This is a genomic window from Acinetobacter lwoffii, assembly GCF_015602705.1.
In the GTDB taxonomy this organism is placed as follows: Bacteria; Pseudomonadota; Gammaproteobacteria; order Pseudomonadales; family Moraxellaceae; genus Acinetobacter; species Acinetobacter lwoffii_E.
The window spans coordinates 2590657-2648327 of the sequence record NZ_CP059081.1 but is presented as its reverse complement, the minus strand read 5'-3'; the positions used below and the strand labels follow the sequence as shown (position 1 = coordinate 2648327).

Below are 57671 nucleotides of genomic sequence, written 5' to 3'. Positions count from 1 at the left end.
TTACCTGGTATCGGTACGGTTGACCATTTGAAAATGGCACATGAAATTGGTGTCTCTACCATGCGTGTGGCGACGCATTGTACTGAAGCGGATTGTTCTGAGCAGCACATCACCGCTGCACGTAAACTAGAAATGGACACCGTCGGTTTCTTAATGTTGGCGCATATGGCATCTCCTGAAAAATTGCTTGAAGAAGCAAACAAGATGGTGTCTTACGGTGCAAACTGTATTTACGTGACAGATTCAGCGGGTTATATGCTTCCGCAGGACGTGATCGACCGTGTGGGTCACTTACGTCAACACTTGGATCCAAGTATTGAGCTTGGTTTCCACGGTCACCACAACTTAGGCATGGGTGTATCGAATACTGTTGCTGCGGTTCAAGCAGGTGCGGTACGTGTTGATTTGGCGTCTGCAGGTTTAGGTGCTGGTGCGGGTAATACACCACTCGAATTGTTTATCGCTGTGGCAAACCGTATGGGTATGGACACTGGTGTTGACTTGTTTAAAGTACAAGACGTTGCTGAAGATCTGGTGATTCCAATGATGCACAACCCGATCCGTGCCGACCGTGATGCGGCAACTTTAGGTTATGCCGGTGTTTACTCTTCATTCCTGTTGTTTGCTAAACGCGCTGAAGCGAAATATGGCGTATCTGCGCGTGAAATCCTGATGGAACTTGGTCGCCGTGGTACGGTTGGTGGTCAGGAAGACATGATTGAAGACCTGGCATTAACCATGTCTAAAGCGCGTGAGTTACAAGCTTAATTTTTAATGCAATCGTATTAAAATAAGGCTAATAAAAAAGCATCCAAAGTGGATGCTTTTTTATTATGAAGTAGTTTTAATAATATATTAAAACTCTGATCTCAGATATTTTAGTTATAGTGTTATGTGAAGATTATTTTAGTTTAATTTTTTCCTTAAACATAAAAATGATAAATAAAAAATAGTGGCTCAATATTTTTAAAAAAATTGCGCTTATTAATAGAGAAAACAAAAAATAAATTAAATATCTGGTCAATTTTTTATTTTAATTAATCGTTTTAAAATCTAAGCGATTGGTTGCTTGAGGAGAGGTCTGAAATATCGGCCGATGAAAGCAGAAAATCTTAATACTGTGGTCGGATTTTTTATTTAAACCGACTTGCGCATGATGGCTGCATGGATTTTATCTGCTGAATGGGGAACTCATCATGCGTCGTCACAATTTATGGATTGCAATGCTTGCTGCGACAGCAACTTTAGGGACAACTGCAACGAATGCAGACTTTATTGACGACAGCAATGTTCAACTCAAATTTAAAAACTTTTATCTAGACCGTCAGTATCAAGATGACTATTCATCACGTAACTGGGGTTCTTGGTCACAAGGCGTGACTCTGGATGCCAAATCGGGTTATCACGATATCGGTGGTGGTGTGCAGGTCGGTGCTGATGTACTGGTGCAACATGCAGTCAAACTCAATGGCCGTGATAAAAATCCGGACTGGGTTTTACCGCACGATGGCAAAGAATCAAAAGACCATTTCGGTAAAGTCGGCGCGACCTTAAAAGCCAAAGTTTCACAAACTGAGCTGAAAGTCGGCGAGTTATTGCCGGTATCTCCAGTCTTGGTATTCGATCCATCCCGTCAGTTATTAACGACTTATAGTGGCGCTTGGTTAGAGTCTAAAGACCTTAAGGATACCAAGTTAACTCTGGCGTATATTGATGGTATTAACAACCGTTATGACAACCAGTTCCGTGATTTAACTAAATTTGCTCCACCAAGTTTCTATGATACGGGTGCTGAAGCTGATGGCATGTGGATTGCGGGTATAGATCACCAACTCACGAAAGAAGTAGGTGCTAGTTACTGGTATGCCGATGTTCAAGACATTTATCAACAGCATTATCTGGGGGTAAATTACAAAACTGCGCTTGGTGAAAAAACCAAATTAGATAGCCATATCCGTTACTTCGATAACTCGGAGTCAGGTGACAAGCTGTATGGTGAGATCGATAACCAGGCATTATCTGTCGCTGCAAAAGTGAATCATGGTGCACATAGCGTAGGTGTGGGTTACCAGCAAATGTTTGGTGATAGTGCATTCCCGACATTGGGTGGCTGGGTGCCACAGCCTTATCTGGCGAACTGGGGGGTAGCGACCTTTACCGCACCAGAAGAAAAGTCATGGAGTGTTTCTTATGGCTATGACTTCTCTGAAATGGGTGCAAAAGGCCTAAACGCAACAGCAGTATATTTCAAAGGTTATGATCAGAAAGGTACTGGGGCGTATCAAGGTCAGAACTTCAATACGGATGAAGTGAATGCCATCGTGAACTACACTGTGCCAGAAGGTAAATTAAAAGGTTTGGGTGTACAGGCGATGTATATTGATGTGAATTTTGCCAATCCAGCAAAACCAGACCTGCAAGAATACCGTGTCGCCACCACTTATACCCATAAATTCTAATACCCCTATATTTTAAAAGCAGTCAGTCTTCTGGCTGCTTTTTGGTTTAAGAATGCAGTTAAAACCTTAGTTTATGTAGGGTTTAATTTATAAAAAAATATATAAAACAAATACTTAAATTATATCTATTTTGTTGGGTGCAATCGTAATTTTGTATCAGTTTGCTGCGGTTGAGCGGTTAATATAAGGGTGTACACAAGTCATTTTAATGAGTCAACTTGACGTCGAATTCTTGAAAATAGAGGGACACGCAAGCGAAAGACTGTAAGAGGAAGCAATATGAGCACTGTTCAAATCCCTGACTATCAAACAGATCCATTCTTTGGCTTAGAAGACAAATGGATTGAAACCGCTGAAGGCGAGTTGACCCATTACCACGAAATTGGTGAAGGTACGCCTATTCTATTTTTACACGGTTCAGGTACAGGTGTATCGGCCGCGGCAAACTGGTGGTTAAACCTACCACAAATTGGCGAGCAAGCGCGTTGTATCGCGATTGATACCATTGGTTATGGCCAAACTGTGGTTGCACCGGGTACTGAATATGGTATCCGTGCCTGGGTAGATCATGCGATCCGTACGCTAGATGCTTTGGGTATCGAAAAAACCTGGTTGGTCGGTAACTCTCTGGGTGGCTGGTTAGCATTCCAGATGGCATTGGATTATCCAGATCGTATTTTGGGTATCGTGTCTATGGGTACGGGCGGTGCGAAACAGACAGCTGCACTTAAAGCTCACGCAAACCCAGTTCTTACAGAAGAAGGAATCAAGAAAACCCTTTCTATGTTTGTCGTAAACAAAGACCTGATTACTGATGAACTGGTAAAAGTACGTTTTGCTTCTGCTGCAAATGACTATGCATCAAATCGTTTAATGGATGTGGTTGGCGCACGTGACCGTGACCGTTTCGAATTCCCATTAGACTTCGAAAAAATGAAAGACATTACTGTGCCTGTACTATTGATTCATGGTACGCAAGACGTGGTGATTCCGGTTTCTCGTACTTGGGACATCCTGAACATCGTGCCAAATGCTGATGCACATATCTTCAGCCAATGCGGTCACTGGTCTCAAGTTGAAAAAGCAGATGAGTTCAACACTGTGATCAAAAACTACCTGGCTGTTCACGGCGTAAAATAAGTTTGATACAGTTTTAAAAAAGGATGGCTTTGGTCATCCTTTTTTATATCGGAAATATTTAAGGTAGCGCACCTAAGTGAGTTTGATTCTCATTTATTTGAATAAATATAAAAATCTAATAATTTTTATAGGTTTGAGCTATTTAAACTGAGAAAAATCCGAATGAAACTTTATTAGACTTAAGTGGTAAATGCAGTACATTTAGAGCTAAAAATACACAATTTGGGTCAAGGGCAAGTGACAAATTTAAGCGCCAGAAATAGATTCTTTATTATAAAATAGAATTAAAAATGGATTCTTAAGCATAAAATAATAAAACAAAAAAAGCATATGCCTATCACAAGTTGAATGGCATATGCCTAATGCAGGGAAGAAATAGGATTAATTTTGTTCGCTACGGTTAATATCCAGATAGAACACACGGGTCAAAAGCTCAAGAAATTTGCTCACGACATAGGATTTGTTGTTTTTATGGTAGCTGACATACAGGTCTAAATAGGGCAACTCCACGTCCAGCGGACGAATCACGGTATTATCCATGGTTAGTGGTGCAATATAGCCAGGCAAAATGGTACAGCCTAGGCCCATTCCGATCGAGTTGATATTAAATAAAATATTATCGGCCTTTTGCACGATATTGAGTTCAATGCCGTTGGCTTTGGCAAAGTCCAGAATAGCCTGGTTCAGGGTCAAGGACTGCTCTGCTGATGGAATAATAAAATCAATACCATTCAATGCTTTAACAGGAATTCTTTCGTATTTTGCTAAGGGGTGATCTTTAGGCAGGAGAAAAATCAGCGGTTCACGAATCACGAACTGGCTTTCAATTTCATCACTATTGAAATTATGACGGGTAAATGTCAGATCTAGATCACCTTTTTTTAACAAACGCATCTGCTCATTGTTGTTCAGGCTGAGCAGTTCAATTTTTAAATCTGGGTTCTGTACACGTAGATTTGGCAAGATATAGGGGAAGATTTTCATCTCGGCTACCGGTACAAAACCGATACGGAGCATTTGCTGTTTGGCCTGTGACACCTGACGTGCCATGGCAACGGCTTTGTCCGCCTGTGTAAGGGTGAGACGGGCCTGTTCCAGGAATACGGCGCCTTCTTCGGTCAGCTCTACTTTACGTTTGGTCCGGTTGAGTAGCTTTACCCCGACATCTTCTTCCAGGTCTTTGATTTGCTGGCTAAGTGAGGGTTGAGCCGTATAAAGTTTAAGTGCTGCCTTACTAAAATTGAGCTCTTCAGCAACGGTGATAAAGTAGCGAAGGTGTCGTAATTCCATGTCATCAACCCAAAGAGTAATCCAAAAAATGTCTTACTATAATTTCCTCAAAGTATAATCTATAAACAACTATGTCGTGAAGATTATTTTCCCATTCATAAACTAAATGCTCTGGCGGGATTAATAGATGTTTTAATATAAAAATTCACGTGCTTAATAATTGCTTTAAGCTCTTAATTGAAACAAAAAAAATATTTCCCGAAAAACGCTGTCAAATCCATCATCGTTGAAAAGTTGAGTCTATTACTTTGTGCCAAAGATAGGTCACAGGAGAGCTTTTCATGAGTGGAAAAATTGATGTGCGCGAAATCGATGCTTTAGTCGATGCACAAAATGGACGTATTACGCCATCTATTTATACAGATCCTGACATTTACGAATTAGAACTCGAACGTGTTTTCGGTCGTACTTGGTTATTCCTTTGCCATGAAAGCCAAATTCCTAAGGCTGGTGATTTCTTCAATACCTACATGGGTGAAGATCCAATCATTGTGGCACGTCAAAAAGACGGCTCAATCAAAGCATTTTTAAACCAGTGCCGTCACCGCTCTATGCGTGTGAGCTTCGCTGACTGTGGTAATACCCGTGCATTTACTTGCCCATACCACGGCTGGTCATATGGCATTGACGGTTCTTTAAAAGATATCCCGCTTGAAGAGCGTGCTTACCCGCATGGTGCATGTAAAGAGCAATGGGGTCTGGTTGAAGTGAATCGTGTGAAGTCTTACAAAGGCTTGGTATTCGCTTGTTGGGATGAAACCACACCTGATCTAGAAGAATACATGGGCGATATCGCTTGGTATTTAGATGGCGTTGTTGACCGTCGTCCAGGTGGTACTGAAATCATTGGTGGTGTACACAAATGGGAAATCGAGTGTAACTGGAAATTTGCAGCGGAACAGTTTGCATCTGACCAGTATCATGCCTTGTTCTCTCATGCATCTGCGATCCAAGTCCTTGGCGCAAAACCAGATGATGAAGCATCGAAAAAACTTGGTGCTGCACAAACTGCTCGTCCAGTTTGGGAAACTGCGAAAGACGCGATCCAATACGGTTCACGTGGTCACGGTTCAGGCTTCTTCTTCACAGAGAAACCAGACGCAAACGTATGGGTTGATGGTGAAGTAGCAAACTACTTCCGCGAAACTTACGAAGAAGTGAAAGAACGCCTAGGTGAAACTCGTGCGCTGCGTCTTGCAGGTCACAACACCATGTTCCCTACATTGTCTTGGTTGAACGGTACTGCGACTCTTCGTGTATGGCACCCACGTGGTCCAAACAAAACTGAAGTTTGGGCATTCTGTATCTGTGATGCGGACGCGCCAGAAGATGTACAAGCAGCATTTGAACGTTCTGCAACTCGTGCCTTCGGTCCTGCTGGTTTCCTAGAGCAAGATGACTCTGAAAACTGGATCGAAATCCAAAAAGTTTTACGTGGTTACAAAGCGCGTCAAAACAAACTCATTATGGAAATGGGTAAAGGTAACGAGAAAGTACGTGAAGATGGTATCCCGGGTATCACTAACTATATTTTCTCTGAAACTGCAGCACGTGGTATGTACCGCCGTTGGGCAGATTTATTGATTCATGAAAAATGGGAAGACGTGGAAAAAGCAGCTGACGAATATGAGAAGGAGCTTATGAAATGAGTCAAATCAGCTTAGAACTTCATCACCAAATTAGTCAGTTCCTGTATCGCGAAGCAAAGCTGCTTGACGACTGGAAATTCCGCGAATGGTTGGATACCTTAGCTGAAGATATTTCTTACACGCTACGTACCACACCAAACGCACAAACCCGTGACCGTCGTCGTTCAGTTGAACCACCTACGACTTGGGTATTCAATGATACGAAAGATCTTTTAGAACGTCGTGTTGCTCGTCTGGAAACTGGTATGGCTTGGGCTGAAGAGCCTCCATCACGTACCACTCACATGGTGAGCAACGTGATTGTTGAGCCAACTGAAGTTGAAGGCGAATACGATGTGTACATGACATACCTTCTGTACCGTACCCAGAAAGAGAAAGACGTTACGATTTACTGTGGTAAACGTCATGACAAGATTCGCAAAGTTGAAGGCGGCCTGGGCTTCCAGATCTTCAACCGTAAGATCACCCTTGACCAAGTTACCTATAACTCACATAACCTGAGTGTGTTCTTCTAATGAATAAGATTTTTGTTTGCCAAGTTGACGAATTAGACGAAGGCGAAGCGTTAAAAGTGGATTGCGGCGTAAACGGTATCGAAGCGCTTGCTGTATTTAACAATGGCGGTGAATTCTTCGCTATGAACGATAAATGCAGTCATGGTAATGCGTCAATGTCTGAAGGTTACCTTGAAGATGACGGTACTGTGGAATGTCCATTGCATTCAGCACGTTTCTGTTTAAAAACAGGTGAAGCATTGTGTCTACCTGCAACTGATCCAATCAAAACATTCCCAGTGATTGTTGAAGATGGCCAATTGTTTGTAGAGATGGCAGGAGAGTAAGCATGGGTTGGCTACAGGGCGAAGTTGCACTCATCACTGGTGGTGGTTCAGGCTTAGGCTGGGCACTGGTTGAACGTTTCCTGGAAGAAGGTGCACAAGTTGCGGTTCTTCAACGTTCACAGTCAAAAGTTGACGCTTTGAAAGAACATTTCGGTGACCGCGTGCTTGCGATCGCAGGTGATGTGGCCAGCTATGAAGACAATGTCCGTGCTGTAAACGCAACAGTTGAACGCTTCGGCAAGCTTGACTGTTTCGTTGGCAATGCCGGTATCTGGGATCATTATGCAGATATCGTCAATACATCGGGTGAGCAACTGGAAAAAGCCTTTGACGAGATTATGGGCATTAATACCAAATCTCTGATTCTCGGTGCGAAGGCTGCACTAGATGCATTGATCGCTTCTGAAGGTTCTATCATATTTACTTTGTCTAATTCGGCACTGTACTCCGCTGGCGGAGGCCCTGTATATACTGCATCTAAGCATGCGGGTGTCGGGATTATGAAAGAACTGGCTTACGAACTTGCGCCTAAAGTACGAGTGAACGCTGTTGCACCGTCAGGTATGAATGTGAATATTAAAGGTGCGGCATCATTGGGTCAGGAAAACCTGGGTCTGCTGGATGCCCGTGATCCTGAGAAAATTGCACGTGGTATGCCACTGAACTTCTTGCCTGAACCGGAAGACATGACGGGTTCATACGTGCTCTTGGCATCTCGTCAAAACAACCGTCCTTTGACCGGTGTGTTAATTAACGCTGAATGTGGTCTGGGTATTCGTGGTTTACGTCAACCACGTGCAGGTTTCTTTGACGAATAAAATTCAGTCTGAAATGTAATGGACTTACTCGGTAGCCTGTTCTGGGCTACCTTCCGTTCTGGAGTCTCTCATGGCCGTTAAACTTATTTGTGCGTCGCACAGCCCATTAATGGAATTTGCTTCACCGCAAGAAAAGCATAAAGAACAAGCCGTTCGTGAAGCTTTTGCCAAACTTGCCAAAGAAGTTGAAGACTATAATCCAACGTTAATCATTACTTTTGGTCCAGACCATTTTAATGGCTTCTTCTATGACCTGATGCCAAGCTTCTGCGTGGGTATTCGTGCCAAAGCAGCAGGGGACTGGGATTACGGTAAAGACAATGACCACATTAATGTGCCTGAAGAAACAGCCCTTAATCTAGTGCGTCGTGTGTTGGATGAAGGTGTGGATGTTGCGTACTCATATCGTATGCAAGCCGATCATGGCGTGACTCAGCCATTGCATTTCCTGTGTGGCGGTCAGCTCGACCGTTATCCAACCATTCCGGTTTTCATCAATGGTGCGGCTACACCAATGCCAACCACTAAACGTACAGTGGCTTTGGGCCGTGCAGTAGGTCAGTTCATCAAGTCATTGAACCTGGAAAATGAACGTGTACTGGTACTGGGTACAGGTGGTCTGTCACACGATCCACCAACGCCGCAAATGGGTTCGGTTCCTCCTGAAGTGGAAGAATTCCTGATTGCAGGTCGTAACCCGTCTGAAGAGTCTCGCCAGAACCGTCAGGCAAAAATTATTGCAGTAGGTCAAAAACTGGCTGCCGGTGATAAATCTGTTGCAGTGCCGTTGAACCCTGAGTGGGATTGTGCATTGCTTGAAACCTTCAAGAAAGCTGACTTTGCTGCAATTGAAGCGATGACGGAAGCTGAAATTCGTGTCGAGGGTGGCCGTGGTGGTCAGGAAGTCCGTTCCTGGATGGCTGCTTTTGCTGCATTACATGAAGTCGGTGAGTATGAAATGACAACTCACTGCTACGAAGATATTAGTGAGTGGATTGCGGGCTTCGGCATCGTATCTGCAGAATTGAAATAAGGATTAAACCCATGAGCCAAAATGCTATCGAAACCATCGTTATCGTCGGTGCTGGTCAAGCTGGTGCTAGCGCCATTTTAGAACTCCGTGCCAACAAATACGAAGGCAAAATCATTTTGGTGGGTGATGAAACACATCTGCCTTATGAGCGTCCGCCTTTGTCTAAAGACGTGATCTTAAAGCCAGAGGAAACCAAAATCGAAATTCTGTCAGAACAAAAACTGGCAGATTTGGGTGTGGAAACCATTCGTGGCAATGGCGTGGTGAAAATCAATGCCGAGGCGAAAACGGTTGAGCTTCAAAATGGTGACCTTGTTGCTTATGACAAGTTGCTTCTTGCAACCGGTGGTGCAGCGCGCCGTTTACCGAACTTCGATGCTTTGGGCAAACACGTTTATACCCTGCGTAACCTTGAAGATTCTCAAGCGCTGGTTCCTGTGCTGCAACCGGGCCGTCGTTTGATTCTGATCGGTGGTGGTGTGATCGGTCTTGAGCTGGCATCATCGGCACGTTACAAAGACTGCCAGGTGACTGTGATTGAAATGGGTCCTATGGTCATGGGCCGTTGTTCACCACGTATCCTGAGCGAATTCCTGCTTGAGCAGCATCGTCAAAACCAGGTCGATGTGCGTCTTGAAACCAAGATTACAGATTGCCGTTTAGATGGTGAAGAAGTCGTGGTAACGCTGGAAGGCGGTGAAGAACTGCGTGCTGATGCTGTAGTTTACGGAATCGGAATCGTGCCAAATGCACAGCTTGCGCTAGATGTAGGTCTGGATGTTGATGTTGCGATCAAAGTGAATGAACACTGCCAAACCTCGAATGCTGATATTTATGCAGCGGGCGATGTTGCGACCCAGTTACGTGACTGTGGCAATCACCGCCGTGTGGAAACCTGGGAAAATGCCAACCTTCAGGCAGGCATCTTCGCGCGTCACGTGATGGGTGTGGAACATCCGAAAGCCAATCCGGCCTGGTTCTGGACGGATCAGCTGAATATCAACTTCCAGTTTGTCGGCGATATGGCCGCAGCTGAATGGCATATCCGTGGTGAAATGGATGCAGCCAAAGGTGCAGACAATTCATTCGTGATGTACGGTGTGACTGATGGTCAGATCGTTGGCGGGATTACCGTGAATGCAGCCAAAGAAATGCGTCATTTGAAAAAAATGATCAGCAAAAATACGGCGTTTGATGTTGAAAAACATTTAGATATCGCGCAAGACTTACGCAAAATTGCTTAAGTCGTATTGAGATATCTTGGGACAGACCTATGTTTTGCATAGGTCTGTTTTTTATGCACGAAACTTGATGAATTTATCAAAAATTAAAACTTCATCTCAGCATGAATTCGCTATACGCTATTTTTGAAGTTGCTGATCCAGAACTTCTTGGCCTCGTTTAGGAGACTTATGAGTTCTTCATCTTCATTGCCGGTCACGGCAAGTATTTACGCTTTATTGGTGCTGATCTGGGCGGCAACGCCACTGGCGATTGTCTGGAGCGTGGCCGAGATTCACCCGATGTGGGTGCTGATCATTCGCTATTTTGGTGCCTCGATTATTGCGTTGTTCCTGTTGAAAATCATGCGCGACCCGCTGCCTTTTGACCGCACTTCAATGAAAAGTTATCTGGCAGGCAGTTTGAATTTAATCGGCGCGCAGCTGTTTATTTATCTGGCGGCCAATTATCTGACCTCAGGATTGATGGCACTGATTTTTGGTTTTTCACCGCTGATCGCCGGTTTAATCGGGCATATGATTTTAAAAACCCATAAACTGATCTGGCTGCAATGGCTCGGCATGGCAGTGGCCGTCGCCGGTTTTTGTTTTGTTTTTGCCGACTCGGCAGACAGCAAGATCAATCCTTGGGGTGTAGTGCTGATGCTGATCAGTATGGTGTCTTATATCAGCTCGATCTTCTGGGTTAAACAGATCAGTGCCCCCTTGAGTCCGATGTCGCAAGCGACGGGGTCATTGCTGATCTCCGCAGCTGGTTCACTCATTTTAGTACCCTTTATCTGGCAACATATGCCGACTCAGTTGCCTAGCACACAGGCAATGATCGGTTTCGTATTTACCATGATCATGTCCTCGATTGTGGCAATGCTGTGTTATTTCTGGCTGATTCGCCGTCTAAATGCTTCGACCGTTTCATTGAGTAATGTGATGACGCCGGTGATCGCTCTGGTATTGGGAGCAACCTTAAATCATGAAATTATCAGCAGTCATGCTTTTGCGGGAATTGCTGTGGTGATGTTCGGGATCATCATGTATTTCTGGAAAGAGTGGCGCGAGCAGTATTTTTCCAAGCATTAAAACTGTAAAAACCAAAAGGGCGAAAGCCCTTTTATTATTTTAGTGGAGAGTAAAGTGATTCAACAACGTGAGAGATCACGACTAAGCAACAATTTGTAAAACAACTTTCAAAAATAAATGATTAAGATTTTGATACATAAATCATTCAAGCTTGCACAAGCTTATTTAGGACAGTGTCAGGATGTCTGAATCCAATAAAATCGTAGTCTATGCAGCCCTGTTTGGTAATCTGGCGATTGCGCTGGTGAAATTTGTTGCGTCCTATATAACCAATAGTTCTGCCATGTTCAGTGAAGCAATTCATTCCGTAGTGGATACCTTGAATGAAATTTTACTGTTGTATGGCATGAAAAAATCAGAAAAACCTGCAAATGCCAAACATCCTTTTGGTTATGGGCGTGAACTGTATTTTTGGGCTTTTATTGTGGCACTGATGGTTTTTGCCCTGGGTGCGATTGTGTCCATCTATCAAGGGATACAGCATATTCTTCAGCCTGAAGTCATGCAGGATCCATTGATCAATTATATTGTGCTGGGTCTGGCGATTCTTTTTGAAGGATTTTCATGGTCAGTGGCTTTAAAAACCTTTCGTAAACAAAAGGGAAATCTGGGATATTTTGAAGCCTTTCGACACAGTAAAGATCCAACGACCTTTACCGTGTTATTTGAAGATACTGCCGCCCTGGTCGGCTTGGTGATTGCTCTGGTCGGTATCTTTCTGGCGCATCAACTGAATATTCCTGAATTGGACGGTGCCGCATCGATTTTAATTGGTATTGTTCTGGCGGTTTCTGCCTGGTTTCTGGCACGTGAAACCAAAGGTTTGTTACTGGGTGAAACGGCAGATCCAAAACTGCGTGAAGATGTATTGAACATTGCTCAACAGGATGCGGCAGTTTTTAGTGCTAATGGGGTATTGACTGAGCAGATGGGTGCTCAGCAAGTCATTGCATCATTGAGTCTGGAATTTAAAGATGATTTAACTTCTGATGAAATTGAAGCCTGTGTCAACCGGATCGAAGCGCAGATTAAACAGCTGCACCCGGAAATTATTGCTTTATTTGTGAAACCCCAAACCAAGGCCGTATGGCTGGAACGAACTCAAGGTCGTGTATAAAGATCTAAAAAACGCTTGAGGTTGGTATTTTGATCTCAACTTGCCTTTCTCGCACAATTGATGTGATGATACTGAGGTATGGCGAATTTCATCATAAAATCATCAATGGGCAGACATGCTTTTGTCAGCATGGGCTTATAAATATTGAGTATCATTTTGTATTTTTAGACAGAAGGGCGCGAGCGATATTTTTCTAGATAATCCAAGGCTTCAGCCAGCCATAAGGTCGATGAAATGCCATTTTTTTGCTAAAAATAACAAAAACATACATGATTTTCTGTGACGGATTTCATACTATGTTGTAGTGTGCCTGTTTTTAGTTTGTATGCTCATTAAAAGATGCACCGCTTGACCATTTCAAGAGGTTGTTGTCTTGCATATAGCGAATAATAAATAGTGGATGTTTATGCAAGATCTTCTCAAAACTAAAAAATTCCAGTTAATCACGGAATCCAGTTGGAAACATCTCTGGTCTAAGCCAGTGTTTGAGTATCTGCATTCAGATCATTTCGACGGAAAACAGTTTCGTAATCTTGAGCATGCTTCTCTATCGCGCGGTCGCTTTGATTTATACAAATGGCTCATTACCCGAAAATCCAAGACCTGGAATGTTAATCTTGACGAGGAACGTGCCGAGTTTTTTTCTCGTCCGCGCGCATTGCCACAGCAGCGTCCAGATGCAGCTCTGGATGACTGGCAAGTCTGGTTTATTGGTCACGCCACCACATTAATTCAGATCGGCCCCTATAATTTCCTGACTGACCCGGTCTGGGCGGAATATGCCAGTCCTTCGGCTTCCACAGGGCCGCAGCGGGTCATTCCGGCTGGCATTGCCCTGGATGAGTTACCCCAGATTGATGCGGTACTGCTCAGCCATAATCATTATGATCATATGGATCTGGCCAGTCTGGAATGGCTGCACAACACTTTTGAGATGCCGATTTATACTGGTCTGGGTAATGCCTGGTATTTGCCAGAACATTATACTGTGCATGAAATGGACTGGTGGGAAAATGCCTTTTTTGAAGAGATCCGGATTGTCTATACGCCGGCTCAACATGCATCAGGGCGCGGTATGCGCGATCAGAACTGCGCACTCTGGGGAGGCTTTTCTTTATTACATGGCAAGGAACATTGTTTCTTTGCCGGAGATAGTGGCTACGCCTCACATTTTAAAGAAATTCGTAAACGTCTGGGTGCACCGCGAATTGCCTTACTCCCGATAGGAGCGTATGAACCGCGTGAACTGATGCGCGCGATCCATATGAATCCGGAAGATGCCTTTCATGCCCATCATGACTTGCAGGCCAAATGTTCACTGGCGATTCATTACCGTACTTTTCAGCTCACAGATGAAGACCGGGATGCACCGGAACATGAGTTGCATGAGATCATCAAGCATTCTTCCAAATTGATTAATCCGTTTTACTGCATACGGGAAGGCAAACGGATTATTGTTTAAGTACTTCCTGTTGTTCCTCTTGGATGAGTTGAATGGCCACTACAGAAAGCATCAGCATGGCGGTATTCATTACCACAGGATTGAATGCCGCAGTAAGTTGCAACGGGGCTGTGAATGCAATCAGCAGTAGTAATCCAGCAAGTCCGATAATATTCAACCTATGCAAGAGTATGGACCGGTTCCATTTCAGAAAGCATAAGCCAAATAGCATTTCACATCCTCCGGAAAGTCCAACCAAGACTTTGGCCAGTCCCAGCTCAAAACCCATATTTTGCCAGATTGTGATTTCAGCGGGTGATTGGAACAGAATTTTTGGAATGAGTCCCTGATAGAGCCATAGTATGACCAAAGTCAGCTGGATAGTACGCAGTGGTTGTAGGAATACAGGTTTAGGATTCACGAACAGCTTCTTACAGAAAATGGCGTTTATTTTCGCTGGATGGAATCAGGCAATACTTGGTTTTACCAAATAGCTTGTAACGATTTAAAGCGACCACACGATACAGAAAATCTCGGATAAAATGTGGAACCAAATAACCTGCGCTCATTAAATTAAAGGGAAAACCGAGATGCTGCAGCACCTTCAGCAAGGCAGTCGATTCCGTATAGAGTGTGCCATCTTGAATGACGAGCATGGTGGTGTAATGTTCAGTAGACATCTGATAATGTTCGAGCAGTGCTGTACCTAAAGGCGATTGGGCGGAGACCAGTTTAAACTGAATCTTTTTATCGTATTGAATCAAAAACCGTGCCCAGCCATTACAGATCACGCAAACAGCATCAAATAAAACGATGTCGTATTGTTGAATGATGTCTTCAATATTTGGATGCATTGTTGTATTTCTTTTTGTGCCAGCTTGTTTCTATAGTGCTTGATGCTGCAATAAAAAACCACCCGAAGGTGGTTTCTATACATGTCTAAACTGGCTTAGAGAAAGCTAGGCAAACCTTTGGCTGGATCGCTTTCACGTGCTGCTTGGGCATCTGCTACAGTCATACCTAAGGCCTTAGCAACGCCTTGCCCATAAGCTGGATCGCAAGCGTAACAGTTGCGGATGTGACGGTATTTAATGAAATCTAGCGCATCACCCATCGCTCCGGCCGTGTTATTAAACAGAGCCTGTTTCTGCTGGTCATTCATCAGGTTGAACAGGGCGCGTGGCTGGCTGAAGTAATCATTGTCATCTTCACGGAAATCCCAGAAATCGGCATCACCGGTGATTTTCAGTGGAGGCTCTCTGAATTCCGGTTGTTCCTGCCACTGGCTAAAACTGTTCGGCTCGTAATGTGGCAATGAACCATAGTTGCCATCCATGCGGCCTTGACCATCACGGCGGTTCGAATGTACAGGACAACGTGCAGCATTGACTGGAACCTGTGAATGATTCACGCCAACACGGTAACGCGCTGCGTCGGCATAGTTCACTAAACGTGCCTGTAACATACGGTCCGGTGAGTAGCTGATGCCCGGTACAAGATTACTTGGTGCAAAGGCTGCCTGTTCTACATCCTGGAAATAGTTTTCCGGATTGCGGTTCAGTTCGAATTCACCGACTTCAATCAGTGGATAATCGCCCTTTGGCCAGACTTTGGTCAGGTCAAATGGATGATAAGGCACTGTTTCGGCTTCCAGTTCCGGCATGATCTGAACGTACATTTTCCATTTTGGATACTCACCACGCTCAATGGCATCAAATAGGTCAGTCTGACTACTTTCACGATCTTTAGCAATCAAATCTGCAGCTTCAGCATCGGTCAGGTTTTGAATACCTTGCTGGGTACGCATATGAAATTTCACCCAGAAGCGTTCATTCTGGGAATTGATAAAACTAAAGGTATGGCTGCCAAAACCATGCATATGACGGTAACCAGTCGGGATCCCTCGATCCGACATAACAATAGTCACTTGATGCAGAGCTTCAGGCAAGAGTGTCCAGAAATCCCAGTTATTGGTGGCACTGCGCTTGTTGGTTTTCGGGTCACGTTTGACTGCTTTATTCAGGTCAGGGAACTTGCGGGCATCCCGCAGGAAAAATACCGGAGTATTGTTGCCGACCAGATCCCAGTTGCCTTCTTCAGTATAGAATTTTAAGGCAAAACCGCGAATATCACGTTCTGCATCGGCTGCGCCACGTTCACCTGCCACCGTTGAGAAACGCGCAAACATTTCGGTTTTTTTGCCGACTTCAGAGAAAATTTTAGCGCGGCTATATTGGGTAATATCATTGGTCACGGTAAAGGTACCGAAAGCACCTGAACCTTTGGCATGCATACGACGCTCTGGAATCACTTCACGGACAAAGTTGGCCAGTTTTTCATTCAGCCATAAATCCTGAGCAAGCAAAGGTCCACGCGCACCTGCCGTCATACTGTTCTGGTTGTCGACCACAGGCGCACCAGCTTCAGTGGTCAGGTGGGTGACAGGGCATTTTTTAAAATCTTGGCTCATCTTTCCTCTCCAAGTTTTGAATATCTTATGTCGTTTACCTAGTATTCATAAAATATTGAGATATATGCTAATCAGATCAGGTTTCGCTATATTTACAATATCTTTAAATAAAGGGTGTTACAGCACAAAACGGAATTCAGGGTATAATTGAGTGAGCTCACTCAAAAAATATTTTTAAATTTAATAAAGTTTAAAATGTTGAAAATTAAATGGTTACTCTTAAAAAGTAACGGGTTTTCCACTCTGTGACAATAGATCTCTTTCATAAATCAAAAAACGACCTTCTTTTTGGTTAATATTTGCACTCCGGATTTCTTGGCATTCGTGCATAATCTGCGGATGAAATACATCGATTCAAACAAGCTTTCTGATCCTCAGTTCAAGCGATACACAGGCATCTCATGGTCAACTTTCTATTTGATGGTTGAGCAATTGCAGAAGCATGTCTCTGCCAAAGGCAGACCGCCCAAGTTAAGCCTGGAGGATCAGGTTCTGCTCTGTCTGAGCTATTGGCGGGAATACCGAACCTTATTTCACGTTGCGACGAGTTACGGGGTTTCAGAGCCCACAGCCTCAAGAATTGTCCGTCATGTTGAAGACTGCCTGATTCGGTCCAATCTGTTTAATTTACCCAAAGATTTACCCGAGGGCGAAGGCATCGACTGGAATGTTGTGATCGTGGATGCCACGGAAATTCCAATCCAAAGACCTAAAAAAACAGAAGAAAAGCTATAGCGGCAAGAAAAAGACCTATACCTTTAAAGTACAGGCCATGATTCACTACAAAACTCAGCAAATTATGAGTTTATGTACCAGTCGCGGTGCAGTGCATGATTTCGAGTTGTTCAAACGCAATTTAAACCAGATTCCTTTTGGGGCTTTTATCCTTGCAGATAAAGGCTATCAGGGGATTTATGTGTTGTATCCGAATAGCCTGTTGCCATTAAAAGCCAAAAGACACTGTAAATTGGATCCTGAATTGAAAATCTATAATCAAGAAATCAATAAAAGAAGAATCGGAATTGAGCATGTATTTGGCAGCCTGAAAACCTTCAAAATTCTTGCTGAGCGTTATCGAAATAGAGGTAAAAGGCTTGGTTTGAGATTCAATTTAATCGCTGGAATCTACAACTTGGAGCTGAGTAAAAAATGATTTATGAAAGACATCTAATATCAAATTCTATATATTTTGAATAACTCGAATAATGAATGGGATTAAACGAAAATAACAATATCTAAGTCGATAATATGTTTTTATCAAAGGATAAAAATAATAAGTGAATAGTATTGTTTAAAATAAATTTTATAACTGATTTATTTTAAACGTTTTTTTAATCGAGTTTTGTTGGGCTGAAGAAACCCATAAAAATAATGAATGAAATAAGGGTGTTTTCTGGCTATAACTCCCATTTTTGCATATAGAAAATCCTGGCTAAATGGGCTTTATTTTTGAAAAAGCATTGGCAAATATGCTTGAAAATTAGTCAGTCGGCCCTATAATTATCTCACTCCTTCCTCCAAATTATATAGAGAGCAAGATGGCCAAGAAAAAAACAGCCGAGCAGGTAGTGATCCACAATTTTGTGGCAAAACACATGCATGAAGTCAACAAAAGCCAGGTTTTTGTAGATCGAAAGAAAAATTCAAAACGTGGCTACAACAAGCACAGACAAGGGCGATATTCCATGGAAGATCGCCCTTTTTTAATGGCCGCTTAAGGTCTGTAAGGTGGCTGGGGACGATGTGGGGGCTGCTTAGGATTAGTTTTAACTGGAGAGAGCGGGGCGACAGGTCGGTTGTTACGAGTTTGCGAATATTGATTTGGATACCGGGATGATGTTGTCGATTCATCCGCGATTAAGTCATTAAAGAATTTATTGAGTTTGCTTTGCACTGGTGCTTTGTGGTGAGGGGAATGAGGCTGTGGTCTGGCCTGCTGAAAACTGGCAAATTGATCTTTTTGTTGGTGATAGAGTCTGGCAGCAATGACGGAGGGGTCATCTCTGCCTAAACGCCGCCGTTGCGATGCCGAAATTTCAATGCCCAATAATGGAGTCATTTTAGGCCGATCGGCATAGCTCATTGCTCGATTGCTGGCGGGGCGTATATAAGATGAACCGGAATTATGAGCTTCTTTGCGGGCAGCCAAGGCCGGTGCAAGAATGACCACATAGAACACCGCAACAATCATGAACAGGATGACCAGAAATTCCATAACCACCTTTACCACTGTCGAGGGACTGGAAAAAGTCCCGTATTAGGCACTCACCATACGTGATGCAGATTTCACCATATCCCCTAAACCATGGGTTCTGAAATAATATTCTAACCAGCTTTTTACCATGAGCGGATTGTCCATTTTTAACACATGTTGCAGCAATTCTTGTGCATCACTCATCGGAACATGACAAATGGTTTTACGTACCCGCAAAATATTACTGGAACTCATCGACAGGGTATTAAAGCCCATGGCCATGAGCAAAACTGCAGACAGCGGATCGCCCGCCATTTCACCGCAGATACTGACCGGTTTTTCATTACGATGACAGTCCTGCACCAGACGGGTCAGGGCACGCAGTACTGCAGGGTGTAAATGTGAATAGACATTGGCTACCCGTGGATTATTGCGATCCACAGCCAACAGATATTGGGTCAGATCGTTGGAGCCGACCGAGAAGAAATCCACCAGTTCGGAAAATTCATCAATCTGATGAAGCACACTCGGCACTTCCACCATGATGCCGAGTTTTGGTTTATTTACCTTGACCTGTTCTTCTTCTTGAATCGCCGCATGGTCACGTTCCAGCAGATAGAGCGCTTCCTCGACCTCGCTGACACTGGTCACCATCGGCAGCAGAATATGCAGGTTATTCAGTCCGATACTGGCTTTGAGCATGGCGCGAATCTGTGAAGAAAAAATTTCCGGATGATCCAGGGTAAAACGAATGCCACGCCAGCCGAGTGCCGAATTTTCTTCTTCAATCGAGAAATACGGCAGGTCTTTGTCTGCACCAATGTCCAGCGTTCGCATCACCACCGGTTTATTGGCAAAATGACTGAGTTGCTGACGATAAATCGCACGTTGTTCTTCCTCGCCCGGGAAGCGGTCACGCAACATAAACGGAATTTCAGAACGGTATAAACCGACACCTTTGGCACCGCGCTGCACGCCACGCACCACATCAATCATCAGGCCGGTGTTGACGTACAGTTTTACGGCGACGCCATCCGGGGTAATTGCATCTTTGGTTTCGTACTGACGCAAATCTTTGGCAATCTGTTCTTCTTCTTTTTGAATTTCTTTATAGCGACTGCGCAGGCGACGTGGCGGATTAATAAAGACCCGACCCTGATGCGCATCGACAATCATCTCCACATCATCGAGGGTATTGATTGGCAGTTCGGTTACACCGACTACGGTGGGAATGCCAAGGGCACGCGCCACGATCACCATATGCGAGTTCATGGCGCCTTCGGTAGTGACAATCGCGGCAATTTTATCTACAGGTAGTTCAACCAGTGCAGCCGTCGATATTTCCTCACCAATCAGAATACTTTCATCGGTCAATTCACGGTGACTGGCATCGGCTTCCTGTAAACGCGCCAGAATACGGCGGCCCAGATCTTTTAAGTCCGCCACCCGCTCACGTAAATAGTCATCTTCCATCTGGGAGAATTGTGCCACATGATTGTCAATGACAATTCGCACCGCGCCTTGTGCCCAGTGCCCTTCACGAATAAAGGCCTTGATTTCTGAAGGCAGGGCATTTTCATCCAGCATACGCAAAAACACGCTAAACAGTGCGCGTTCCTCGGCCATCAACGCATCCTGCATTTTGTCATCTAGCGACTGAATTTCTTCGCGGACTGAATTCAGGGCGTTATCTAATAGCTCCAGTTCTTCGCTAATGTCATCCGCTTCACGGTCAGGGACTGCGGCAAGATCTGCTGGTGGATACAGAATCACTGCACGACCTAAGGCAATGCCACCGGAGCCAGAAACTCCCTGAAAGGTTTTATAGGCGGGCAGGTTGCTCGGCTTACGGAATACATCGATATTGCCAACGGCATGGGCATGGGCGATGACGCCAGAAAGCTGCGCGCAGAGTGTGACCAGAAAGGATTCAGCAGCTTCAGAAAAGTCCTGTGATTCTTTATTCTGAACCACCAGTACACCCATGACCTTACGGCGGTACATCACCGGCACACCGAGGAAGGAGTTATAAATTTCCTCACCGGTTTCAGGTAAAAACAGGAAGCGCTCATGTTTAGGGGCATTGTCCAGATTGACAATTTCTTCACGTTGTCCAACCAGGCCCACCAGACCCTCACCGGTCTGCAAAGACACATGGCCGACAGATTCTGCATTCAGGCCTTTAGACGCCATGAGCAGATAACGCTGATTGCGTTCATCGAGGAGATAGATCGAGCAGACATCAACCTGCATGGCCTCGGCCACATGCTTGACCATAATGTCGAGTGATTCATGCAAACTGGTGGACGCATTGATCTCCTGAACAATACGTCTCAAGGTGTCCAGTTGCATATTCGACATAAGGTCTGCTCCGTCTATTCAGAATTTCAGTGATTAAGTTTATTTATAACAATAGCCGCGTAAAAAATCTGCATTATTTATGCGATTTTTTAAGGTTTTTGCTGGGGTAGTTGCTGACACAACTCCACCAGGGCTTTGCGGTAAACATCACGTTTGAAATTCACGACTTGACCGAGTGGGTACCAGTAACTGACCCATTGCCATTGATCAAATTCGGGCGGATCAGACAGATTCAACTGAATATGCTGAACGGGGGCCGTGAGTTTGAGTAAAAACCACTTTTGTTTTTGACCGATACAGACCGGATCAGAGTCCGTACGAATGTATCGATGCGGCAAACGATAGCGCAACCAGCCTTTGGTTTGCGCGACTATCTGGACGTGTTCGGGCAATAAGCCAACTTCTTCTCTCAGCTCACGATAGAGTGCCTGCTCAGGGGTTTCTCCATATTGGATCCCGCCTTGTGGAAATTGCCATGCATTATGACCAATGCGTTTTGCCCATAAAACCTGTCCAGCATCGTTTGCCAAAATGATCCCGACATTCGGTCGGAAACCTTCAGAGTCGATCATTTGGCTACCTAAAAATTGTTTAATTTATGCCTTTGCCATCGGGGAGCATTATTTCGTTATCCAACTCGAAAAAAGCAAAGTTTAAAAATGTTAAAATTGCTATGATCTTAACGAATTTCTATCGACTAGCGGAGATAGATTTACAATTTTTTTCTTAAATTTCAGTTTTAACGAGTATTTTCATGAAATTGGCGCTATTTGATCTCGATCACACCTTGTTAAACACGGATTCGGATCATTCTTGGGGAGAGTTTTTGGTCAGTGAGGGCCTGGTCGATCCAGTTCAGCATCGCGCCATGAATGACAAGTTCTATGACGATTATAAAAAAGGTGAGCTGGATCCTTATGCCTATAATGAATTTGTGTTCCAGTTTCTAACCCAACATGACAATGATTATTTGATTGAATTACATCAACTGTTCATGCAAAAAGTCATTCGTCCACAAATGCGTCCTGAAGGTTTTAAAGCCATTGGGCGCCACCATGAAGCAGGGCATACCTTAGTGGGCATTACCGCGACTTCAGACTTTATTACCGCCCCCATTTTTCGTGAATTCGGAATTACTGAAATTATTGCCACCAATGCTGAAGTCATTGATGGTAAATATACTGGTAAAGTCATCAATACCGCATGCTATCAGCAAGGCAAGTTGGTGCGTCTGGAACAATGGCTGGAGGGTCGCAATGTAACCGAGTCTTGGGCCTATTCAGATTCGATTAATGACCGTTTCTTGCTGGAATATGCGGATCATGCGATTGCAGTGAATCCGGATGATCGCTTGGAAACTCTAGCCCAAGAACAGGGCTGGGAAATACAGGACTGGTCCATCTAAGCATTCCAGCTTTATTCATGTGATTTATTTAGTACAACTTCGGTTGTGCTTTTTATTTTCCTCAATGGAATATTAATGTTTTTTCACAGTCCGGCTGAATCAGACATGCTATGCTCGAAAAACAGGACATGATAACAATAGTAGATTCTGAGGTATGAGATATGACTCACGTTCGACCACGTATGACACATCTGTTCCAGCAGCTTGGCTTGGATGCCAGTGCAGAAGGTATTGAAACATTTATTCACGAGCATCAATTACATAAAGATCTGACTTTACTGGATGCGCCGTATTGGTCAGAGGCACAACGTCAATTTTTAAGCGAGAAAATAGCATCTGATGGCGAATGGGCGATTGTGGTAGATCAACTCAATGAATCCTTGCATGAAAATTCAACCAGTGAAGGATAAGATATAAAGCCAATCGTATGATTGGCTTTTTTAGACTATGACCTTACCTTTAGCGAATCCGTTTCCAGATCGTGACTTGTGACAGCGTGTGTTGATACTTTCTGGCCGTTTCCCGAATCACAAAAGGCACATCTTGAGGTTCGGCCACCAATTCAAAGTGCTGGGTTAAGATACTGGTCATACCGGCCAAGGTGGTGATGTTTTCCCCATCCTGTTGAAAACCGCCCAGCCATTCGCTACGCGCCGTATGTTCTTCCAGCCAGGTATAAGGCGAACTCAGCATTAAAATTCCGCTCATATTAATACGCTCATGAATCTGCAATAAAAAGTCTTTCGGATGATGCAGCCGGTCAATCAGGTTGGCTGCCAGAATAAAATCATAGCCGCTAAAATGTGCTTTCAGGTTGCAGGCATCGGCCTGAAAAAATTCCGTTTTAGATGTAAACTGATCCAAAGTAACATCTTCAAGTGAACAGCTTTTTTCTTCGCTTAATTCACCTTCTAGCGGCAGCTGATAATGTACCTTGTCGCCTTGAGCCAAATAGACCGCTTGCTGAATAAAGCGTGCAGAAAAGTCCAGACCGGTCACTTGATCAAAATAGCGTGCCAGTTCAAAGCTGGCGCGGCCGGTAGCACAGCCAATATCTAAGGCACGATGGCACGGCGTTTGCTGAAAATAGGGTTGTGCCAGATCGACCAGTGTTTTGGCAAAATTAGCGATACCAAAATATTCGATATCATACTGGAATTCCAGATATTGGGAGACCAGCTGGTCGCTTTCATAATGCGAAGGGAAATGTTGCAATGCTTGATCAGAAGCGACGTAGCGAAAACCAGCGTGCTGAAAGAAATGCCGTCTGAAGGCGTAGCGGGAACTATATAAAGCTTCATTGCCCGCCGAAATCCAGGAGCCACCTTTCATCAGGTTATGGCGACCGTCAAAGGTCGGTGTACTGAAATCATCATAAAATGGATGCACCTGAAAACCCTGAAATGGATAGATCGGGGTTTCAGTCCACTGCCAGACATTGCCTTGAATATCGTAAAAATCACCCTGCTTGAAATGATCCACCGGACAGGAGCTGGTGCCGTATTTCAACTCGATATTGGCCTGTTCAGGACTTTGTAAATCTGGATCCAGGTCTGAAACGGCATACAGGCGATACCATTCATCTTCAGTCGGCAAGCGAATGGTTTTTCCAAGCTGTTGCGATTTCCACTGACAAAAGGCCTTGGCTTCATGATAATTCACTTCTACCGGCCAATCCCAAGGCATCGGCACTTCTTCCAGCATCAGTCGCAGTGACCAACCCAATTCAGTTTTGCGCCAGAAACAGGGATGAGCAGCTTGTGAAAATTGCAGCCAGCCTAGACCTTCTTCACTCCAGTAGTGTTCGGTCTGATAGCCATCAGCTTCGACAAAGGCCAGAAATTCCTGATTCGATACCAGATATTTGGAGGCTGCAAAAGCTGCAACCTCGGCTTCATGCCGGCCGTATTCATTGTCCCAGCCATAAAATGGATGGTTAAAATCTTTCTGTAAATGCACTTTGCCTTCCGGCACATCCAGCAAAATATTATCCGGGGCCATGCCGGTAATAATATTGGCACGCCATTGCGGATGCTGGCGTACATGTTCCAAAGCATGCTGGCGGATCAGCACAGAAGAAGTTTCCAGATGGATCCGTTCATGTTCGATGCCCATGATGATGGTCCACCAAGGGTTTTGCCAGTTTAAGGGTAGAGTTAGCGGAGCATGTTCAAGGATGTTCAGGATCAGGGCGCGTACCTGATGCCGATAATCACGGACTTCCTGCACACTGGGCCAGTCATAGTGCACTTCATCCAGGTCATCCCAGCTCATCTCGTCTACACCGATCGCGAAGATACTTTCAAAATGCGGATTTACGCGTTCGCTAATTAGCTTGCTGAGCAGCAGTTTATTGACAAAAAAAGTGGCGGTATGGGCAAAATAAAAAATTAGCGGATGACGTAAAGTAATCGGCTTGATGAAAAATGCATCTTCATGTTTGAGGCATTCAAACAGTTGTTCATAGGTGTCAAAGGTGTTCAGGAAATATTCGCGCAGGCAGTGCCGGGCAGTCTGTTCATCGGCAAAATCAAGTGCCGGCGTGGGCAGCAGCATCGGTTTGGCCGAAAGCCACAGGCTGCTTGTATTTGTTTTATCTTGAGAGTGGGATTTTAAGGGAGAATCGAGCTGCATCCGTCAGGCTCCATCGAATAGTTTTAAGCATTCCTCTGCACTGCAAAAGAATGGAATTGTCTTAAAAATACTCGAAAGATATCGCCAGATGGGGTGTATTTAGGTAACAAAATGCTGCACCGTTTTGGATGCAGCATGTTCAGGAACGGCTTAAATAGACAGCGAGGCACCCTGCATGAGCTGAACCAGAGCCTGAGCTGCTTTGGACTGAGTACGACCGGGATGCCAGACCATGCCCAAACGACGGTTCATTTCCAGATTAATATCCAGCTGGTGCAGGTCATGATTGACCAAAGTTTTTGGCAGTACCGACCAGCCCAAACCAATTGATACCAGCATCCGGATTGATTCCAGTGGATTGTTGCTCATACTGACTTTTGGTTTAATACCCTGTTTTTCAAACTCGGCCAAAGTAATCTGCGAGGTATAGGTCTGTGATGAGGGCAACAGGCTCGGGTAGTCGAGCAAATCTTCCAGACACAGATTTTTTTGCTGCGCCAGCGGATGAAACGGTGCCACCACAAAGACCAGAGGATCATTCCAGATAGTTACATAATTCAGACGCGCATCACCCCGTGGCGGCAAGGTTAAAAATGCCAGTTCCAGATCGCCGGCAATCACCTGTTCATGCGCCTGCTCGGAATCAACAAAATGTACATCCAGGGTTACGTCCGGATATTCCTGGACATAACGGCGCAAATGACTCGGCAGATGATGCAGGCCAATATGATGACTGGTACCAATTTTCAGTTTGCCCTGTACCTGACCTTGTTCATGGCTCAAGGTATAATGAATATCCCCGAGTTCATTCAGCCAGTTTTTCACTTTAGGCAACAGGGAGTGTGCCGCGTGGGTGGCCTGTACGCCACGTCCGGCAGATTCAAACAGCTTGACCCCAAAGTATTCTTCCAGACTGTGAATACGTTTGGTGACAGCAGGCTGGGTAATGAAGAGCTGATCTGCGGCCAGAGAAATCGAACCGGTTTCCATGACTTTCACGAAGGCTTCAAAGGCTGCGAGATTCATCTTAATCACCTATAAAGAATTTTTATGTGTAAATCTATTATTGTTATATTTTAAGAATAAATCAAAGTAAAATTACCTTATCTATGTTGCAGTGCTGAATTACTATACATTTTCAAAGCCTTGGCATTTTAAAAACTAAAAAAGACTGCCTTTCTCAAAACAGCCTTTCATCTGGAACCTCGACCGAAGAGTTTAGACGGTAATGTCCTCATTCTGCTGTTGGTTATTACCCTCCCAGATTTTTTCGTGGAAGAAGAAAGCCACTGCTTGTACCGTTGGCTCTAATAAACTTAAGGCAATGGCCATGGTCAAACTGCCAGTCACCAAGTAACCCACAATCATCGCTACTGTAATATGCATAATGTAGTAGCTGAAGGTCTTTTTGAACATGCGCTGGTTGTTGTCTACAAAGCGTTGAATATGTGCCATGTCGAAGTTCCTTAAAAATAATCTCTGTCGATGAAGAAATAATAATAATTCTCATTTGATTTGTAAAAGCGAATATTTTTTATAAATTAATCGGAAAATTAGATTTATGGAAATAGAGCTAAAGCATGATTTGATTCAGCTTTTAAAAGATTCCAAAAAGTTTTTTAACTGATAAAAATGATAAATTAGATTTATGTGATTGCAGCGATATAATCAAAATCAGAGAAAGAATTTACCCAGTCCAGTGGAGTATATCGACATGGCAGGCGAGACCCAAACAGTACAAAAGCAAAATGCAAAAACACTATATGACAAGTTGTGGGATGACCATTTAGTAACGCAACGTGATGATGGTTCTGCCTTACTCTATATCGACCGTCACCTGTTGCATGAAGTAACCTCACCACAGGCATTTGAAGGGTTGCAATTGGCCGGGCGCAAGCCATGGCGTTTAAGCGCTAACATTGCTACACCGGATCATAACGTACCGACCTCGAAAAAAGAGCGTGAGCAGGGCGTAGCCGGAATTGAAGATGAAACCTCGCGCATTCAGGTGCAAACCTTGGATGATAACTGCAAGACCTTTAATATTGTTGAATTTGATATTAACGATATCCGTCAGGGCATCGCGCATGTAGTTGGGCCGGAGCAGGGCTTGACCTTACCGGGCATGACCGTGGTATGTGGTGATTCGCATACAGCAACCCATGGTGCTTTTGGCTGCTTGGCGCATGGTATCGGGACATCCGAAGTTGAACATGTATTGGCGACCCAATGCCTGGTTCAAAAGAAGATGAAAAACATGTTGGTACGCGTTGATGGCAAATTAGGCCAGGGCGTGACACCGAAAGATGTGGTCTTAGCCATTATTGGCAAGATTGGTACCGCAGGCGGTACTGGTCACGCGATTGAATTTGGCGGTCAGGTCTTCCGTGACATGTCGATTGAAGGTCGTATGACCGTGTGTAATATGGCGATCGAAGCCGGTGCACGCGTGGGTATGGTTGCTGTGGATGACAAAACCATCGAGTATGTTAAAGGTCGTCCTTATGCGCCAACTGCGGAACAGTGGGATCAGGCGGTAGCGTACTGGAATACATTGCATTCGGATGAATGTGCATATTTTGATACGGTGGTCGTGTTGCAAGGTGAAGAAATTGAGCCGCAAGTGTCTTGGGGAACTTCTCCTGAGATGGTCATTCCAGTGTCTCAAGCAGTACCAACTTTAGAACAAGCCAAAGACGATGTACAACGCAATGACTGGAACCGTGCTTATCAATATATGGGCTTAAATGCCGGTCAGGCCTTGGTTGAGATTCAACTGGATCGTGTCTTTATCGGTTCGTGCACCAATTCGCGTATTGAAGATATCCGTGCTGCAGCCGAAGTGATCAAAGGTCGTAAGGTCGCATCTTCAATCAAACAGGCGATGGTGGTTCCGGGTTCTGGTCTGGTCAAAGCTCAGGCAGAAGCGGAAGGTCTGGACAAGGTATTTGTCGAGGCGGGCTTCGAGTGGCGTGAACCTGGCTGTTCAATGTGTCTGGCGATGAATGCTGACAAGTTACAACCAGGCGAGCATTGTGCCTCGACTTCGAACCGTAACTTTGAAGGTCGTCAGGGCAATGGCGGTCGTACTCATCTGGTGAGTCCAGCCATGGCAGCCGCTGCTGCGATCGCAGGTCACTTTGTTGATGTCCGTTCATTTTAATTGGTACGTAGGAGCACAGACATGAAAGCTTATACCGTTGAACAAGGTATCGTTGCACCTTTAGACCGTGCCAATGTCGATACAGATTTAATTATTCCAAAACAGTTTTTGAAATCGATCAAACGTACCGGTTTCGGTGAAAATTTGTTTGATGAATTGCGTTATCTGGATGAAGGTTATCCAGGTCAGGACAATTCAGTTCGTCCGATCAATCCGGACTTTGTCTTGAACCAGCCACGTTATCAGGGCGCATCTATTTTAATTTCACGTGCCAACTTTGGTTGTGGTTCTAGCCGTGAACATGCGCCGTGGGCCTTGAGCGAATATGGTTTCCGTACCGTGATTGCGCCAAGCTTTGCTGATATTTTCTTTAATAACTGTTTTAAAAACGGTATGTTGCCTGTGATTTTGGCTGAAGATATTGTTGAGCAGTTATTTAAGGAATGTGCGGCAGATGAAGGCTATCAACTGACTATTGACTTGCAGGCACAAGAAGTTCGCACCCCTACAGGTGAAAGCTTTAAGTTCGAAGTCGATCCATTTCGCAAGCATTGCCTGTTAAATGGTCTGGATGATATTGGCTTAACTTTGCAGGTAGCGGATGATATTCGTGCCTATGAAGAAAAAACCAAACAATCGCGTCCTTGGGTATTTGCCGAAATTCATGGATAAATCAGTAAAAATTGTCATGGCATGACTGCGATGCCCTTGCTAATATCGGAAGATTATTGAGTTTTTTGATTGGGTAAGACAGACATTATGGCGAATTATTGGAAACAGTGGCTTGCTTTAAGTTCAGTATCGGTGCTGTTGACTGCATGTCAAAGCATCGACACGATGAAACTCAAACATGCCAAAGAAAGTACTGAGAGCAAAAGCAATGCCCTGATTTATTGTACAGGGACACCGGATTGCCAGTTCGAACGCTTCAATCAGACCATTATTGTCAACGCCGACAATGGCCGCATCAGTGATGAGGCGCTGAAGCAGAAACTGGTGCGCTTGCAGGCCAAAAATTTAAATCAGGCCAATCCGATTTATTTATCTGTGCCGGCAGGACAGCATGAACTGGTCGTGCGTTTTTATCCGATCAGTAAGGATAAAGCGGAAACTTTACATGTATTCCATCGTTTTCAGGCCAATAACCGCTATAGCTTAAAAATGTTTCGTGACCGTAGTGCGCGTAGCAGCAGTTTATTAAATTCTTCGGCGCCGGATCCGCTTTGCGTAGATCTGGTACAAGAGCAAAAAACCATTCGTCGTTTTTGCAAACCCTATAATGCAGTCACCGGGATTGCAGAGTTTGTAGAAAAGAAAATTTAACCTCTGTCAGGTCTGAATCTGACGTTTTAAACGGAAAATCTCATGTCTAAACAAATTTTGATTTTAGCTGGTGACGGTATCGGTCCTGAAATTGTCAAAGCGGCAGAGCAGGTGCTGACTCGTGTAAATGAAAAATTTAATCTCGATTTGACATGGGAACAGGGTTTACTCGGTGGTGCAGCCATTGATGCGCACGGTTCACCGTATCCAGACGTGACTTCTGAACAGGCTAAAAAAGCCGATGCGATTTTACTCGGTGCCGTAGGCGGTCCAAAATGGGACACGATTGAGCGTTCAATCCGTCCGGAACGTGGTTTATTGAAATTGCGTAGCGAACTGAATCTGTTTGCTAACTTGCGTCCAGCCATTCTTTATCCGCAACTGGCTAATGCTTCAAGTTTGAAGCCTGAAATCGTAGCGGGTCTGGATATTCTGATTGTACGTGAATTGACCGGTGGTATTTACTTCGGTCAGCCACGTGGTATTCGTGAACTGGAAAATGGCGAGAAGCAAGGCTATAACACCGACGTTTATTCAGAGTCTGAAATCAAGCGTATCGCCAAAGTCGCTTTTGAAATGGCCAATTTGCGCGGTGGTAAAGTGTGTTCAGTGGATAAAGCCAACGTGCTTGAAGTAACTGAACTGTGGAAACAGACAGTGACTGCGCTGAAAGATGCCGAATACCCTGAAATTAATTTATCGCATATGTATGTCGACAATGCCGCAATGCAACTGGTGCGTGCGCCAAAGCAGTTTGACGTGATTGTCACCTCGAATCTGTTCGGTGATATCCTGTCTGATGAAGCTGCGATGTTGACCGGTTCAATCGGCATGTTGCCATCGGCATCTCTGGATGAAAATGGCAAAGGCATGTATGAGCCTTGTCATGGTTCTGCACCAGATATCGCGGGTCAAAACCTGGCAAATCCATTGGCAACGATTCTTTCGGTGGCGATGATGCTGCGTTATACCTTCCGTGAAGAAGCCGCTGCTAAAGCGATTGAAGATGCAGTAGGTCAGGTCTTGGATCAAGGCTTGCGTACAGCTGACATTATGTCTGAAGGCATGCAAAAAGTCGGTACGGTTGAAATGGGTCAAGCAGTCGTTGCTGCATTGAACTAAGCCTGTTTCGATTCAAAAAAACGCAGCCTTGAGCTGCGTTTTTTATAATGGGCATATCAAATCCAAACCGCTTAACAGGTTCTGCCTGTGGTGCGTACCGCGGTCGCAATATTATCTTTAAGTAAGAAGGTGATTTTACATTGCAATTTGACGTCATAGCCGCCGGCAGGGCTTGCTGACACTGGAATCGGTACAGTGCCTGTCCCTGTGGCAGGAAACTGCGCTACAGGCAAAGGAATGGTAATGGGGCGTTGTACCACATAGCTTAATTGTTTTGCGCTGCGTTCAGGCTCACTGATCTGCTGGTAACCTAAACGTTTTAGATCCAGAGTTTGATCGATCAGTTGGCTGCTTTGCCCAATGAACTGTTGTAAATAGGCATCACGCTGCGCAGTTGTTGATGAGGTGGTGCTGCATGCATTAAGCAAACTGAATGCTGTACAGCATACTAAAATCAGTGTGAACTTCATGAGCTGTCCTCACACCAAATAAAATGAGTGTAAGCGCATTCCATGCAAAAATACTGTTGTGATTTGATACACGGTAGAAGTTTAGCGTGGTGAGGTTGATCCCTGATTTAATCCGATACAGGCTTTGAACTCGATGAGTACAGCTCAGCAAGCTCTACCGGTAAAGCGAATCGCCTGAACAATTTCATCTTTCAAGTCAAACCAGATTTGGCATTTCATCTCAATGTTATAACCACCATTTGAGGGCATCGGCATTGGTGCGCCGATCGGAATGCTCTGACTAATATTCGGCGTTCCCATTGGAATATTCATATCCCGAAAAATAGTGTAGCTGAGAAATTCTGTGGTTTGAATCGGTTGCTGGGAGGTCTTGAATCCAATGGCACGAAGATCAAGCTGGCTACGAACCTGTGCGGCAGTTTGACCTACATAAGGTTGTAGAGACTGATGCAGATGCTGATTGCCGCCGGTAGCGCATGCAACGAGAAACAAGCTGGAAAGTAGGGATAAGCATTTCATATTCATTGTTTTTATACATGTTATTTTTAATTCAATGAATAGTCGTGAATTTATAAGGCTGTGTCAAATTATTTTATTGATTGATAAATAATTCAAGTAATAAAAAAGCCACTAAAAGTGGCTTTTGCTTGCGCTAAAACTTAGCGTGCACGATATGTGATACGACCTTTAGTCAAATCATAAGGTGTCATTTCAACCTTCACACTGTCGCCAGTTAAAATACGGATATAGTGTTTACGCATTTTACCAGAGATGTGGGCAATCACTTCGTGACCGTTCTCTAAACGTACACGGAACATAGTATTAGGAAGCGTCTCGGTGACAACGCCTTCGAACTCGATGAGTTCCTCTTTATTGGCCATAGCCTACCTGAATGAATAAATTGGAAAGGCGCAAATTATAGTCAATTTTTTTGTAAAATACAAGACGAAACGGGCGTTAGACTGATCATCTGCCAGTAAAATAGGCGAACTGTCACGATAATTTTTTTAACTAAAAAGACACCTGTTTCTGTTGTCAGTTTGGTCAATCACAGTTAATCTAAAATTAATCTTTTTAAGTATAAATGAAGTACATACAAGGAAGGCTTTTGAGTGAGTCAGCTAACGGATGCATCAGTCGTATTGCGTTTAGGCTATCAGGCGATTCGTCGTGCGGGGTTGCCAACAGAAGAACTTTTGACCAAAGCAGGAGTGGCTTTAAATCAGGTGGAAGCCAATGACCGTACCCCGCTGAGTGCCCAATATGCCTTTTGGGTGGCGGCAGAGGAAGTCAGCAAGGACCCGGACATTGGATTGCATCTGGGTGAGCACCTGCCACTTTATCGTGGTCAGGTCATTGAACACCTGTTTGTTTCATCTGAAAATTTTGGTGAGGGACTGAAACGTGCTTTGGCTTATCAGCGACTGATCAGCGATGCCTTTGCTGCCAAATTAGTGATTGAAGATGATCGCTGCTATTTAACCAATGGTGAACAGCCTTTTGCTGAGAGTCTGGTCAATCGTCATTTTACTGAATGTGCCATGTCAGGTGTACTGCGTTTCTTTAAATTTATTACCGAAGGGCGTTTTGAGCCGATTTATATCGATTTTAATTTTTATAAAGGGGCACCTGATGATGAATACTTCCGGGTTTATGAGTGTCCGGTCAGTCTAGGTCAGAAAGAAACTCGTTTATACTTCGATCCGACTATCCTGGAATATCCGCTGTGGCAGGCTGAACCTGAGCTGTTGCAGCTGCATGAGCAACTGGCCATTGAAAAGCTACAGGAACTGGCAAGATATGATCTGGTCGGTGAAGTACGTCGTGCAATCGGCTCTACTTTGGAGAGTGGCGAAACCACGCTAGAAACTGTGGCAGCCCAGCTGAACATCACGCCACGCCGTTTGAGAACACAACTGAGTGAGGCACATACCAGCTTTCAGCAGATTCTCTCGGATTATCGCTGTCGTCTGGCCAAGCGTTTGCTGGCGAGTACCAATGAGAGCGTCGAGCGGATTGTCTATCTGACCGGTTTTTCCGAGCCAAGTACCTTCTATCGTGCCTTTAAACGCTGGACCAATGAAACGCCAGTGGAATATCGGAAGCGGAAGCAGCGTTAAAAATCCCTCCTAACCTCTCTTTAAAAAAGGGAGGAATTCCCCCATTGCTGTCCCACAATTTTTCACAAGAGGAAGCTCATTTGAGCTTCCTCTTGTTTTATGGGTATTTTATCGGGTGAAAATAAAGCTTTTAAAGTTCTTCTTTCAAACAAATTCACTTGAATTATTCTGAGTAAACGTTGAACTGTCCAACCTGTTTTCCCTAAATGTTGAGCGAAACTCACCAATAAATAGGCGATCATCGCAATCCAGATTTGTGTCTGAATTGCGTTCCTGCTGCGGCCTAGAAACGCTTTTAATTTGAGATTCTGCTTAATCGCCTTAAAGAACAGCTCAACTTTCCAACGATCTTTATAAATCGCCGCAATGGTGGAGGCGGCTAAATGAAAGTTATTGCTGAGAAAGCTAAAGTGCTTGCCACTTTGCTGATCTCTATATTCAATTCTTCTTAACACTGGGGCTTTTCTTTTTAGGGCATGTGCGCTATTCAGCTGAATGGTTTCATCTTTTAGAATACCTTTGGATTCAAGCACTGGATGTTGCCGGATCACCTGATACACAGATTTAGGCCTAAAACGTGGGACAAATCCAATGTTTTGAGCAGTCAGATTTGCATACCATTGGTAATCGACATAGCCTTTATCAAAAACTACAATGCTGCCAGCAGGAAACTGGAATTTGCGGCCTTGTACCATGTCATTTTCTTTGCCATTTTCAACTGCAACAAACTCAGGAATATCATTGCTGTGATTCAATCCTATGCTGAGTTTCATGCTGGCTTTTGAGTCGTGAACTTTGGCCCATTCACATAAGGAAAGCGACAGGTCAATATGACTGGCATCCAAGGAATACAAGGGATTCTTAAAGCGAAATTTATGAGCTACTTTTGAGTGTTCATAGTATTTAAGCAACTTGTAAAATAGCTGTTGATACAAGGCAGCAGGCTGCTGCTCATTGATTCGTGCCAGCGTGCTTCGGGGAATAGACTTTGCTCCGAGATGACTTAGCTTTTCCTGTTGGCACTCCAAATTGGATTGAATATCTCTCAGACTTTGCCTACAAGAGAATTGAGACATCAATATGGCAATAAACTGATCCCACCGGGAAGCCGCTCTAAATTTCTGTCCAACATGGTGTACTTTAGCAAGTTGTTCAAAATCCTGTCGCACAACAGGTTTAATTAGCTCATGAAATACGGTATTCTGATGTGACAAAACCTGAATCCTGGTCGTTAAAGTGTTTGTTTGCACTCATATTTTAACTGTTAGGACTCAGGTTTTTTTATTTAAAGCAAACTATGGGACAGCATTGGGAATTCCCCTCCTTTTAGGAGGGGTTAGGGGAGGTAAATATTCTAAAAAATTTAAAAACTATTCCGGCATATTCAGCCAGTGCGGACCTAAGGGTAATTCAGGTAATTCAAACTGCGCCGGATAATCAGCATGAATAAAATACAAACCATCTGCTGGCGCAGTCACACCAGCAGCTTTACGGTCTTCTGCCGCGAAAATATTATCAATATGATCGGCAGCATACATGCCCTGACCAATTTCCAATAAACATCCCATGATATTGCGCACCATATGGTGCAGAAAGCCATCGGCCTGAATATCCAGTACCAGATACTGACCATGCCGGATCAGGCGGCAATGGCTGACATGGCGGATGGGCTGATTGGACTGACAGGCTGCGGCGCGGAAGCTTTCAAAGTTATGCGTGCCTTCAAACTTTTTCGCGGCGTATATCATCTGTTCAACATCAAGTGGTGCATAGACATGGGTGACCTGTTTATGCAGCAATGCCGGGCGGACAGGGTGGTTATAGACCACATATCGGTAGCGGCGCGCCTGCGCCTTAAAACGGGCATGGAAGCTGTGATCCATTTCTTTGATCCACTGGATCGAGATGTCTTTCGGGAGTTGGCTATTGCAGCCCATCAGCCAGCCACGTTCAGAACGCACGGCATCCGTATCAAAATGTGCCACCATGTTGGTCGCATGTACCCCGGCATCCGTGCGGCCGGCACCATGCAAGAGGATCGGTTGATCGGCAACTTTGCTCAGAACCTTCTCAATGGTTTCCTGTACGCTTGCAACTCCCGGCTGTTGAGTCTGCCATCCCCGATAATGCATCCCACAAAACTCAATTCCCACCGCAAAACGCTGCATACTGACCTCAAAACCTTATTGATCGTACCAATGACGATGCCATTGCTCTACAGTGTCGTATTGTAAATACATTTTCAGGGCTTTTGCATACAGATCCGAATGGCCATAACTTTCATTCAGCAAAATTTTGCAGTGATTGACCCATTCGGCAATAGCATAGCGCTGATCCGTCGCACCAAAAGGCACTTGGGTGGTTAAGACAGAAATACAGCCCTGCTCATACAGTTGATCAATGAGTGCAATCATGGCGTCATTGACCGCCAGGTTGCCAGTGCCAAAACCTTGCAGAAATAAAAAATGCGGTGGTCGAGCCAAGAGGTTGTTCAGATTATTCAGCTGCTGGGTCAGATCAACCGGCTGCATCATGATGCTCATACAGTTGAATTCAGTCGCTTTCGTAATATCTTCTACCTTGACCTGATAACACGCTTGACTGGTTTGGATTGCAATATTGGCCTCAAGACCGGAAAAGGCATTTAACTCGGTAGTATGCTGTTTCAGTGCAGTTTGCGCATGTAGCAGCTGATGATGGAATGCCAGATAGACCCCAGCGCTACATTCGCTGACGGAATCTAGTGCAAATTTCAGGTTATCTAGGGCATCACTAAATTCACGCTGTTCATTGCCTTGAGCATTCAGCAGCGGATATTGGCTACCGGTCAGTACCACATGCGCCGAGTTTCCAATAAAATGTGCCAGTACTGCACTGGCATAACTCAGCGTATCTGTACCGTGAATAATCACAAAATGCTGGATCTGCCGCGATTGCAATTGCTGAATAAACTGTACCAGTTGCAACCAGTCGGTTGCTGTGCAGGCACTACTGTCCTTAATCGCGGGTGCATGGTGACATTCGACGAAATATTGCTCTGCAAGTATCTGTTCGAGCTTTGGAATAAATAAATCAGCAGGCATCGGTGCAAGAGGATCTCCCACACAGCCGAATGTGCCGCCCATATAAATTAATGCAATATTTTTTATCATAAAAAAAGCAGCCAATTATTGACTGCTTTAGTGTAAATCGAAATGCATCAAGATGCGATTTGATTCAGTAATTGCTCGGCGCGTTGCTGTTGTTCAGGAGTATATTCAGCTTCTCGCTCTGAAATGACTTCACGGGCAGCGGCATAGGCACCGAGTTGAATATATTGCTGGGCAAGATCAAGATTGAGACTTGCTTCATTAACATTCAGTAATTCCGGGAAAGATTGCACCAGAGGATCATGTTGATTGATCGCTGTCTGAGCTGGCGTAGTAGGTGCTTCTGGCGTGGTTTCCAAATGATCTAATTTGAAATCCATTCCGGATAGATTGGTTTGTACAACCGGCTCTGCCACAGGTGCTGCAGCTGTCAAGCTAGACAGATCAAACTCAGTCGCTGGTACCGCAATTTTCTCAGCTGCTGGTACAGGTGTGTCAAGTGAGAATGAAAAATCTAGAGGCTTGATTTCTTCATCGCTAGCCGGTAACTGTTCATTATTAGTGCTTAAATTGAGATCAAGATCAGGAATCTGATTAAGATTCGTTTTATTTTCAGAATCTGTTTCTAGACGATCAGAAGCTACAGAAGAAATTTCTGACGTTGTTGGCTCTACTTTAAAAGATTCAAAGTCAAACTGAACTTCATTAACCACTACTGGTGCTGATTCAGTCGGCACACTCTGAGTAAAGCTACTCTTTGGATTAAAGTCAAAACTGTTGTCTTGTTCAGGCTCAGTCTTTGTTGCGCTGGTTGAGGCAGGGGCAGCACTCGGCTTAAAATTAAATTCAAGAGGTGCTGGTTCTTCTTTAACTGGCGCACTTTCTTGTTGTAGTTGCTCGAATGCTAAACCAGCTTTTGTATCTACAGGAAGTGATGTAAGACTCAATTCATCAAAATCACTTGTATTCGATGCGAAAGCAACAGACTTAGAAACTGGATCTGGTTTAACCGATTTTTCTCTTTCATAGGCGCTTCTTTTTTCTTCAGCCTGAGATAGAATTTCATCGATTTTCAGAACACGAATATGATTAATCAGTTGGGTAATCGCAAAATCATCTTGCTGTAAGATATGAATATCCAATAACAGCAGATAAAACTCATGCTGTGAATTATCCCGATTCAGTGCCTGGTTAATCTGTGCTTCGGCCGCAAAAAAATTACGCTCCTGAATCAGGCCTTCAATTTTCTTGCGTGTTTCTGCTGATAATGGCGTTGCTGATTTTTTTGTGACCCCGACTGGCTCCACCACTTTGGTTCTTTGTGGGGCAGCTTTTGAAGCAGAGCCAGGTTTTTTCGCTTTTACCGTTTTAGTTTTTGCTTTATCTGATTCTTGAGCATCTTGTCGTTTTTTAAAGACAATTAATACGATGATCAATATCACTAATGGAATCACATAAATCAGCATGTTTTACCCCTTGGGGATAGAGTAGTTTAAGTTCGCCTATCCCAATAAATCGTCATGTGTAACTTTTTAATTAATTGGCTTCTTATCTGCTTGTTGGGCTTTGAGCTGTTGTTGTAGCTGGGCCAGACGCGCATTTAATAACTGAATTCTGTGATCCTTCTGATTGAGTGCCAATTCTAATTCAGTTACGTTTCTCTGTAATTTAACGGTTTTTTCTCGGGCTGTCATAACTTTTAATGACAATTCCTTTGATGTTTGATTGCGTTCTGTGTTCTGGTTTGCAGAAACTTGCCCAGAATCGTGCTGGTTCTCAGCCACCAGGCTCATTTCTGCCTGATTCAAACGGTATTTTGTTTTGCCAGCAGGCTTAGACGGTAGCTCGGTTTGCTTTGCTGCAGTGACTTTAATGGGCGCAGGTGCAGGATGAGTCGTATTTAAGTTCAATGCAGCACCCTTGCGTAGACGATCGGCATTTCCTCCGATAAAGGCATGCTCATTGTCTTTTTTGATTTGCTGCATGACTTCGTTGACCGGGCGCTGCTGCTGTTCGGCAATTCGTGAAGCAATCCCCCACAGTGACTCATTGGATTGAACGACATAAGTAGGTGAAGTTTGATTTGAAGCTACTTTGACTGGTTGAGCTTTTGCAGTCACTGGAGCCGGAGTTTTCACCGGATTGGCTGATCCAGTTGATTTTCTGGCTTGCTCCTCAGCAAATTTCTTCACCAATGGATCACTGGAGGCAGTCTGATGATCAGAACGAGACTCTGCCGCTTTCTGCACATCTACTTTATTTGGTACTGATGCGCTTTGATTTGCTGGCATCGTACTAGCTGGTTTATCTGTAGTCGAGACTGCTGCAGGAGCCGGCGATGCAAGAGTGGCTTGTGAGGTCTTTACTGAATCTGAAAGCGCCGCTGCAGTTTTAACTGGGGCTTGAGTATCGGGTGCAGTTACAGCCTCGCTTTTAAGCACAGGCGCAATCGCTTGCGCCTGAATCGCTGGACTTGATGTCATTACAGCTGGCGCAAATGCAGTTTTAGGAATGGAAGTGTTCGATAATGCAGGTGGTGCTGTGCGTTGCAATGCCAACGGCTTTTCTAACACCGGTGGCTTATTTGAGACTGCGGAAGCTGCTGTACTGTAATGGCTACTTACGGGTAAGTTGAGTGCAATATCTTTTTCACTGACGACAACAACTGGTGCAAGCGGGCGTTCATTCTGTTTGAGACTGGCTTTTAATAAATCGGTTTTAGCTTGTAAGGGCGTACGGATATGTTGCAGACGTGCGGCACTGCCTTCCTTGATTTTGACAATAATATTCAGCTCGCGTTCTGTCATGGGGCGAGAAGAAGTAATAGTAATGACTCCGGTGCCATTATTGCTGCGCCGAGTAAAAAAATTCAAATGGCCAGGCGGCTGATGCGATGCCCCAATCGAGATTAAATCTTCTGGTGAAGCCAGACTGACTTCAATCGGCAAATTGATATCAGACTGCCGAAAAGTCATTTCTGCATAGAGTAATTCCCCAGGAGCAGACTGAATCTGAACCGGATCTACATTAATCGCATAAATATTTTGTGAAGCGACAATGGCTAAAATGGCAAGCTTTAATTTGTTATATACAGTCATCTTAATCGTGAGCTCAGTCATTATCGCATAGCGAAAATTATAGATTAACGGGATGTTTGTTTTTTGTAAAATACTTACGCAATAGTTACATAAAAAAGCCGATCAATAAAGATCGGCTTTTGGCTTTATATCCACAGGATATTAGGCATTTTTATAATCAATCAAAATACGCAGCATACGGCGTAACGGCTCGGCAGCACCCCAAAGCAACTGGTCACCTACAGTGAACGCACCCAGATATTCTTTACCCATGTTCAGCTTGCGCAGGCGGCCGACTGGAACGCTTAAAGTACCTGTTACAGCAACAGGCGTCAGATCAGTCATTGATGCTTCACGAGTATTTGGAACCACTTTAGACCAGTCATTGGCACGTGCAATGATGTCTTCGATTTCATCCAAAGGTACATCTCTTTTCAATTTCAGGGTTAATGCCTGAGAGTGACAACGCATGGCACCAATACGCACACAGTGACCATCAATCGGTACGATCTGCTGATTGCCCAGAATCTTGTTGGTTTCAACCTGACCTTTCCATTCTTCTTTCGACTGGCCGCTTTCCAGCTGCTTGTCGATATAAGGAATGAGTGAGCCAGCCAAAGGAACGCCAAAGTTTGCAGACGGGAAGCCTTCACCACGTTGTAATTCAGCAATTCTAGAGTCGATATCCAGAATTGGAGAACGCGGATCATCTAGCAACTCTTTGGTATTGTTATATAAATAACCCATACCATTGATCAGTTCACGCATGTTTTGCGCGCCAGCACCTGAAGCGGCCTGATAGGTCATTGAAGTTGCCCATTCTACCAGATTGTTCTGGAACAGACCGCCCAAGCCCATCAGCATCAAGGAAACTGTACAGTTACCGCCGACAAAAGTCTTGGTACCTTTGACCAGACCATCTTTGATCACATGCATGTTGACCGGATCAAGTACGATGATGGCTTCATCATCCATACGTAAGGTCGATGCTGCATCAATCCAGTAACCATTCCAGCCTTCAGCTTTCAATTTCGGGAAAACTTCAGAGGTATAGTCGCCACCTTGACAGGTAATAATGACATCCATTTGCTTCAGACTGTTAATGTCTGATGCATCCATAAGTGCTGGGGCGGTCTTACCGCCAAATGCCGGCGCTTCACCGCCTGCATTACTGGTAGAGAAATAGAATGGCTCAAAATGAGCAAAATCATTCTCTTCAACCATACGTTGCATAAGGACGGAACCAACCATCCCGCGCCAACCGACCAGACCTACTTTCATGTCACTTTGCCTCGGTGCGTTAAAAAATCAAAAGGGATTCGAGTGTACCAAAAAGGGACTCAACTGCAAGAGCTACACAATCAAAACATCAATATTCTTGAGAGAAATATCTGCTTTATGATACATACAAAATTGATAACGTCATTTTTCTTTTAGAAAAAATAATAACTTAATTAAGAGCGCAGTTTATGATATGGGTTATCCAAATTCTGGCAATCATTGTCATTTGGTTAAGTTTTTGGTCACTGATACCACGCGATGAATGGTGGATTCGGGGTGCGGATTTTCCACGCTTACAAATTCTGGTATTAGGCTTTATCGCCTTTGTGCTGTTCTTGGTTCTGGAGCACCCCTGGAACTGGTTGAATCAGCTGCTTTTTGTCGGGCTGATGGCAGCTTTGGCCTATCAACTGAAAATGGTATTGCCCTATACCTTTATCTGGAAAAAACAGGTCAAGCAGGTCAAGCAGGATCAGCTGGATCCGCAACGTCAGATTTCCCTGGTCGTTTCCAATGTACTTACTACCAATACCAAATATCATTTACTGATCGAGCAGATCCAGATTCATCAGCCAGATCTGGTTTTGACTCTGGAAACCGATCAAAACTGGCAAAATGCACTCTCGGTGATTGAAGCCGATTATCCTTATCGCGTGCCTGTGCCTTTGGATAACCTGTATGGCATGCATCTATATAGCAAGCTCGAACTGAGAGAAACCGAGGTTAAATTTATTCTGAGTAATGAAATTCCCTCCATTCATACCACGGTGATCTTACGCTCAGGACAACCGGTACAGCTCTACTGTCTGCATCCCAAACCACCCAGTCCGACCGAGGCCAAGGATTCTACCTTGCGTGATGCTGAACTGCTGATTGTCGGTGATCAGATTAAAGATCTGGATGAAAGCTGTATCGTCATGGGCGATCTGAATGACGTGGCCTGGTCACGTACCACACGCCTGTTTCAACGTATTAGTGGGCTGCTGGATCCGCGGGTAGGACGTCATTATGTGAATACTTTTCACGCAGATTATCCTTTTTTCCGCTGGTCGCTGGATCACGTCTTTCATAGTACCGATTTTGCCTTGGTACACATGGAGCGTTTACCGCATGTAGGTTCTGACCATTTTCCGGTCTTTCTGGTTTTACAAACCGGTCGGGTATTCGAGCATATTCAGGAAGAATTAGAACAAACTGATAAAGATGAGCAGGAAGCACAAAAAGCCATTGAAGAGGGCATTCAGAAAGCAGAGAAAGAGGAAAAAATAGTCACTGATGAAGTTGCCCTGGCTTATAAAGAAGGGGGCAAAATCTCATAGGTTTTTAGAAGAAAAGTGTACGATATTGCTTACAACAGTTTACGCTTCTTGCGAATGGGCAGGGGTTGGGAATCTGGGTATTCTAGGTTTATCAGCACAGGGAGTCGAGAAAGGATATTCTCATAAGGAAGACGAAGCTGAATGAAAACATCATGGATATGATGCTGAAAGGGAAATCACAAAAAAGCAGAACGAATTATAATATGTGAAAGCACAACCTCATTAACCCGAGTTTTACAGGATGTAGAGCTCGGGTTAAATTATTTCAATTACTTAAACATGATTTTAAGCTATAGCCCTTCAAATTCCGTGATCAAATCGATTTAGTAAATTGATTTATAACCTTCAGGGCGAGTCTTAAAACGGCGGTGGAACCACATATATTGGGTCGGTGCGATGCGCAACTGCTGCTCAATCACCCGGTTCACGCGAGTGGCATCTTCAACTTCATTCTCACTAGGGAAGTTTTCCAGTGCCGGTTCAATGAGCACATGGTAGCGCGGATTGTTAATATCGCCATGACGGTAGAAATATAAAGGAATTGCAGCCGCTTTGGTCATTTTCAGTAAACGGCGATGTGCGGTTACAGTCGCCGCAGGCACGCCAAAAAAAGGTGCCATCACGCCTTGTTTTAAACCATAATCCTGATCCGGACTGTACCAGATCGCATGGCCATTTTTCAGGTTACGTACCAGACCGCGCATATCATCATGGTCAATCTGATTGGCATAAATTGTGGCGCGACAACGGTAAATCAGCATGTCCAAAAGCGGATTATTCTGCGGACGATACACCACATCCGGGTCAAAATACTGTGCACAAAGATAACCGCCAGCATCGAGCAAAGTTGAATGTGTGCCTAATAACAGCATGCCTTGGCCTGCGGCTTGTGCCTTTTGAATATGTTCCAAACCTTCAATACTGACGCGACCATCAAACCATTTCGGACTGTACCAGGCATTGAGCGTCTCAAACACACCCAGCATTTGATCGATAAATACCTGACGGGCATTGTCCTGTACCTGCTCTTTAGACCATTCGGGAAAACAGACTTCCAGATTGCGAAGTGTGGTTTCACGACGTGATTTTAGATATTTGAAAGAAAGCTGGCCCAGCAGGGACGCTAGACGATGCTGAATAGCCCAAGGTAAGATCGCCAGAATCATCAGGAAAATAATGCCCAGCCATTTGCCCCAGTATTGAGGTAACAGGAATGACCATTGAAATTCACCGGGTTGATATGCAGGCTGAGTACTCATAAAACAATATAGGGCCAAAAGATTAAGTGCAGTCTAACAGAGAAGATTATTGAAATAAAAAAGCATCTGTACGAATACAGATGCTTGAGTAAAAGCTCGGGGAATATTTAGCCGTTACTTAGATTGTCCAGCTCTTCCCAGCGCTCTAATTTTTCCAGTAACAGCTCATCAATTTCAGATAAACGGTTAGAAAGTTTCAGTGCTTTATCAGAATCAGTCACAAATAAAGAACCATCAGCCAGTTGTGCATTGATCTCGGCCTGCTCTTTTTCCAGCGCTTCCATCTCAGCTGGAAGTTGCTCGAGTGCACGTTGGTCTTTATAACTGAGTTTAACTTTTTTGGCAGCGGCCGGCGCAGTCTCGGCTTCTGCTTTGGCCATGGCTTTTTTCACGGCACTTTTTTGGTCAACCACGGTTTGATCCGGACGTTGTTCAAGATAATCCTGATAACCGCCGACATATTCGTCAATATTGCCCTTACCATCAAAGACCCAAGTGGATGTCACCACGTTGTCCATAAAGGCACGGTCATGCGAGATCAACAGCAGAGTGCCTTTGTAGCCACCGAGCATTTCTTCCAATAACTCTAAAGTCACCATGTCCAGGTCGTTGGTTGGCTCATCCATCACAATCAGGTTCGATGGTTTCAGCAACAGTTTCGCCAACAGGATACGGTTACGTTCACCACCAGACAAAGCTTTGACTGGGGTACGTGCACGCTCCGGCGAGAACAGGAAGTCTTGCAGATAACTATAAATATGACGGCGGTTGCCATTCACATCCACGTGGTCAGAACCTTCTGATACGTTATCTTTGACTGATTTTTCCAGATCCAACGCATTACGTAACTGGTCAAAATAGGCCACTTCAAGCTGCGTACCGGTCTTCACCGTACCGCCATGTTCTAGCTCGCCCAGAATGGCTTTAATGAGTGTAGTTTTACCGACACCGTTATCACCGACCAGACCGATACGGTCGCCACGGAGTACAAGTGCAGAGAAATTATTGATGATCGGTGTATTTTCACCGAATTTCACACTCAGGTTCTCAATTTCAAACACCAGTTTGCCTGAACGGTTGGCATCCTGAGTTGCCATCGTCACTTTACCTTGTTGCGAACGACGTGCTCTAGATTCTTCACGCAATGCTTTCAGGGCACGAACACGGCCTTCGTTGCGGGTACGACGGGCTTTAATCCCTTGACGGATCCAGACTTCTTCTTCAGCCAGCTTTTTATCGAAGAGCGCATTTTGCTTTTCTTCAGCTTCCATCTGCTGGGCTTTCAGGTCTAGATAACGTGAATAGTTACCTTCATAGCTACGTAGTTGACCACGATCCAGCTCGACAATACGGGTGGCAATGCTATCGACAAAGGCACGGTCATGCGAAATGAACAGCAGGGTCAAATTGTTTTGATCGAGCAGGAATTTTTCCAGCCATTCGATACTTTCAACGTCTAAATGGTTCGTCGGTTCGTCCAGTAACAGCACATCGGGTTGGGTAAGTAAAGCACGTGCCAGTAGTACACGACGCTTACGACCACCAGATAAATCGGCAAGATCTGCATCCGGGTCCAGGCCCATTTTGCTTAAAATCGAATTGACCTTGGTTTCCAGGGCCCAGCCATCCAGCTGATCCATTTTGTGTTGCAGGTTGCCCATACGATCACAGGCGTCCATGTCACCGAGTACACAAGCTTCACTGGCAGCATGATAAGCACGCAGAACTTCTGACGCTTCACCAGCGCCATCTGCCACGATATCAGCCACTTTACCTGAATCCATCGGTACATCTTGCGCCAGCATGGAAATGGTAATGCCGTTTTGTAATGAAACTTCGCCGTTGTCAGGCAGTAAACTTCCTTCAATCAGCTTAAGTAAGGTAGACTTACCCTCACCATTACGGCCAATCAAACACACTCGTTCGCCGCGTTCCAAGTTAAAATTCGCGCCGTCGAGCAGGGCGGGTCCACCAAACGCAAGTTGGACATCCCTAAGGGTAATATAGGCCATAATGTTTCCTGAAATCCCCAATGAGGACTTTAAATGACTAAACAACAAAATCTAAATGATCAGGCGTCATTTTCCGCACCCATTGAAGATTTGCAAGTGCGAATTGCATTTTTAGACGATTTAGTTGAACAGTTGAATGATCAGGTGGCCAAACAGACCCTGGAAATTGCTGACCTGAAAAAGCAAATGACGCTGTTATATCAACGTGTTGAGTCCTCCGATCTGTCTGAAGGCATTGCAGAATTTGATCCGGTTGCAGATCGCCCACCGCATTATTAATTTGCAACCAATGATTTAATCAACAACAACCCTTAGCTGATCTAAGGGTTTTTTATTGAAAAATAAAAATGAGCCGATCGATAAGATGTTAAAAGAGAAGTATTTTTGTTTTGAATGGGCTTTTAAATTGCCTTAAACACGCATATAAAAGTAATCAAGTGCCAAAGAAATTTTCCTGCTGAAAACAAATATTCGGGCTTATAAACAGATTTCTTTCAGGCATTTCATAAAATGCAGTTTGACCCTCTGCCGAAACAGGCCTGCACCCATTCAGTCGTAAAATTATTTGACCTTTCACTCACTTCCTACTCTAATACCCGCTCTCAGGTACATTCCGGAATTGCGTCCCATGCACCCAAAAGTTGTTCTACTCGACCTCGAAAATAATTTCCCCACAGCCAAGTTAATGCGTGAGATTGTGGCGCATTATTCGACTTTATATCTGTTTAGCTGTGCTGGAAAATTTGAATTCTCCTTAGAGGATTTAACCGAGCTTGCCGGCTGGATTAGCAGTGGTCAGGTGGTGGTACTGGACACGCCTGAATCGCCACAAAAAGAATATGAATATGCGGTCATTGTCGGTCAGCTTATGGCGCTACTGGAGCCGGAAACCGAGGTTGAATTGATCTCGGCGATGGACAGCTGCGAGATGTTGCAGCAGATGCTGCAAGCTTCTGATATTCCGTGTCACCTGATTCAGATTCAGCCTGATGAGACAAACATTCCAACCGATCAACCTAAAAATCATCTTCCGAGTCTGGATACCATCAAGAACAAACCTGCCTTGCAACTGGTGAAAAAATACTGTGATGCGTTAGGGAAAATGAGCGGCAAACCGAATACGGTGGAAACCCTAAAAAACTCAGTGGCGAATATTCTGCAAGTGATGCCGGTAAAAGCTCAGCATGTGGTCGGCATGTTGATTAACCTGAAAATCGTCAAACGCTATGATGAGCAAATCAGCTTCCGCAAAAAAGTTTTGAAACAATGGCTGCAACTCAATCTGGATGAACAAAGCCCGGTTGAAAATCCAAAACTGGATCAGGTCATTTCCCAACTGAAAGCAGATGAAGCTCCAGTTGAATCTGAAACACTCAAGTCACCGATCCAGTCGGCACAGCAAGACCTGTTCAAGAACTTTGGCCGGATCGATCCGGTACAACTCGAAGTGGCGCGTAAACTGCGTGAATTGCAGGGCGATAAACCCAAAGACATTTATGAGCTGCGTGATTTACTGGAACAGTTATTTCCAAAATCGGACATTCGCTTGCTGCTTAAGGAGCTGATCGAGAAAGGTTATATTTACTGGAATGGTCACGAAATTTTATATAGTCATGAAATGTTCCTGAATTAATTTTATCGTGCAAACTTGCGTTTTATATTGTGCTTATGCAACTCTAATAATAGAACATAAAGGTTGAACTATGGAAAACACTGGAATCTGGGTGACGGTAGTCATCATCATTTTCGTCATAGGGTCGATTTTCGGGTTGCGTGTAAGTCCCCGGGAAAAAGCTCTGGGCCTGATGCGTGACAAAGCCCGTAAAATGGGTTTGCATCCACGTCTGGTGGTGGCACCGGACTGGACCAAAATTCCCAAGGCGACTGAAAGTCGTGCCAGTATGGTCGCGTACTACAGTGTACTGATGCCAGATGCGCGTTTGCCCCTGATGCGCGCCCGTGTTGTCGATAATAAACTCGAAATCGTGCAGGGTGATGAGAAATTTAAAGATTTTCCCATTGCATTAAAAGGCATTTATGCTATTGATATGCAGGCCAACTGTGTCGGCATGTATTGGGATGAAGAAGCTGATTTAAGAGCGACCCAACTCGACGACATCAAAGCGCTGTTACACGCTTTGGCTGAACTTTAATTTAGAAATAAATAGGATTAACGGTTAATTATGGCGAACGCTCCTCGGTCCACATCAAAAAGCAGCACAGCGAAGTCTCCCGACGCTGGAAGCAAGCGTGCCCTAGTGATTGTGGAGTCGCCTGCAAAAGCGAAAACAATCAATAAGTACCTTGGTCCGAACTACATCGTAAAATCATCAGTGGGTCATGTGCGTGACTTGCCGACAGGCGGTTCTGCAAAATCGACAGAGAAAAAACCGGCGACACGTACCAAACTGACGGATGCAGAAAAAGCTGAAAAATCACAGAATGCGTTGATTAACCGCATGGGTGTCGATCCGGAACATGACTGGAAAGCCAAATACGAAGTCCTTCCTGGCAAAGAACATGTGGTTGCCGAACTGAAAAAACTGGCATCGCAAGTCGATGAAGTCTATCTGGCAACGGATATGGACAGGGAAGGAGAGGCGATTGCCTGGCATTTAAAAGAAGTCATCGGTGGTGATGATTCGCGTTATCAGCGTGTGGTCTTCAACGAAATTACCAAAAACGCGATTCAGGATGCCTTTAAGCATCCGTCACGTCTGGATACCAATAAAGTCAATGCACAGCAGGCACGCCGTTTCCTGGATCGTGTCGTGGGCTTTATGATTTCGCCATTGCTTTGGGAAAAGATTGCCCGTGGTCTGTCGGCCGGTCGTGTACAGTCGGTTGCAGTGAAGCTGGTGGTCGAGCGTGAACGTGAAATTCGTGCCTTCATTCCTGAAGAATACTGGCAGGTGTTTGCCGATACCAAATCGAAAAAAGATGATATTCGTCTCGAAGCGGTCAAGCAAAATGGCAAGACGCTCAAGCTGCGCAACAAAGCCGAAACTGATGCCTTATTAAACCTGATCAAAGATGCGGATTATACGGTTTCTGCACGTGAAGATAAGCCAACCAAGGTTAATCCAAGTGCGCCGTATATCACGTCAACGCTACAACAGGCAGCCAGTACCCGTCTCGGTTTTTCTGTGAAGAAAACCATGATGCTGGCGCAGCGTCTGTATGAAGCCGGCTTCATTACCTATATGCGTACCGACTCGACCTTCTTGAGTGATGATGCGGTGAATATGGTGCGTGGTCATATCGAATCCGAGTTTGGCGAGAAGTATTTGCCTGCCAAGCCGAACCGTTATGGCAATAAAGCCGGTGCGCAAGAAGCGCATGAGGCGATTCGTCCATCTATGGTTGGCTTAAAAGGCGACAGTCTGGTGGGTGTTGAGCGTGATGCACAGCGTCTGTATGACCTGATCTGGCGCCAGTTTGTTGCTTGTCAGATGACTCCGGCAGAATATCTGTCTTCTACCATTTTGGTGGATGCCAATGGCGTAGAACTGAAAGCCAAAGGCCGTACCTTGGTCTTTGATGGCTTTACCCGCGTGCGTGGTGCCAATAAAGCCGATGACGATATTTTATTGCCTGCGGTCAAAGTCGGTGAAGTGCTTAAACTTGAGAAACTTGATCCATCTCAACATTTCACCAAACCACCGGCACGTTTTACCGAAGCCTCATTGGTCAAAGAACTGGAGAAAAAAGGCATTGGCCGTCCATCAACCTATGCTGCGATTATCTCGACCATTCAGGATCGTGGTTATGTGAAACTGGATAACCGTCGTCTCTATGCCGAGAAGATGGGTGAGATCGTTACCGATCGTCTGGATGAAAATTTTAGTAATCTGATGAACTATGCCTTTACCGCAGATCTTGAAGGTCAGCTGGATAAAGTAGCAGATGGTGAGCGTAACTGGAAAGAGTTATTAGACAGCTTCTATGGCGATTTTAAGCAACGTTTGACTACGGCGCAGGGTGAGAACGGTATGCGCCGCAATCAGCCTGTAGAAGTGGATGCAGTACACTGTAAAGAATGTGACCGTCCAATGCAGATTCGTACCGGAACCACAGGCGTATTCTTGGGTTGTTCAGGCTATAACCTACCGCCGAAAGAGCGTTGTAAAGGAACCTTGAACCTGACACCAGTTGAGTCTCTGGCTGCATTATCTGATGATGAGGCTGCGGAAACTGCTGACCTGATGTCGAAGAAGCGTTGTCCGATCTGTGAAACTGCCATGGACAGCTATGTGATTGATGGCGGCCGTAAACTGCATATCTGTGGGAATAACCCGGACTGTAGTGGTTTTGAACTTGAAGAAGGTGAGTTCAAAATTAAAGGCTATGATGGCCCGAGTATCCCATGCGACAAGTGTGATGGTGAAATGCAGCTGAAGACGGGTCGTTTTGGTCCGTATTTTGCCTGTACCAGCTGTGACAATACCCGTAAAGTCTTAAAGAGCGGTCAGCCTGCGCCTCCACGTGTGGATCCGATCAAGATGGAGCATTTACGTTCTGCCAAGCATGACGATTTCTTTGTACTGCGTGACGGTGCAGCCGGTTTATTCCTGGCGGCAAGCAAGTTCCCGAAAGTGCGTGAAACCCGTGCACCGAAAGTGGCCGAGATTCGTTCTGTTGCCGACCAGCTTGATCCAAAGTATCAGTTTATCTTGCAGGCACCTGATGTGGACCCGGAAGGGAATCCAACTCTGGTAAAATTTAGCCGTAAGAACCAGTCACAATATATTGGTTCGGAAACTGCAGAAGGCAAGCAAACCAAATGGTCTCTGGTTTACCAGGACGGAAAATGGGTTGAAGCCTAAACTCTAAGATTCAAAAAAATGCTGACGAAAGTCGGCATTTTTTATGTCAGAATCATGTATATAAAAAATTAAAAATAATATCTTGGGGTGGATGTGGATATTCAGACAAAAAAGTTCGCTGTATTAATCGATGCGGATAATTCTTCTATCAACGCGATTTCATCGGTATTGGAGGAAGTTGCGAAATATGGAATTGCCAGTGTCAAACGTGTGTATGGGGACTGAAGCAGCGAAACTTTAAAGAAATGGCGAGATGTACTCCTTCCTCATGCCATCACTCCGGTACAACAATTCGCTTATACCAAGGGTAAAGATGCGACGGATATGATCCTGATCATTGATGCTATGGATTTACTTTATGCAGGTGCATTAGATGGATTTTGTATCGTATCCAGCGATAGCGATTTCACGCCCTTAGCTTCACGTATTCGTGAAAATGGTCTAACAGTGTATGGCTTTGGCAAAAAAGCTACGCCTGAAGCATTTAAGAAAGCCTGTGACAAGTTCATTTATATCGAAAACTTACTTGTAGATAGTGAAATTAAAAATAATGAGGATGGTGAAGAAACAGGATCAATAGATAAAAAAGTTTCGGAGATTATCAAGACTAATGGACAAAAAACTATATCTGCGCAAAAGGAAATTCAGTTACCTGAAGGGATGGATCGAGCTACGCTTAACTTAATTTATAAAGCTGTAAAAGATAATGCCGATGATAATGGATGGGCGAATTTAGGGATGGTCGGGCAGTATATCAGTGCAGTAAAGCCTGATTTTGACTCTCGTAACTATGGTAGAGCCAAATTGTCAGGATTAATAAAAACTTTAAATTTATTTGAAACAAAAATAGAAATGAGTCAGATATATTTAAGAAAAATGAAAAAGCAGAGTGTGTAATCGATATGTGGAAAAAGATTCGGATTCTGATTTTATTAATCATCTTATTGATTGTCGCGGTCAATGCCTATCGTGATCAAAACCAGAACTGGTCAAAGCCGATTATTGTGTTGCTGCATCCGATTAATGCCGATGGATTACCGACCACACAGCAATATATCCAGCAACTGTCAGCTCAGGACCTGAATGGAGCACGGGAATATCTGGAAAAAGCAGCTCAGCAGTATCGTGGACAGCCGACTTATTTTTATTTTAATTTAGGCCGTGAGCTTCAAGTTCTACCACCCAAAGTCCCTGAGCAAGACTCGCTCATCGATACAGTTTTATGGAGTTTAAAATTCCGGTTCTATGCTTGGAAACAGCGACAGAGTTCAGACCCTTCAGCCAATGTGACTTTATTTTTAAATTACTATGATCCTGCGCAGACCAAGCAATTAAAGCATTCAACCGCCTTGCAAAAAGGCCGGATTGGTTCGGTGAATCTATTTGCATCCAAGCAACAGACTGAACAGAATAAAATTGTATTGGTGCATGAATTACTGCATGCCTTTGGCGCCTCGGATAAATATGATTTAGCGACAGGCCAACCGATTTATCCGCTGGGTTATGCATTTCCAGATCAGCAACCCTTATTTCCGCAAGCCAAGGCGGAGCTGATGGCAGGACATATTCCACTGTCTCAAACCACCAGTAAAATGCCAGAATCTTTAAATCAAACCTTGATTAATGAGATAACTGCAATTGAACTGGGCTGGAAATAAAGACTTGTGGATACTGCTGGATTTATCCACAATTTAGACTTCATTTGTGGATAAAAGATCACACCATGCCGCTCACCTTTGTGCTTGCTCCTGACTCGTTTAAAGAAAGCATGTCTGCTGCGCAGGCTTGTCAGGCCATGCAACGCGGTATTCAGAACGTCATTCCGGATGCCAATATTATTCATGTGCCAATGGCTGATGGCGGTGAAGGCACGGTCGATGCACTGATTTCAAGCTTGAAGGGGGAAAGTATTGCATGTGAAGTGACCGAGCCATTATCTGAGCAACGTATTCAGACCTATTGGGGTTTGGTTGATGCAAGCCAGACTGCCGTGATTGAAATGGCCAAGGCCAATGGCATTCATTTATTGAAACCTTCACAGCGTAACCCGATGCTTACTTCGACCTATGGTACAGGAGAAATGATCAAACAAGCATTGGATTTGGATGTGAAAAAAATCATCATTGGGCTCGGTGGCAGTATTACCAATGATGCAGGTGCTGGTATGGCGCAAGCACTGGGTGTGCGGTTTCTAAATTATAAGAGTGAGTCAATTCAGGTCTGTGGTGGAAACTTAGATCTGGTCAAATCAATGGATTTATCCGAACTTGATCCACGTTTAGAAGATACTGAAATAATCATTGCATCAGATGTCAATAATCCGCTGTGTGGGCCAAATGGTGCCTCAAATATATTTGGGCCACAGAAAGGTGCAACGCCTGAAATGGTTAAGCAACTGGATCAAAACCTTGGGCATTTTGCTGATGTAGTCGCTGGGCAGATTGGCCATGATTATCGTCATGTTGCAGGTGCGGGCGCTGCAGGTGGTCTCGGTTTTGGTTTGATGGCTTTTGCCAGTGCTCAAATTCAATCGGGTGCAGAGCTAATTATCAAGGAAACCAATTTGGCCGAAAAGATTGCACAAGCAGATTATGTGTTTACTGGTGAGGGCAGTATCGATTTTCAAACCCAGTTTGGTAAAACGCCGTTTGGTGTGGCACAGCTCGCCAGGCAATTCAATAAACCGGTGATTGCTTTTGCAGGTCTAGTTGGTGAAGGGATTGAGGATCTGTTTGAGTCAGGATTTAGCCAGATTATTGGTATTAATCCACCAGATTGTCCTTTAGAAGAAGCCTTAAAAAATGCAGAAATGAACTTGGAGAAAGCTGTCGCAGAGATAGTCAAAAATCTTTTGACAGAGTGAAAGTATTTCTCTCTCTCCTGCAATCTAGCACGCTTCATTATCAGGTAATAAATCAAGAAATAAAATTGGAGACAGTGTCAGGGCAACTGAAAAGCCATAATTCTGGAAGCGATCTGTTAAACTACATACATCCACAAAATGATAAGTGAAAATGAGTTTAGCCACCCTGATTGATGAATTAAATCCCCAACAAAAGCAAGCAGCGACTACAGAAGCAAAACACAGTTTGGTGCTGGCCGGGGCAGGTTGTGGCAAAACCAAAACCATCGTGGCACGCGCAGCTTACTTGATTGAACAGGGCGTGCCTGCCAACCAGATTCAAATTCTGACCTTTACCCGCCGGGCAGCCAGTGAAATTGTGGCGCGTGTCGAACTGGCACTCGGTGGACAAGCCAAGGGGCTGCGAGCCTCGACCTTTCATACCTTCTGTATGTATCTGCTGCGCCGTATTCCGAAAGCTTTTGGCCTTGAACAGTTTTCGATTATTGATCGTGATGACCAGCTGATGATGTTTCGCCTGATTCGCGGTCGTGATGACAAGAAAAACCCCAATCATTTACCTAAGCCTCAGGAACTATGTGACCTGTATTCTTTTGCACGGAATACCCGGCAAAAACTTAGTCTGGCACTGGAAAAACAGATGCCGGAATATCTGGCTCTCAAAGACCAGATTGCCGAAATCATGAAAGAATATGAGACACGTAAGCAAGCGCGAAGTTTTCTGGATTATGACGATATTCTGGCGGTAGTAGCTACGGCGCTGGCACAGTCCGAAGGTCTGGTCGACTATGTCGCTTCAATCTGTCGGCATATGCTGGTCGATGAAATGCAGGATACCAATCCATTGCAATGGGCTTTGCTGGAGCCACTGAAAGACCGGATCAGCCTGTTCTGTGTCGGTGATGATGCGCAGTCGATTTATGGCTTTCGTGGTGCAGACTTTGAAAATATTCACCATTTCAAAGAACGTGTGCCAGATGCGCAGATTTTTAAATTAGAAAAAAACTACCGCTCGACCCAGGAAATTCTGGATCTGTCCAACTGGCTGCTCGATCAGTCTGAAATCAAATATGACAAACGTCTGGAAGCGTATCGCGGAGAAGGTGTAAAGCCGCGCATGCATATTTTCCCGAATGAGTTTGATGAAGCCAAATGGATCGCGATTGATATTAAAGAGCGTTATTATCTGCAAGGTAGTAAGTGGGGCGAGCATATGGTGCTGGTTCGTTCCAGTTTTGCCGCACGGCATATTGAGGCAGCCTGTATCGCGGCTAATGTGCCGTATCGCTTTATTGGTGGCATGAAGCTGCTGGAAACGGCGCATGTCAAAGATTTGCTCAGCATGCTGCGCGTAGTCGCCAATCCGCTGGATGATATCGCCTGGATGCGTTTCTTGACCCTGTGGAATGGTGTGGGTGATGTTGGTGCTAGCAAGCTATCGCAGCAGTTATTGGCTGAACCGGAAATGGATCAGATTGCAAAGAAATTAGAACAGTTTGGCAAGATACCGCTAGAGACTATTCTGATCATGCAGCAGATGAATGTGCTCAAAGGCGAAGTGCAAGCCTGTGTCAGTCTTGCGATTCAGGCGATTGAATCTCAGTTAGCAGAAAACTATAAAAAGGATTGGTCACGTCGCCAGAGTGATTTTGAACTGGTTAAGCAATTGGCCTCGAAACATTCGCAGCTGAGTGAATTTTTAGAGGAATATGTACTAGATCCAGTGTCAATCTCGGAAATTGAACGCCAATCGGATCACGATGTGGTGACCTTAATCACCATTCACTCGGCCAAAGGCACCGAACAAAATGTCTGTTATGTGGCCAATGTCACGCCGGGCAATTATCCGCATGCGCGTGCTCAAGGCGACTTTGATGATGTCGAAGAAGAGCGTCGTGTGCTGTATGTGGCGCTGACCCGGGCAAAAAATGAATTGATTCTGACCAAACAGAACCTGAATCATTGGGCGCGGGAAACGGTCGATGAGCAGGGACGTAAAGTCGAAAGCTATTTCCTGAATGATCTCACCCGGCATTTATGTACCACGGAAACCCATTACAAGACCCGGCAGCAAACTGTAAAAAGTGCACTGATTGAACGCAAGTCGATTAATTTAGATTTTGGGATTGATCTCGATTAAACTATAACAAAGTTGTTTCATGCAAAAAGTAGAGTAGGCGCGTGCTTTTTGATATTTTTTGCCTATCTTCTTAAGGTTGTAAGATGAAAATTTTAGTTCGTAATTTAGAACGTACGGTCACAGAAGCCGAATTACTGAAACTGTTCCAGGAATATGGCACAGTGGAGACCTGTACTTTGGTGCTTGATGCAGCAACAGGCAAATCAAAAGGTTTTGCTTTTGTAGAAATGCCGCATGGCCGTGAAGCAGTCAAAGCCATTAAAGGCCTGAACACTTTACGCCTACACGGACATGGCATCCGCGTGAAAGCCGCAGAAGATAAGCCTCAGGCTTAAACTCAAAAAAGGAGCACTTGATAGGCTCCTTTTTTATGGCTGAAATTTATTATCGCTTTAATTAGTGAGCTCAATACTCTGAATTTCAGTGCTGGATGGATTCAGTCCGAACATCTTTTGATTGCGAAATGCAGGCGAACCTTTTACTTTATAAAAGCCAAAATTTGTTTTAAACCTTAGGAAATCTCGATGACCCGTGTTGCTCGCTATCATGCGGACCGTACCAATCAAAAACTGTATTTCGCCCGTCTATCCTGCCAGCAAGCAGAGCAAACCGAACATGTACAACAGGCTCAGGCACAACGTGAAGCAACTGTGTTCCATTTGCATGGTGCTTTGTTAGCATTTCTACAGGAACTGGTGCGTTACTATCGCCTGAATGATCCTCATCCGACGCTAAAATCGATCGAAGAACTGATGGCGGCCAAAGGCCAGATTTCGCCAGAAGTGGCGGTATTGCAACATTTGTCTAAGAGCGGTTTCATTGCTGAACTGAAGCGCGCGTACCATCTGTGCCAGTATGCGCCCGAACCAAGTACCCCAGAACCTGAAGACGAAACCTCCTCAAATCTCATCATTAAAGTCACACAGTCTCCACAAGCGTGGTTACCTGATACTGCTATATTGAGAGAGTGGCATCGTGACCTGACGCAATTAATTGATGGTTTTCGTAATGAGATGATTGAATTTTAATCGGATCGGCTGTACTTGAAAATGCAATTTTTAACCCTATATCAATTACTCTAATGATGCAAAGTGCACCCGGCGCTTTGCCACCATGTTGAACATGGAGGATATATGTCTATAGAACAGTTGAAAGATCTATTTGGTAATCAAGACGCGATTTTAGAACTCGTTCAACTTGAAGGTGGCGCGTTGGCTCTACGCAATGCAGGCTCACATAAACAGCCTTTGGTCATGATTCAATTTAATGATGAGGTGAAAGCTCTACTTGGAGAGCAGACGCCCGTGATTGCGCAACAGATGATTCAGGCAGCACTCTATGGCTTGCTGGAACAGCAGGTCAATGAATGGCAGGCTGAAGTTGTGGATGAAGAACCAAAGTATATGAGTTAATCGTTGAAATTTATTTAGAAAGCACACTATCGGTGTGCTTTTTGAGTTTTATAGGTTATTAAATTAGGCAGATTTTAAGTATCACAAAAACGTTCATTTAAAATGAAGATGAAAAATCAGTATTTTAAAATTTAAGTCGTGAGCAGTCTGAAGCCAGTGTGTTAATAAAATATTTGGCTCAGAGATATATTGATGTACATAAAAAAAGTTGCCAGATCCGGCAACTTTTTTATTCAGTGTTTATTCAAAGAAAAACTTTAATGAGAAGGCGTATGCTGATGCGCGATCTCAATCTGGTTCAAAATATGATTGCTCATATTTTTCGCCATTTCTTCTTTGGCATAATAAACCGCACCGACATTATCCCGACGAATGGCTTCAGCTTCTTCCTTGCTTTCCGCACAGACCAGTACCTGAATTTGTGGATTCAAGGTCTTGGCAATGTCGACAATTTTATGAATATCGATGATATCCATAGGCGAAATGACCAGTAAGCGCGCATGCTGAATATGTGCCTGAATCAGTACGCCAGCTTCAGTGGCTACGCCAGACACCGCAGCAATACCTTTTTCACGTAGGTTTTCGACGATGTCACGGTTTTCTTCGGCAATCACCACCTTAATGTTTTCTTCCATCAATGAGCGGGTAATGCGACGTCCCACCTCACCATGGCCAATAATCACCACCTGATCGCGCAGGTAATCCTGTGAGACTTCATCGGGTAACATTGCCAGAGGGTCACCACTGCGTTCCAGTAAACGTGCCAGGGTCGAGCGTTCCCGAATCCATTTCTGTACTGGCTCAATTGCGGAAAAGATAAAGGAATTGAGGGTAATCGAAATCAAGGCACCTGCCAGAATCAGGTTTTGACCTTCCAGCGAAAGCAGGTTGAGTGAAACACCGAGTGCAGCCAAAATAAAGGAGAACTCACCAATCTGTGCCAGAGAAGCACCGACGGTTAAGGCGGTATTGATCGGATAGCGAAAGAACAGCACCAGTGCCATGGCGGCAATAGTCTTGCCAAT

General features: G+C 44.5%; 55 protein-coding genes and 1 pseudogene (2 of these 56 only partly in view). 34 read left to right on the top strand and 22 right to left on the bottom strand.

Translation table 11 applies throughout. The annotated features are described in order from the left end of the window. The 3 genes from dmpG to H0S56_RS12620 form a co-directional block, all read left to right on the top strand. Nucleotides 1–768: the 3' portion of a 4-hydroxy-2-oxovalerate aldolase gene (gene dmpG, locus H0S56_RS12630; RefSeq protein ID WP_195725208.1), read on the top strand. 252 nt of this gene lie to the left of the window's left edge; only the last 768 of its 1020 coding nucleotides appear in the window; its start codon lies beyond the left edge, outside the window; the stop codon is at nucleotides 766–768. Between the two features lie 428 nt (nucleotides 769–1196). Further along, the gene (locus tag H0S56_RS12625) at nucleotides 1197–2459 is read left to right on the top strand and encodes an OprD family outer membrane porin (RefSeq protein WP_195725207.1); all 1263 of its coding nucleotides are present in this window, start codon (nucleotides 1197–1199) and stop codon (nucleotides 2457–2459) included. Between the two features lie 279 nt (nucleotides 2460–2738). Further along, nucleotides 2739–3599 (top strand): alpha/beta fold hydrolase, encoded by an 861-nt coding sequence (locus H0S56_RS12620; protein WP_004278523.1) that lies wholly within the window; start codon nucleotides 2739–2741, stop codon nucleotides 3597–3599. Nucleotides 3600–3980: 381 nt separating this feature from the next. Here the strand turns inward: H0S56_RS12620 and hcaR are convergent, their stop codons facing one another. Beyond that, nucleotides 3981–4889 (bottom strand): DNA-binding transcriptional regulator HcaR, encoded by a 909-nt coding sequence (hcaR, locus tag H0S56_RS12615; protein ID WP_195725206.1) that lies wholly within the window; start codon nucleotides 4887–4889, stop codon nucleotides 3981–3983. 281 nt (nucleotides 4890–5170) lie between these two features. Between hcaR and hcaE the strand changes: the two genes are divergently transcribed. The 9 genes from hcaE (at nucleotide 5171) to H0S56_RS12570 (ending at nucleotide 14127) form a co-directional block, all read left to right on the top strand. Beyond that, nucleotides 5171–6538: a 3-phenylpropionate/cinnamic acid dioxygenase subunit alpha gene (gene hcaE / locus H0S56_RS12610; protein ID WP_195725205.1), complete on the top strand. Its 1368-nt coding sequence runs from the start codon at nucleotides 5171–5173 to the stop codon at nucleotides 6536–6538. Further along, nucleotides 6535–7053: a 3-phenylpropionate/cinnamic acid dioxygenase subunit beta gene (gene hcaF / locus H0S56_RS12605; RefSeq protein WP_005107991.1), complete on the top strand. Its 519-nt coding sequence runs from the start codon at nucleotides 6535–6537 to the stop codon at nucleotides 7051–7053. The genes hcaE and hcaF overlap by 4 nt, the downstream gene beginning before the upstream one ends. Continuing rightward, a complete protein-coding gene (gene hcaC / locus H0S56_RS12600; RefSeq protein ID WP_004278517.1) occupies nucleotides 7053–7379 on the top strand; it encodes a 3-phenylpropionate/cinnamic acid dioxygenase ferredoxin subunit in 327 nt (108 codons plus the stop codon). The genes hcaF and hcaC overlap by 1 nt, the downstream gene beginning before the upstream one ends. Nucleotides 7380–7381: 2 nt before the next feature. Beyond that, nucleotides 7382–8197 carry a 3-phenylpropionate-dihydrodiol/cinnamic acid-dihydrodiol dehydrogenase gene (gene hcaB / locus H0S56_RS12595; protein WP_076752999.1) on the top strand — a complete coding sequence of 272 codons (816 nt, stop codon included), beginning with the start codon at nucleotides 7382–7384 and terminating at the stop codon, nucleotides 8195–8197. Between the two features lie 70 nt (nucleotides 8198–8267). Beyond that, on the top strand, nucleotides 8268–9230 hold the full coding sequence (locus tag H0S56_RS12590; RefSeq protein ID WP_195725204.1) for a 3-carboxyethylcatechol 2,3-dioxygenase: 963 nt from the start codon (nucleotides 8268–8270) through the stop codon (nucleotides 9228–9230). A gap of 11 nt (nucleotides 9231–9241) precedes the next feature. Further along, nucleotides 9242–10474 (top strand): 3-phenylpropionate/cinnamic acid dioxygenase ferredoxin--NAD(+) reductase subunit, encoded by a 1233-nt coding sequence (gene hcaD / locus H0S56_RS12585; RefSeq protein WP_195725203.1) that lies wholly within the window; start codon nucleotides 9242–9244, stop codon nucleotides 10472–10474. A gap of 168 nt (nucleotides 10475–10642) precedes the next feature. Further along, nucleotides 10643–11548 (top strand): DMT family transporter, encoded by a 906-nt coding sequence (locus H0S56_RS12580; RefSeq protein WP_195725202.1) that lies wholly within the window; start codon nucleotides 10643–10645, stop codon nucleotides 11546–11548. Between the two features lie 181 nt (nucleotides 11549–11729). Beyond that, on the top strand, nucleotides 11730–12665 hold the full coding sequence (locus H0S56_RS12575; protein ID WP_005261714.1) for a cation diffusion facilitator family transporter: 936 nt from the start codon (nucleotides 11730–11732) through the stop codon (nucleotides 12663–12665). Nucleotides 12666–13071: 406 nt separating this feature from the next. Next, nucleotides 13072–14127: an MBL fold metallo-hydrolase gene (locus H0S56_RS12570; RefSeq protein WP_005250593.1), complete on the top strand. Its 1056-nt coding sequence runs from the start codon at nucleotides 13072–13074 to the stop codon at nucleotides 14125–14127. Here H0S56_RS12570 and H0S56_RS12565 read toward each other — a convergent pair. The 3 genes from H0S56_RS12565 to H0S56_RS12555 all read right to left on the bottom strand — a co-directional run bounded on the left by H0S56_RS12565 (nucleotide 14117) and on the right by H0S56_RS12555 (nucleotide 16576). Beyond that, nucleotides 14117–14527, bottom strand: a complete 411-nt coding sequence (locus H0S56_RS12565; protein WP_004278508.1) for a DoxX-like family protein — start codon at nucleotides 14525–14527, stop codon at nucleotides 14117–14119. The genes H0S56_RS12570 and H0S56_RS12565 overlap by 11 nt on opposite strands. A gap of 10 nt (nucleotides 14528–14537) precedes the next feature. Continuing rightward, the gene (locus H0S56_RS12560; RefSeq protein ID WP_195725201.1) at nucleotides 14538–14960 is read right to left on the bottom strand and encodes a thiol-disulfide oxidoreductase DCC family protein; all 423 of its coding nucleotides are present in this window, start codon (nucleotides 14958–14960) and stop codon (nucleotides 14538–14540) included. Between the two features lie 95 nt (nucleotides 14961–15055). Beyond that, nucleotides 15056–16576: a catalase gene (locus H0S56_RS12555; protein WP_195725200.1), complete on the bottom strand. Its 1521-nt coding sequence runs from the start codon at nucleotides 16574–16576 to the stop codon at nucleotides 15056–15058. A gap of 339 nt (nucleotides 16577–16915) precedes the next feature. Here H0S56_RS12555 and H0S56_RS12550 point away from each other — a divergent pair, with 339 nt between their 5' ends. The 3 genes from H0S56_RS12550 (at nucleotide 16916) to H0S56_RS12540 (ending at nucleotide 18294) form a co-directional block, all read left to right on the top strand. Then, on the top strand, nucleotides 16916–17311 hold the full coding sequence (locus tag H0S56_RS12550; protein WP_008306679.1) for a transposase family protein: 396 nt from the start codon (nucleotides 16916–16918) through the stop codon (nucleotides 17309–17311). Continuing rightward, a complete protein-coding gene (locus tag H0S56_RS12545) occupies nucleotides 17259–17729 on the top strand; it encodes an IS5/IS1182 family transposase (protein ID WP_017482311.1) in 471 nt (156 codons plus the stop codon). The genes H0S56_RS12550 and H0S56_RS12545 overlap by 53 nt, the downstream gene beginning before the upstream one ends. A gap of 385 nt (nucleotides 17730–18114) precedes the next feature. Continuing rightward, the gene (locus tag H0S56_RS12540) at nucleotides 18115–18294 is read left to right on the top strand and encodes a DUF7230 family protein (RefSeq protein WP_004278505.1); all 180 of its coding nucleotides are present in this window, start codon (nucleotides 18115–18117) and stop codon (nucleotides 18292–18294) included. On the opposite strand, the gene H0S56_RS12535 is transcribed toward H0S56_RS12540, so the two are convergent. The 3 genes from H0S56_RS12535 to H0S56_RS12525 form a co-directional block, all read right to left on the bottom strand. Then, nucleotides 18291–18791, bottom strand: a complete 501-nt coding sequence (locus H0S56_RS12535) for a hypothetical protein (RefSeq protein ID WP_195725199.1) — start codon at nucleotides 18789–18791, stop codon at nucleotides 18291–18293. The genes H0S56_RS12540 and H0S56_RS12535 overlap by 4 nt on opposite strands. 42 nt (nucleotides 18792–18833) lie before the next feature. Next, on the bottom strand, nucleotides 18834–21131 hold the full coding sequence (ptsP, locus tag H0S56_RS12530) for a phosphoenolpyruvate--protein phosphotransferase (RefSeq protein ID WP_005245904.1): 2298 nt from the start codon (nucleotides 21129–21131) through the stop codon (nucleotides 18834–18836). Nucleotides 21132–21220: 89 nt separating this feature from the next. Further along, a complete protein-coding gene (locus H0S56_RS12525) occupies nucleotides 21221–21703 on the bottom strand; it encodes an RNA pyrophosphohydrolase (protein WP_004278502.1) in 483 nt (160 codons plus the stop codon). Between the two features lie 182 nt (nucleotides 21704–21885). On the opposite strand from H0S56_RS12525, the gene H0S56_RS12520 reads away from it, so the two are divergent. Both H0S56_RS12520 and H0S56_RS12515 read left to right on the top strand, forming a co-directional pair. Further along, nucleotides 21886–22536: an HAD family hydrolase gene (locus tag H0S56_RS12520; protein ID WP_004729447.1), complete on the top strand. Its 651-nt coding sequence runs from the start codon at nucleotides 21886–21888 to the stop codon at nucleotides 22534–22536. A 161-nt stretch (nucleotides 22537–22697) separates the two neighbouring features. After that, nucleotides 22698–22946, top strand: a complete 249-nt coding sequence (locus H0S56_RS12515; protein ID WP_004278500.1) for a DUF2789 family protein — start codon at nucleotides 22698–22700, stop codon at nucleotides 22944–22946. Nucleotides 22947–22995: 49 nt separating this feature from the next. On the opposite strand, the gene ovoA is transcribed toward H0S56_RS12515, so the two are convergent. The 3 genes from ovoA to H0S56_RS12500 form a co-directional block, all read right to left on the bottom strand. Beyond that, nucleotides 22996–25170, bottom strand: a complete 2175-nt coding sequence (gene ovoA / locus H0S56_RS12510) for a 5-histidylcysteine sulfoxide synthase (protein ID WP_195725198.1) — start codon at nucleotides 25168–25170, stop codon at nucleotides 22996–22998. 150 nt (nucleotides 25171–25320) lie between these two features. Then, nucleotides 25321–26196: a LysR family transcriptional regulator gene (locus tag H0S56_RS12505; RefSeq protein ID WP_004278498.1), complete on the bottom strand. Its 876-nt coding sequence runs from the start codon at nucleotides 26194–26196 to the stop codon at nucleotides 25321–25323. Nucleotides 26197–26388: 192 nt separating this feature from the next. Continuing rightward, nucleotides 26389–26625, bottom strand: a complete 237-nt coding sequence (locus H0S56_RS12500) for a DUF2061 domain-containing protein (protein ID WP_004278497.1) — start codon at nucleotides 26623–26625, stop codon at nucleotides 26389–26391. Between the two features lie 259 nt (nucleotides 26626–26884). On the opposite strand from H0S56_RS12500, the gene leuC reads away from it, so the two are divergent. From leuC to leuB, 4 genes are all read left to right on the top strand, one after another. After that, complete coding sequence (leuC, locus tag H0S56_RS12495) at nucleotides 26885–28333, top strand: 3-isopropylmalate dehydratase large subunit (RefSeq protein ID WP_195725197.1); 1449 nt, start codon at nucleotides 26885–26887, stop codon at nucleotides 28331–28333. A 21-nt stretch (nucleotides 28334–28354) separates the two neighbouring features. Then, nucleotides 28355–29005 carry a 3-isopropylmalate dehydratase small subunit gene (gene leuD, locus H0S56_RS12490; RefSeq protein WP_114541288.1) on the top strand — a complete coding sequence of 217 codons (651 nt, stop codon included), beginning with the start codon at nucleotides 28355–28357 and terminating at the stop codon, nucleotides 29003–29005. Nucleotides 29006–29092: 87 nt separating this feature from the next. Beyond that, nucleotides 29093–29656, top strand: a complete 564-nt coding sequence (locus H0S56_RS12485) for a hypothetical protein (protein WP_195725196.1) — start codon at nucleotides 29093–29095, stop codon at nucleotides 29654–29656. A gap of 42 nt (nucleotides 29657–29698) precedes the next feature. Further along, nucleotides 29699–30778 (top strand): 3-isopropylmalate dehydrogenase, encoded by a 1080-nt coding sequence (leuB, locus tag H0S56_RS12480; protein WP_195725195.1) that lies wholly within the window; start codon nucleotides 29699–29701, stop codon nucleotides 30776–30778. 71 nt (nucleotides 30779–30849) lie between these two features. Here the strand turns inward: leuB and H0S56_RS12475 are convergent, their stop codons facing one another. The 3 genes from H0S56_RS12475 to infA form a co-directional block, all read right to left on the bottom strand. Then, nucleotides 30850–31248, bottom strand: a complete 399-nt coding sequence (locus tag H0S56_RS12475) for a hypothetical protein (protein WP_195725194.1) — start codon at nucleotides 31246–31248, stop codon at nucleotides 30850–30852. A gap of 144 nt (nucleotides 31249–31392) precedes the next feature. Then, nucleotides 31393–31773 (bottom strand): hypothetical protein, encoded by a 381-nt coding sequence (locus H0S56_RS12470; RefSeq protein WP_004278491.1) that lies wholly within the window; start codon nucleotides 31771–31773, stop codon nucleotides 31393–31395. Nucleotides 31774–31907: 134 nt separating this feature from the next. Next, a complete protein-coding gene (gene infA, locus H0S56_RS12465; protein ID WP_001284370.1) occupies nucleotides 31908–32129 on the bottom strand; it encodes a translation initiation factor IF-1 in 222 nt (73 codons plus the stop codon). A 231-nt stretch (nucleotides 32130–32360) separates the two neighbouring features. Between infA and H0S56_RS12460 the strand changes: the two genes are divergently transcribed. Continuing rightward, complete coding sequence (locus H0S56_RS12460) at nucleotides 32361–33368, top strand: AraC family transcriptional regulator (protein ID WP_005107962.1); 1008 nt, start codon at nucleotides 32361–32363, stop codon at nucleotides 33366–33368. Nucleotides 33369–33430: 62 nt separating this feature from the next. Here H0S56_RS12460 and H0S56_RS12455 read toward each other — a convergent pair whose 3' ends face one another. The 6 genes from H0S56_RS12455 to asd all read right to left on the bottom strand — a co-directional run bounded on the left by H0S56_RS12455 (nucleotide 33431) and on the right by asd (nucleotide 40815). Beyond that, on the bottom strand, nucleotides 33431–34582 hold the full coding sequence (locus tag H0S56_RS12455) for an IS4-like element ISAbe18 family transposase (protein ID WP_195726033.1): 1152 nt from the start codon (nucleotides 34580–34582) through the stop codon (nucleotides 33431–33433). Nucleotides 34583–34738: 156 nt separating this feature from the next. After that, nucleotides 34739–35536, bottom strand: coding sequence for a tRNA pseudouridine(38-40) synthase TruA (truA, locus tag H0S56_RS12450; protein ID WP_195725193.1), 798 nt, complete (start codon nucleotides 35534–35536; stop codon nucleotides 34739–34741). Between the two features lie 15 nt (nucleotides 35537–35551). Further along, nucleotides 35552–36520 carry an asparaginase domain-containing protein gene (locus H0S56_RS12445; protein WP_195725192.1) on the bottom strand — a complete coding sequence of 323 codons (969 nt, stop codon included), beginning with the start codon at nucleotides 36518–36520 and terminating at the stop codon, nucleotides 35552–35554. A gap of 47 nt (nucleotides 36521–36567) precedes the next feature. After that, a complete protein-coding gene (locus tag H0S56_RS12440; RefSeq protein WP_195725191.1) occupies nucleotides 36568–37923 on the bottom strand; it encodes a fimbrial protein FimV in 1356 nt (451 codons plus the stop codon). Between the two features lie 66 nt (nucleotides 37924–37989). Then, nucleotides 37990–39576, bottom strand: coding sequence for a FimV/HubP-related protein (locus H0S56_RS12435; protein ID WP_195725190.1), 1587 nt, complete (start codon nucleotides 39574–39576; stop codon nucleotides 37990–37992). Between the two features lie 120 nt (nucleotides 39577–39696). After that, nucleotides 39697–40815, bottom strand: coding sequence for an aspartate-semialdehyde dehydrogenase (gene asd / locus H0S56_RS12430; RefSeq protein WP_195725189.1), 1119 nt, complete (start codon nucleotides 40813–40815; stop codon nucleotides 39697–39699). Nucleotides 40816–41003: 188 nt separating this feature from the next. Here asd and H0S56_RS12425 point away from each other — a divergent pair, with 188 nt between their 5' ends. Further along, nucleotides 41004–42134 carry an endonuclease/exonuclease/phosphatase family protein gene (locus H0S56_RS12425; RefSeq protein ID WP_195725188.1) on the top strand — a complete coding sequence of 377 codons (1131 nt, stop codon included), beginning with the start codon at nucleotides 41004–41006 and terminating at the stop codon, nucleotides 42132–42134. Between the two features lie 323 nt (nucleotides 42135–42457). Here the strand turns inward: H0S56_RS12425 and H0S56_RS12420 are convergent, their stop codons facing one another. Next, on the bottom strand, nucleotides 42458–43393 hold the full coding sequence (locus tag H0S56_RS12420; RefSeq protein ID WP_195725187.1) for an LpxL/LpxP family acyltransferase: 936 nt from the start codon (nucleotides 43391–43393) through the stop codon (nucleotides 42458–42460). A 107-nt stretch (nucleotides 43394–43500) separates the two neighbouring features. Continuing rightward, nucleotides 43501–45405: an ATP-binding cassette domain-containing protein gene (locus tag H0S56_RS12415; protein ID WP_195725186.1), complete on the bottom strand. Its 1905-nt coding sequence runs from the start codon at nucleotides 45403–45405 to the stop codon at nucleotides 43501–43503. A gap of 33 nt (nucleotides 45406–45438) precedes the next feature. Between H0S56_RS12415 and H0S56_RS12410 the strand changes: the two genes are divergently transcribed. From H0S56_RS12410 to H0S56_RS12360, 11 genes and pseudogenes are all read left to right on the top strand, one after another. Then, nucleotides 45439–45684, top strand: coding sequence for a SlyX family protein (locus H0S56_RS12410; protein WP_004278477.1), 246 nt, complete (start codon nucleotides 45439–45441; stop codon nucleotides 45682–45684). 349 nt (nucleotides 45685–46033) lie between these two features. Continuing rightward, nucleotides 46034–47038, top strand: coding sequence for a hypothetical protein (locus H0S56_RS12405; protein ID WP_195725185.1), 1005 nt, complete (start codon nucleotides 46034–46036; stop codon nucleotides 47036–47038). A gap of 70 nt (nucleotides 47039–47108) precedes the next feature. Further along, nucleotides 47109–47558, top strand: coding sequence for a hypothetical protein (locus tag H0S56_RS12400; RefSeq protein WP_004647398.1), 450 nt, complete (start codon nucleotides 47109–47111; stop codon nucleotides 47556–47558). A 30-nt stretch (nucleotides 47559–47588) separates the two neighbouring features. Next, nucleotides 47589–50231 (top strand): type I DNA topoisomerase, encoded by a 2643-nt coding sequence (topA, locus tag H0S56_RS12395; RefSeq protein WP_004278474.1) that lies wholly within the window; start codon nucleotides 47589–47591, stop codon nucleotides 50229–50231. A 93-nt stretch (nucleotides 50232–50324) separates the two neighbouring features. Then, a pseudogene (locus H0S56_RS12390) lies at nucleotides 50325–51128 on the top strand (NYN domain-containing protein). A 5-nt stretch (nucleotides 51129–51133) separates the two neighbouring features. Further along, on the top strand, nucleotides 51134–51889 hold the full coding sequence (locus H0S56_RS12385) for a hypothetical protein (RefSeq protein ID WP_005245925.1): 756 nt from the start codon (nucleotides 51134–51136) through the stop codon (nucleotides 51887–51889). Nucleotides 51890–51954: 65 nt separating this feature from the next. Beyond that, on the top strand, nucleotides 51955–53094 hold the full coding sequence (locus H0S56_RS12380) for a glycerate kinase family protein (protein WP_195725184.1): 1140 nt from the start codon (nucleotides 51955–51957) through the stop codon (nucleotides 53092–53094). Nucleotides 53095–53245: 151 nt separating this feature from the next. Next, the gene (locus H0S56_RS12375) at nucleotides 53246–55234 is read left to right on the top strand and encodes an ATP-dependent helicase (RefSeq protein ID WP_195725183.1); all 1989 of its coding nucleotides are present in this window, start codon (nucleotides 53246–53248) and stop codon (nucleotides 55232–55234) included. Between the two features lie 83 nt (nucleotides 55235–55317). Beyond that, complete coding sequence (locus H0S56_RS12370) at nucleotides 55318–55569, top strand: RNA recognition motif domain-containing protein (protein ID WP_004729489.1); 252 nt, start codon at nucleotides 55318–55320, stop codon at nucleotides 55567–55569. Between the two features lie 189 nt (nucleotides 55570–55758). Then, a complete protein-coding gene (locus H0S56_RS12365; RefSeq protein WP_195725182.1) occupies nucleotides 55759–56262 on the top strand; it encodes a DUF6586 family protein in 504 nt (167 codons plus the stop codon). A gap of 105 nt (nucleotides 56263–56367) precedes the next feature. Next, nucleotides 56368–56646, top strand: coding sequence for a hypothetical protein (locus H0S56_RS12360; protein ID WP_004278462.1), 279 nt, complete (start codon nucleotides 56368–56370; stop codon nucleotides 56644–56646). A 257-nt stretch (nucleotides 56647–56903) separates the two neighbouring features. Here the strand turns inward: H0S56_RS12360 and H0S56_RS12355 are convergent, their stop codons facing one another. Continuing rightward, a protein-coding gene (locus tag H0S56_RS12355) for a cation:proton antiporter (RefSeq protein ID WP_180180908.1) crosses the window boundary here: on the bottom strand, nucleotides 56904–57671 show its final stretch. 948 nt of this gene lie beyond the right edge of the window; the window shows 768 of its 1716 coding nt (coding positions 949–1716); the start codon falls outside the window, past its right edge — the gene reads right to left on this strand; the stop codon is at nucleotides 56904–56906.

Coding starts and splice junctions, on each gene's coding strand:
- ptsP (WP_005245904.1), bottom strand. CDS start 21,131: ATGTCGAATATGCAACTGGACACCTTGAGACGTATTGTTCAGGAGATC.
- H0S56_RS12380 (WP_195725184.1), top strand. CDS start 51,955: ATGCCGCTCACCTTTGTGCTTGCTCCTGACTCGTTTAAAGAAAGCATG.
- hcaC (WP_004278517.1), top strand. CDS start 7,053: ATGAATAAGATTTTTGTTTGCCAAGTTGACGAATTAGACGAAGGCGAA.
- H0S56_RS12435 (WP_195725190.1), bottom strand. CDS start 39,576: ATGACTGAGCTCACGATTAAGATGACTGTATATAACAAATTAAAGCTT.
- H0S56_RS12370 (WP_004729489.1), top strand. CDS start 55,318: ATGAAAATTTTAGTTCGTAATTTAGAACGTACGGTCACAGAAGCCGAA.
- H0S56_RS12625 (WP_195725207.1), top strand. CDS start 1,197: ATGCGTCGTCACAATTTATGGATTGCAATGCTTGCTGCGACAGCAACT.
- H0S56_RS12575 (WP_005261714.1), top strand. CDS start 11,730: ATGTCTGAATCCAATAAAATCGTAGTCTATGCAGCCCTGTTTGGTAAT.
- hcaF (WP_005107991.1), top strand. CDS start 6,535: ATGAGTCAAATCAGCTTAGAACTTCATCACCAAATTAGTCAGTTCCTG.
- H0S56_RS12525 (WP_004278502.1), bottom strand. CDS start 21,703: ATGATCGACTCTGAAGGTTTCCGACCGAATGTCGGGATCATTTTGGCA.
- H0S56_RS12570 (WP_005250593.1), top strand. CDS start 13,072: ATGCAAGATCTTCTCAAAACTAAAAAATTCCAGTTAATCACGGAATCC.
- hcaD (WP_195725203.1), top strand. CDS start 9,242: ATGAGCCAAAATGCTATCGAAACCATCGTTATCGTCGGTGCTGGTCAA.
- H0S56_RS12515 (WP_004278500.1), top strand. CDS start 22,698: ATGACTCACGTTCGACCACGTATGACACATCTGTTCCAGCAGCTTGGC.
- H0S56_RS12365 (WP_195725182.1), top strand. CDS start 55,759: ATGACCCGTGTTGCTCGCTATCATGCGGACCGTACCAATCAAAAACTG.
- H0S56_RS12590 (WP_195725204.1), top strand. CDS start 8,268: ATGGCCGTTAAACTTATTTGTGCGTCGCACAGCCCATTAATGGAATTT.
- H0S56_RS12560 (WP_195725201.1), bottom strand. CDS start 14,960: ATGCATCCAAATATTGAAGACATCATTCAACAATACGACATCGTTTTA.
- topA (WP_004278474.1), top strand. CDS start 47,589: ATGGCGAACGCTCCTCGGTCCACATCAAAAAGCAGCACAGCGAAGTCT.
- H0S56_RS12410 (WP_004278477.1), top strand. CDS start 45,439: ATGACTAAACAACAAAATCTAAATGATCAGGCGTCATTTTCCGCACCC.
- H0S56_RS12620 (WP_004278523.1), top strand. CDS start 2,739: ATGAGCACTGTTCAAATCCCTGACTATCAAACAGATCCATTCTTTGGC.
- H0S56_RS12400 (WP_004647398.1), top strand. CDS start 47,109: ATGGAAAACACTGGAATCTGGGTGACGGTAGTCATCATCATTTTCGTC.
- H0S56_RS12555 (WP_195725200.1), bottom strand. CDS start 16,576: ATGAGCCAAGATTTTAAAAAATGCCCTGTCACCCACCTGACCACTGAA.
- leuD (WP_114541288.1), top strand. CDS start 28,355: ATGAAAGCTTATACCGTTGAACAAGGTATCGTTGCACCTTTAGACCGT.
- asd (WP_195725189.1), bottom strand. CDS start 40,815: ATGAAAGTAGGTCTGGTCGGTTGGCGCGGGATGGTTGGTTCCGTCCTT.
- H0S56_RS12545 (WP_017482311.1), top strand. CDS start 17,259: ATGCCACGGAAATTCCAATCCAAAGACCTAAAAAAACAGAAGAAAAGC.
- H0S56_RS12445 (WP_195725192.1), bottom strand. CDS start 36,520: ATGATAAAAAATATTGCATTAATTTATATGGGCGGCACATTCGGCTGT.
- infA (WP_001284370.1), bottom strand. CDS start 32,129: ATGGCCAATAAAGAGGAACTCATCGAGTTCGAAGGCGTTGTCACCGAG.
- H0S56_RS12415 (WP_195725186.1), bottom strand. CDS start 45,405: ATGGCCTATATTACCCTTAGGGATGTCCAACTTGCGTTTGGTGGACCC.
- H0S56_RS12385 (WP_005245925.1), top strand. CDS start 51,134: ATGTGGAAAAAGATTCGGATTCTGATTTTATTAATCATCTTATTGATT.
- H0S56_RS12580 (WP_195725202.1), top strand. CDS start 10,643: ATGAGTTCTTCATCTTCATTGCCGGTCACGGCAAGTATTTACGCTTTA.
- H0S56_RS12505 (WP_004278498.1), bottom strand. CDS start 26,196: ATGAATCTCGCAGCCTTTGAAGCCTTCGTGAAAGTCATGGAAACCGGT.
- H0S56_RS12485 (WP_195725196.1), top strand. CDS start 29,093: ATGGCGAATTATTGGAAACAGTGGCTTGCTTTAAGTTCAGTATCGGTG.
- hcaR (WP_195725206.1), bottom strand. CDS start 4,889: ATGGAATTACGACACCTTCGCTACTTTATCACCGTTGCTGAAGAGCTC.
- H0S56_RS12500 (WP_004278497.1), bottom strand. CDS start 26,625: ATGGCACATATTCAACGCTTTGTAGACAACAACCAGCGCATGTTCAAA.
- H0S56_RS12475 (WP_195725194.1), bottom strand. CDS start 31,248: ATGAAGTTCACACTGATTTTAGTATGCTGTACAGCATTCAGTTTGCTT.
- H0S56_RS12440 (WP_195725191.1), bottom strand. CDS start 37,923: ATGCTGATTTATGTGATTCCATTAGTGATATTGATCATCGTATTAATT.
- leuB (WP_195725195.1), top strand. CDS start 29,699: ATGTCTAAACAAATTTTGATTTTAGCTGGTGACGGTATCGGTCCTGAA.
- leuC (WP_195725197.1), top strand. CDS start 26,885: ATGGCAGGCGAGACCCAAACAGTACAAAAGCAAAATGCAAAAACACTA.
- H0S56_RS12360 (WP_004278462.1), top strand. CDS start 56,368: ATGTCTATAGAACAGTTGAAAGATCTATTTGGTAATCAAGACGCGATT.
- H0S56_RS12375 (WP_195725183.1), top strand. CDS start 53,246: ATGAGTTTAGCCACCCTGATTGATGAATTAAATCCCCAACAAAAGCAA.
- truA (WP_195725193.1), bottom strand. CDS start 35,536: ATGCAGCGTTTTGCGGTGGGAATTGAGTTTTGTGGGATGCATTATCGG.
- hcaB (WP_076752999.1), top strand. CDS start 7,382: ATGGGTTGGCTACAGGGCGAAGTTGCACTCATCACTGGTGGTGGTTCA.
- H0S56_RS12540 (WP_004278505.1), top strand. CDS start 18,115: ATGGCCAAGAAAAAAACAGCCGAGCAGGTAGTGATCCACAATTTTGTG.
- hcaE (WP_195725205.1), top strand. CDS start 5,171: ATGAGTGGAAAAATTGATGTGCGCGAAATCGATGCTTTAGTCGATGCA.
- H0S56_RS12550 (WP_008306679.1), top strand. CDS start 16,916: ATGAAATACATCGATTCAAACAAGCTTTCTGATCCTCAGTTCAAGCGA.
- H0S56_RS12420 (WP_195725187.1), bottom strand. CDS start 43,393: ATGAGTACTCAGCCTGCATATCAACCCGGTGAATTTCAATGGTCATTC.
- H0S56_RS12535 (WP_195725199.1), bottom strand. CDS start 18,791: ATGGAATTTCTGGTCATCCTGTTCATGATTGTTGCGGTGTTCTATGTG.
- H0S56_RS12470 (WP_004278491.1), bottom strand. CDS start 31,773: ATGAATATGAAATGCTTATCCCTACTTTCCAGCTTGTTTCTCGTTGCA.
- H0S56_RS12520 (WP_004729447.1), top strand. CDS start 21,886: ATGAAATTGGCGCTATTTGATCTCGATCACACCTTGTTAAACACGGAT.
- H0S56_RS12405 (WP_195725185.1), top strand. CDS start 46,034: ATGCACCCAAAAGTTGTTCTACTCGACCTCGAAAATAATTTCCCCACA.
- H0S56_RS12425 (WP_195725188.1), top strand. CDS start 41,004: ATGATATGGGTTATCCAAATTCTGGCAATCATTGTCATTTGGTTAAGT.
- ovoA (WP_195725198.1), bottom strand. CDS start 25,170: ATGCAGCTCGATTCTCCCTTAAAATCCCACTCTCAAGATAAAACAAAT.